Below are 57,671 nucleotides of genomic sequence, written 5' to 3' on the forward strand. Positions count from 1 at the left end.
CCTTATTTTTGATCCTAAAAGAAATACCAAACCCTTTTTATAATCTATATATCTTGGTTAATTTTAATGCCACTAGTTCTGGATTGGTTCGGGATTCAGCTGTTGGTATAAAGTGATGATTTCGTGCACGTCAGCCACATGAACAAACGTAACTGAACTACGTTGAATCTCCTGCACTTTTCGGGAAATCTCCTGTTTGATTGCTTCCTTGTCTTTAACCATACTAACTCCCCCTTTACAGAATGTTGATCTTCTTAACTATATATTTCGTCATGCAGAGCCAAATTCCTTTTTTATAAGACGAAATAATTTTTGTATTTACATTTATCACCAAAATTAAAAAGAAAACCCATACGAATGATATCTTCATAAGGGTTTTTAGCATTTTTTAGTGAGTAAGGTAGAATCACGAAACTTCCTGATCCTCCCTGCCCCTGATAATCACTTCAGTTTCCAGGTCAACACCGTATCTTTGTTTGACCGTCTTTTGTATGATTCTGATTAAGTCGGTGTAGTCTTTTGAGGTTGCTCCGCCGACATTTACGATAAAACCCGCATGCTTGGTGGAAATCTGCGCACCGCCAATCCTCATGCCCTGGAGGCCGCAATCCTGAATCAGCTTGCCTGTATAATATCCCTCCGGCCGCTTGAATACACTTCCGCATGACGGATATTCAAGGGGCTGCTTGCTTTCTCTGAGATAGGTGAAGTGATCCATTTTATCTTTAATCTCTTTATAGATTCCCGGCTCAAGTCTAAATTCCGCTTCCAGCACAATGTAATCACCGGTTGCGATAAGACTTTTTCTGTAACCCATGTTCAGCTCATCCTTGGTCAAGGTCAGCAAATCGCCTTCGTTATTCATAACAAGCGCCCGGAGCAAAACATCAGAAACTTGTCCGCCATATGCTCCGGCATTCATATATAAAGCCCCTCCAATGGTTCCGGGAATTCCGCAGGCAAATTCCAGCCCGGATAGCTTCATTTCAAGCGCTTTACGCGAAACATCAATGAGTCCCGCTCCTGCCTGGGCATAAATAGAATGATGAAGAATATTGATCTCATTCATATGCTCCAAATTGATGGTCAATCCCATCAGGCCATTGTCTTTAATAATGAGGTTGGATCCATTTCCCATCACTGTTACAGGTGTATGATATTCTTTCGCAATCTCCAGTACGGCTTTAAGCTGCCCGATGGTAGTGGGAGTCACAAAGATATCTGCCTCCCCGCCCAGTTTGGTATACGTATGTTTCTTGATCGGTTCAAAAAAGATACGATCCTCTGGCGGCAGCACTTCCTGCATTCTCGCTTTGATTTTGGAATATTGTCTCATGCTGTTTTTTCCTCCTGTTAAATGGCAGGCGGTCCAAACTTGCCATCCCGAAAATCTCTGTATGCCTGTTTGATTTCTTCCATACTATTCATCACAAATGGTCCGTACGGAACCACTTCTTAGTTAATTGGCGCTCCTGAATAAATAAGCAGCTTTGTACGGCGGCTGTGGGATTTTATCTTTAGTTCACTGTTATTCTTTTCATTTCCCTCTTTAGCAAAAGTTAACGTGGCAACACCATGTTTTTTTAACGAAACTCCTGAGTTACCAAGCTCCGCATCTCCTGACAAAACATAAACAAAGGCATTGTGGTTTTCCGGCAAGGTGTAGATATAATCTGCTCCTTCATCCAAAGAGATTTCTGCCAAAGTAATGGGAACCAGCGAATTCAGCGGACCTTTTACTCCTGCCGTTTCACCCGACAACACCTTAACACGTCCCCCTTCAATGGAAACAGTCGGTACCTCTTCGGCATAAACGTTCTGGTAAGAGGTTTCGGTGTGTTTTAACGTTTTGGGCAGGTTCAGCCATAATTGAAGGGTATGAGCAATATCATCGTCTACTCCTTCCTCAGCATGGCGAGCCGCCCAGCCGGCGTTCATGTATTGCACATCACCGGGCTCAAGAATATCCCGTCCTCCTGCATTATCAATGTGTTCGAGCCTTCCGTCGATGACATACGTGATCGTTTGGAATCCTCGATGTGAATGGTCAGAGAACGTTCCCCCTCTTAAACCAATCCTCTGCCATTAAAATAAACGGATCAAAGTCATACCAGCGGCCCGGCGGCAGCACCCATCCTTTTTGTATTGCCGGAAAGTGGACCTCTTCATATTTCACATACCAATGGTCTTTTACATCCCGTTGAAAAACCTGTGTTGAAGCTGGGACTGACATAGGTATCATCCTCTCGATATAATCATAAACTAATTAAAAAATAGCTACTTACTAAAATCGATTTAACAGCATTGAAAAGGTTATTTTTCCTTATAAAGGGAATGTGTGTAAATAATTATCTGAATAACCATCTATTTTTCGAAAAGAGGGTGTATGATGCAGAATGATGGAAGAAGGGCCGGTTTTGGTATGAGGGCAATATGCTTTGCTATGGATACATTAGGTCTCTCACTTTTGCTTGCTTTGATTGACCGTTATATCTTGGTTACCTCAAACACCAGGGAATATCCAATGATATTAACCATCCTTTCTATACTGTATTTCTTTCTGCTTCCAGTATTGTGGAAAGGGTATACCATTTCTAAATACTTTGGAAGTATACGGATTGCAAAAGTAAACGAAGAACCTTTAACGGCTTATCATTTGTTCATGCGGGAAGTGATCGGACGTTTTCTTTTGGGCTTTACTACCTTTGGAATCTCGAACCTGATCAGCGCCTTTATGGTCATGTTCCGGGAGGATAAACGAGCGATTCATGACTTTATTGCAGGAACCTTCGTGGTGAAGGTGAAGTGATTCCTTTTTAAAATCGATTAGTTGGGGAACAGCATAAGAAAGAGACAAGCACGAGCAGGAGGAAAAATAAATGGGTTCAATTAAAGCGTTTGTATTTGACGTATACGGCACGTTGTTTGACGTTCATTCGGTAAAAGAAAAATGCGAGGAATTATTTCCGGAAAAAGGAGTGCAGATCAGCCAGAACTGGAGGACGAAGCAGATCGAATATTCTAACCTGAGGCAGCTTATGGGCAATTACGAAACCTTCTCTGTCATTACCCGGGATGCCTTGCGCTATGCAATTAAGAAGAATCAAGGAGAATGCAGCGAACAAAGAGAAAAGGAATTAATGGATGCGTATTTGAGACTCACTCATTATCCTGAAACGGAAAGCGTCCTGTCACAGTTAAGCGATAAAACGCTTGCCATCTTTTCGAACGGTTCCCACGATATGCTCGATCCTTTAGTTCATCAGTCTGGTCTTACCCGCCTCTTTGATTTTGTGATCAGCATTGACGAGGTGAAGCAGTACAAGCCTACCCCTGCCTCTTATTATCATGTGTTAAAAACGCTGAACGTGAAGCGGGACGAGGTGCTGTTCATGTCGTCCAACGGCTGGGACATCTCTGGGGCCAAAAATTTCGGATTTCATACCGCCTGGATCAACCGGAATGACCTGCCTGTGGAAGAACTGAACCTTATTCCAGATGCCATATATTCAAACTTGAATGGGATACTGGAGTGGAATTCCCGATAGAAGTTGTTTTGTGGGGCGGACAGTAAATATTTGAAAGCCGCCAGTAAATCTTCAAAACTGGACAGTAAATATTCAATTTCGGCCAGTAAGTTATCAAAACTGGCCAGTAAATGGTCTCCGGAGGTGATTATGCAGAGATCCAAGCATAGAAACAGCCTAAAATGAGCTAGTTTTCGAGTCTGTTATTCTGATTTACTTCTTTTTCGGTAAAAAAGCTCGCAATAAAAAGCAGAATGGCGCCAATCAGCAATAAGAAGTGACTTAGCAGCAGGCTTGCCGTTCCATCCAGTCCCTTCCACTCTCCTACGATTGGAACAAGCAAGGGATACATAAATACGGCATACAGCATAAGAAGAATGCTGACGATCGTTCTTCTTAGCCTTTTGCGTATAGTGAAGCCGGTTGCCAGACTAATTAAGATAATCGAATAAAAGATGAAAAGTACTACAATCAATTTCCTTCTCCCCCTTCCAATTACTATCTTACATTAAATATCACTCATCTTTCCTTTTTATCACAATATTTCTAACGATTAGGTAAAGGCATAAAAAAACCGCTCTCTAGAAATCCTCTAGAGAGCGGTTTTGTCTATTTCTGCATACGTCAATCTGTGTATTTTCAATGAGTGCATGTAAGTCCTAATCCCCCTGCAATACATAAGGTGCATATCGCTCGCCTGTTCAATGATAACAACATTATTTACTTTAGATCCCCTCTTCCAAATGATCTTGCTTCAGGCTCACGGAAAATACCGCTTCTGTTTTTTCTCTCACCTCGTCAAGGGTGGCACCCGGCATGAGTTCAACTAGCTCAAGCTGTTTTTCCTTTACTTCAAAAACGGCCAATTCCGTAATGATCATATCCACAATTCTTGTAGAGGTGATGGGGAAAGTACACTCTTTTAACAGCTTGCTGCTGCCATCCTTCGCCGTATGCGTCGTGGTGATGATCACCTTCTTGGCTCCCACGAGAAGGTCCATGGCACCGCCGACTCCCATGATATTTTTTCCGGGAACCGCCCAGTTTGCGATCTTACCCGTTTGATCCATCTGCAGCACACCGAGTATGGCAACGTCCACATGCCCGCCGCGAATCATGCCAAACGATTCCGCACTGTTAAAGAAAGAAGCACCGAGGGTTTCACCGACTGGCAGCTTGCCGGCATTCACCAGGTTTGGATCCTGATGTTCTTCGTCAACATCGGTCACGCCGAGCAGTCCGTTCTCGGTGTGAAAGTAGACCTGTTGATCATCAATGTACTTTGCAACAAGAGTTGGAATCCCAATCCCGAGATTTACCACGCACGGTCCATTGAGCTCCTTTGCGGCCCGACTTGCGATCGATTCCTGTATTTCGTTAGCCATGAGTGACAACCCCCTCGTTCGTGAGAATCTTGGTTGCCAAAAGAATGCCATCAACAAAGAGATGCGGCGTTACAATTTCCTCCGGCGACAGTTCTCCCGGTTCCACGATCTTATCGACTTCTGCAATGACTACGTCTGCAGCGGTGGCCATGACCGGATTGAAATTCCTGGCCGTTTTGTAATAAACGAGATTACCAAGGGTATCGGCTTTCCATGCTCTGATCAGTGCAACGTTGGCCCGGATTGCCGGTTCGAAAATATACAATTCACCATTAATTTCCCGTTCTTCCTTGTTTTTGGCCAGTTCAGTTCCGACTCCCGTTTTCGTGTAATATCCTCCGATTCCGGCTCCCCCGGCCCGGATCGATTCGGACAGCGTCCCCTGGGGAAGCAGTTCCAGTTTAATTTCCCCTCTCCGATAGGCATCCCCGACATCCCGGTTGCTTGTAAAATAAGAACCGATTCCTTTTTTGATCTTTTTCTGTCCCAGCAAAATCCCAAGACCCTTGCCCTTTTCGCCGAGATTATTGCTGATGATGGTTAAATCCTTTACATCCTTTTCTGTGAGTGCATCAATCAATGTTAATGGAGCACCAATCAGCCCAAACCCGCCGACCATGATCGTATCACCTGTCCTAACGGATTTAAGGGCTGCCGTTCCATTCTCCAGTAATTTTGACATAGTAATCATCCTTTGATTTGGTTTTTTGAATGGTTGCCAACAACAAAAAAGGCCGCCTTAAACATTGCTATCCAAATGAAAGGCAGCAAGTGTTCAAGACAGCCGGGGTTCACTAGTTTTGTATTAAAAAAGGGCATTTTTTAATCGCTAATGAATAGGCAATCCATGTTTAATTATCTTTATACTACAACGTAATTTTGAAGATTACAACAATTCGGCTGTGCATTTTGCATTCTACTTTTCAGCTAATCTTGTTTGAATCCTCTTAATAAGCATATCCGATACCACTAATGTTCCTGCGCCAATCAGTGCCCCCATGTATCAAGGGATCCGGTCAGCCATGTACAAACCGTAGCGGTAATCGCTGCCGAACTGATTAATCGCAACAATCACTATCCCACTCCCTGAATTTTTCTATCTGCTCCTTCAATATAAATTAAATTCGAAATATTTTCTGAATTATTTAAAATATTCCTTTACAAGAATATTCGTTTTAAGGTATATTGAAATTGAAAGGAGAAACCTGATATGAGCGCGAACATCCATGTTACCTTATCTGCACTTGCCGAGCCTAAGCGCCTCCAGATTGTTGAACTATTGCGGGAAGGACCCCTGACAGTAGGGGAGATCGCAGAAAAACTGGAGCTTCTCCAGCCTCAGACATCCAAACATCTTGGTGTTTTAAATAAAGCTGGCCTTGTTGAGGCAGAAGCTCAAGCAAACAAGCGGATTTACAAGCTTTGCCAGCAGCCATTCAAGGATCTGGATGGGTGGCTTGCCTCCTTCGGGCATATATGGGAGCAGCGTTATGACCGTTTGGATGAGTATTTGCGAAAGCTTCAAGGAAAAGACTGACCGAATTACTAAAAGCAGTGACTAACCATTTAGGAGGAAAATGATCATGTCCAATTCTTTAAAAACGAGCACTGAAGGACGTGTATTAATTGTAGAGAGAGTCTTTGACGCTCCAAGAACTCTTGTGTTTCAAGCCTTTTCCGATCCCGGACACCTGGCGAACTGGTGGGGGCCTAAAGGCTGGCAGACGGAAATACGGGAATTTGATTTTAAGCCTGGTGGAGTGTGGTATTACTGCATGAAATGCACGGACAAAAATCAGGGAGAGTTTTACGGACAGGAATCCTGCGGTAAAGCTTTTTACGAGGAGATTTCAGCTCCTGAAAGGCTCGTTTACAAAGACACCTTTGTGGACAGCAGCGGCAATCCCATGGAAAACATGCCTGAGCTTCTGATTACGATGGAGTTTGTTGAGCAGGGTGACCAAACGAACGTCATTACCCGCACCACCTTCGCAACGGAAGAAGCACTGCAGCAGGTCAAAGAGATGGGCATCATTGAGGGTGTTACCTCCCAATACGAACGGTTGGATGATTTTTTGGAAAAGACACTGGTTGATCAATAAAAGGAAAAATAAGAGGCCGATCACCTTATATGGGTTCACGGCCTCTTATTATATACTTTTAGTTTAAGAGATAAACTCTCGTTTCAAACGGCTGAAGGGTAACCTGCTTAGGAAGCTCGGTGTCTGCCCCAGCGTAATTATTCAGCACCAATTCCGATGAATCAAATGTGAGATCTTTCGGAACTTCAAATTCCGCAGGCAGGTTACTGAAATTGTTGATGACGATGGCACCCTTCTCATCAAGTGTCCGAGTATAAACAAACAGTTCAGGATGATCCTTCAGCAGCAATTCATAAATGCCGTATACCCAGATGGGATTGTCTTTGCGCATCCTGATCAATTTTTTGTAAAAGCTTAAAATGGAATCCGGGTTGTTCCATTGTTCTTCTACATTAATTTCTTTGTAATTCGGATTAACACCGAGCCACGTTTGATCACCGGTTGTAAAGCCTCCCATATGTTCAGCATTCCACTGCATCGGGGTGCGTGAATTATCACGGCCGGTTTTCCAGATAATGTTCATAATCTCATCATGTGAACGGCCCTTCGCCGTTTCAATGCGGTAATAGTTGACCATCCCTACATCATTATAGTCTTCGATTGAAGGAAACTGGACGTTTGTCATCCCAATTTCCTGCCCCTGATAAATGAATGGTGTTCCTTTCATCAGGAAGTAAAGAGATGCCAGCATCTTGGCACTTTCCGCCCAATATTTCTCATCATTCCCCCATGTGGAAACGCGGCGCGGCTGGTCATGGTTCTCAATGAAGAGAGCATTCCATCCTCTGCCCTCAAGCCCTGTTTGCCACTTGCTCAGCACCTTCTTCAGCCCAACGACATCAACGCCCTCTTCCGCATCTTTATCCCAAAGGTCCAGAAACTCGAACTGAAAAATCATATTAAAATGGCCATTCTCTTCGCCTACCCATTTTTCAGCTTCTTCAATTTTGACACCATTGGCTTCACCGACTGTCATGACGTCGTATTGCTTGAACGTCTTTTGTGAAAGCTCAGTCAGCCACTCATCAATGCCTTCTACATTCATCATATATGGAAAACAAGAAACACACTCCAGCTCATCAGGATTATCCATATCCGGAAATCCCGCTTCTTTTTTGATATGTGAGATAGCATCTACGCGGAAACCGTCGATCCCCTTTTCAAGCCACCAATTGACCATGTCATAAAGCGCATCTTTAACCTCCGGATTCTCCCAGTTCAAATCAGGCTGACGCTCGGAGAAAATGTGCATGAAATATTGGTCGGTCTGCTCATCGTATTTCCATGCTGGCCCGCTGAAAATGGACTCCCAGTTGTTTGGCGCTTTTCCATTTTGTCCGTCACGCCAGATGTACCAGTCCCGCTTTGGATTATCAATGGATGAACGCGATTCAATGAACCATGGATGCTCATCACTCGTATGATTAATCACCAGGTCAAGGATCAGCTTCATACCCCGCTTATGCACTTCACCCAGCAATTCATCAAAATCGGCCAGTGTGCCGAACTCACTCATAATGTCCTGATAATCCGAAATATCATAGCCGTTATCATCGTTTGGTGATTTAAACATCGGGCATAGCCAGATGACGTCAATCCCCAATTCCTTTAAGTAATCAAGCTTTGATGTTACCCCTTTCAAGTCCCCGATTCCGTCGCCGTTGCTGTCCATAAAGCTGCGGGGATACACTTGATAGACGACACTTTCTTTCCACCATATTTTGTTCATGTCAAACCTCCAACTTTTCATCAAAAACTTTTACCTGTCCATTTTACATTTTAGAGCATCAAGAGCGTAATGAAACGGCTTACATTGACGGATAAGGTGGAAAATATTGAACCCTGTTGCCCCTGGCAGCTGGCCATAAATTCCAATTGAATTATCCAGTAATTCCTTTTATAATAAACTTACAAAATATTCTAATAAAGGGGTTTATTAGATGAGTGTGACCGAACGCTCGGTGAACCATCCATTTTTTTACAATGGAAGTGGTAAATTTACTGCTGATGCGAATAAAACCAGCAGCACACAGCTAGTCACTGGTGCGGCAAGGAAATGTATTGGAGCCAACCCTTATTTCACCCGGACTGAAAACAAAGAGACGAGCACGCAACAATGAAGGCCTTTCATTGGGAAAGGTCTTTTTAATGAGCAAACATCCCTTAAAGGAGATAACGATGAATTTCACGAATACATTAACAGCAGGCTTAATGGCAGGTTTAATAGGAATCATATTGTTGTTTAACAGTACGACTTTTGGTGATTCACTGGCAGCTGACTGGTTAACAGATCAAGGTGGAAGTAATCCGGATCATTTAAATATCATTTTGAAAAGCTACATCAACATTTTCATTATTTTAGGAAGTCTGCTGTTTGCCTTCGGTCTTTTCTTCATCAGCTTTTCATTTATTAAGTTTGGCAGGCAACAATCGGCAGATCAAAAGAATATGGAATGAAGGGAGCTGAGAAACAATGAAAAACTATTTCTCAACCGCTATTTTTGTATTAAACATTGCGCTGGCCATTGGGGCAGTATGGACCAACTCCACAACCTGGGTATATGCCTTGATGGCAGCATGGGCCATTGATAATCCTCATACGAGGGATATAAGCCGTCAAACAACAAAACAAGTGGGACATGCTCGGGTCAGTCTTATTAATCGGTGTTTTCATTTTTACGGTCAAAAACTTTTTAATGAGCTGAATGCAAAAGAAGAAGGGCTTCCCCCCTCTTCTTTTTTGTACGCAGTGCTTATTTTACTGAATATTGATCACGGAATTCGTTCGGGGTAATTCCCTCCACCTTTTTGAAAACCTTACGGAAATATTTATCATCCTGGTAGCCGATCATGCCTGCAATTTCATAGATTTTCAGGTCGCTGTTTTTTAACAGGGATTTGGCTTTGTTCATGCGGATTTTCACCAAATAATCCGAGATGTTGACCTTAAGATCCTGCTTGAATTTTCTCGAAATATATTCCCTGCTGATGTAAAAATGGTCCGAGATCTCCTGGAGTTTTACATCCCTGTCAAAATTGGATTGCAAATACTTTTCAATCTCATGAATGATGTTGCCCTTTTGTTGCGAAGCTTTCTTCACTTTTTTCAGAAAGACGGAAATTTCACGGCGGATTCTCTTCTTGTATTCCGGCAAATCAAATGTGCCATCTGCTTTAAAATAGGGATCGATCCGTTTTTCAATGGTTTCGCTTGAGCGGACTGGAATATTATAATGCTTGAACCATGTACTGCTGATCACCTGATATTCGTTTTCAAAATGAAGCAATTGCTTCAAGGATAAATATCCCTTCTCCGTAAAATCGTTTGTCACATCTTCAATGAGTTCGTCAAACGCTTCAACCTTTCCAGCCTTCATGGATCCTTCAATGCCGGAACTATAGGATATCAAGCTTTTCAGTGAACTGCCCTGAATCGCATCCTGCCCGTAAATCCGCTTTTCCTTGAACTCCAGCAGATTGATGGAGAGCAGCACCTGCTTGGCATGCTGATACGATTGCAGCAGTCCGGCGGTACCGGTAACCGCTTCACCAATGGCGATCGGACAGGACCTCTTCAACACCTTCTTCAGTGTCTGATGAATTTCCGCCAAACGGTCCTCAATCTGGTCAAGTTTGTTCCAGAAAATCAGTACAATTTCGCCCTTGCTTGAGAGGTAGCGGAAGCCGATTCCGCAATCGCACTCCATGAGAATTTCGTTAATCACATTTAAAATCGTAAAGTAAGCGAGATCGCGGTCGCCTTGAAACGATTCAATCGTTTTGCCGTCCAGACGCATAAGAGCAACCCTATAGGTTTGGGACAACTGAAAGCCAAGCTCTTTGTACAGCTCATCCTTGATGCTGTCACTGCTTACAAGCTGGGTAAGCTTCCGGTCACGGAAAACGGGTTTCATTTCATTGATCATCTGGTAGCTGCTTTCCTTGCTTTTGCGGTCTGCCTCTTCTTGCTTCCATTCTTCTACTGCATTTTCCAACGTCTGATTCAATATTTCCGGATCAATCGGTTTAAGCAGATAGTCATAACTCCCAAAATTAATCGCTTTTCTCATATAGTGATAATCATCATAACCGGTTACCACAATCGTTTTGCTTTTCGGCTGATTCGCCTTAATCCATTCGAGAAGCTGCGTTCCATCCATCTTCGGCATTTTCATATCGGAAAAGATAATCTCCGGCCGATGCTCCTGAATCAAATGGATGGCTTCCTCTCCATTTTCCGCTTCATAAAATTCATCGATACCATTTTCTTCCCAGGCACCAAGCAGCCGGATTCCATCCCGGACGTGTTTTTCATCATCAATAATCAAGACTTTCATGCTTGCTTCACCTCTTTTGGCATAACCCTGGAGATTTCAATGGTCACTGTAAAGCCTCCTGAATCCCCGCTTTCTACTGACATTGCTGCCTCATTGTTGTAATAAATCTGAAGCCGGTCGTAAATATTTTTTAGTCCGATCGCTTCATTGCGTTCCTCTTCTGGTGGATTTCCATCAAAAAGTGCCTGTTTCAGATCCTTTAATTGCTGGGTATCAATACCCTTTCCGTTATCGCTCACTGCCAGAACAATCGTTTCTTCATCTCTGGCATGCGCCTTAATCGTGATGGATGCTTGCTCAACCTGCTGGTCAAAGCCATGTTTGAAGCTGTTCTCCACAATAGGCTGTAAAATCATTTTCGGAACCATGACCTGTTCGATTTCCTTTTCAACCTGAAGGTCAAATTCAAACTTGTCCTCAAAGCGCTGCTTTTGCAGCACCAAATAAGATTTAACATGCCTTAGCTCCAGGCTTAATGGAACAATATCTTCCTTCATGTTCATGCTGTACCTCATGATATTGGATAAGGAGGTTAACAGCGAATAGACAGGTGCGGCATTGGATTTAAGGGCAAGTGTACCAATGGATTGCAGCGCATTGTATAGAAAATGAGGGTTGATCTGGGAACGAAGCACCCTGAGCTGGGACGATTTATTTTCAATTTCCAGTTTGTATTCCCTGTCAATGAGCTGATTAATTTTCGTAATCATCGATTTAAAGTTCCGGCCAAGCACACCGATTTCATCATTACCCAGCGATTCAAAATCAGCTTCAAGCTCCCCGTCCTCAACCCTCTTCATGTTGTTGCTTAACACTTTTATCGGCGCGGTCAGTTTAAATGAAACAAATAACGTCGCCAAAAGAACGATGATTAATGTAACGATTCCGATAACAATATTCATAAGTGCCGTTTCTCTTGCGCTCTGATAAAGAACAGCGTAAGGAATTCTTTTTACAATATACCAATCTTTGTACGGCGCCGAAAAACGATCGTACACAATTTTTCCCGAAAATTTATGATCCTGCCATTCCAGGCTTTTGCTGCCGTTATCACTGCTCTTCACCTGGTCGAACCATTGTTCCTTATTTTTGTGCCCAATCAGATTTTCATTGGAGGAGTAAACAATATTTCCGTGATCATCCATGATATACAGATCCTCAACACCTTTTGTATACAGCCGGTTGGATAGGGAACTGATCTTAGACAGGTTAATATCAATTGACAGGAAGCCCAAGAATTTATCAGAAGGAACATCACGGATAACATTGTGAAAGCTGACCACTTTCTTATTTTCAGACTCCGGAATATCTGACAGGTGATTATAAGGATAAATCCTGTGCGGCGGCTCAATGATAGAAAACTTGCTGCTCTTTTTCAATTCCGCATAATACGGATGTGAAAAAATGTTCTCATACTTCCCTCTTCCGCTGATGGAAGAATGAAAATTGGTGTACGAATCTTTTTCTTTATCGATATACAGATGCATCTGTTCAATTTCCGGACGAGTGTTAAACAAATAGGCAAGCAGCCTGCGGACTTCTTCCTGATTGTTGTTAAAGTCAGCCGAAACCCCGCCCCTCATTACATTCATAAAAGGAGTATACCGGTATAAAACCGTCCCCATGTCTGCGACCTCATCAAAGTAGGCAGCCAGGTCCTCTTCTCCTTTTTCAATTAAATCATGATTCGTGGAAACAAAGCGTTCATTTAACGCCTGTGTGGTTTGATAATATGTGACGGCAATCGAGGTTCCAAACGGAAGCACGGTTGCTGCTAGCAATAAGATAATAAGTTTCTCTCGGATCCCCCACTGCATACCAATTTGGTCAGCCATAATCCGGCTAACCTTCCTCCCTTTAATGATAGTGCTTACAGATTTTTCTTTATTGTAGCATAATCTCTCATTTTCTGATTCAAAATCCACTGTTCAATATTTTCCACCCTGTTGGTCAATGTAAGCCGTTTCATAAATTTCAGGAATCCCTAAAATAAAAGGTACGGGAGGTGCTTTATGTGAATAGTCAGACGAAAGCTGAAAAACTTCAAGGCGGTGCCTTACAAAAAAACACCAATGTATCAAAGCCTGTTTCCATGGCTTCCAAGAGAAAATGGAAGGATGCAGGATTATTCACTCTTTTTGTAGGCCCTGTTCTGTTAGCGTTTACAATCATCATGTTGATTCCATTCTTTACCGGTATCTATTACGCCTTTACGGATTGGAACGGAGTAACAGGAAACATCAATTGGGTCGGATTCGATAACTTCAAATACTTATTCACGGAAGACAAGCAATTTCAGGCTTCGTTTCTGCTGACCGCCAAATACACAGTCGTTGCCATTATACTTACCAATGTGATTGGATTTGCGCTCGCGATCCTGGTCACACAAATGCTTAAAACAAGAAACATCCTGCGTACCGTATTCTTTATGCCGAACTTGATCGGCGGATTGCTTTTAGGATTCATCTGGCAGTTCATTTTCGTCAAAGGGTTTGCATCCATTGGACAAATTACAGGTATTCCGCTCTTTGAAATGGCCTGGCTTGGAGATGCAAATACCGCGTTTTGGGGAATCGTGATTGTCAGCGTATGGCAGGGTGCCGGATACATCATGATCATCTACATTGCCGCTCTGCAAAATGTTCCTCAGGAAATTGTGGAAGCTGCCCGTATCGATGGTGCCAGCAGATGGCAGATCCTTCGCCATATTACCGTTCCTTTGGTAGCACCAGCAGTAACCATTTGTTTATTCTTAACCACAGCATCATCGTTCAAAATCTTTGATGCCAACCTGTCCCTGACGAACGGCGGGCCGTTTAAGTCAACCGAAATGCTGGCTTTGAACATTTACACAGAAGCCTTTGTTAACAACCGTTACGGAATTGGTGAAGCAAAAGCGCTGATCTTCTTCCTTGTTGTAGCAGCCATTACGGTCATTCAGGTTATGTACACGAAGAAAAAGGAGGTTGAATCGTGATGGAAAACAAATATACAAGCAAAACATTCATACTTGAAATCCTTGCGATCCTGGTCGGCCTTCTCTTTTTGGTTCCTTTCTATTATGTAATCTCAAATTCGTTGAAGCCGTTTGCCGAAATCCTGACCAATACTTCGGCGCTTCCCAAGGTCTTTCAATTTGAGAACTATGTAAACGCATTCGAAAAGCTGAATTACCTGAAAGTATTTTCAAACTCATTGATCGTTACAGTCGCCAGCAACGTCGTACTAGTGGTCTTCTGTTCCATGGCTGCTTACATGCTGGTCCGTACCAAAAAGAAAATCAGCAATATCATTTTCATGATGTTTGTTTCATCCATGATCATTCCGTTTCAGTCCATTATGATTCCACTGATCAAAACGGCCGGAACATTCGGTCTTCTCAACAGCATCTGGGGACTAGTCATCATGTATCTCGGATTTGGGTCCGGAATGACCATTTTCCTTTATCACGGCTTTATTAAAGGAATTCCGAAAGAACTGGAAGAAGCAGCAATCATCGATGGGTGCTCCCGCTTCGGGGTATTCTGGAGAATTGTGTTCCCGCTGTTAAAGCCGATTACAGTTACTATTGTGATCCTGAACAGCCTGTGGATCTGGAATGACTTCCTGCTCCCATCACTAGTTCTGCAAAATCCGGAAATGCGAACCGTACCACTCGCTACGTTCTTCTTCTTTGGACAGTATACAAAGCAATGGGATTTGGCACTTGCCGCTTTGATCCTGGGCATCATTCCTTTGCTGATTTTCTTCTTCTCCATGCAGAGGCACATTATTAAAGGCATTACCAGCGGTTCCATCAAGTAAGGTTATTCTTTTATCAAACTATAAACAGACATTCTCAGGAGGGTAAAAATCATGGGTAAAAACATGAAAAAGATTTCATTAGCAGCAGGTGTCCTTTCCGCATCACTTCTTTTTACAGCAGCTTGTTCCAGTGACGGTGCATCAGGGGACAAAGCAAGCGGAAGCAAGGGCGACAAAGTCGTCATTGACATGTTCCAGGGTAAAGTAGAAATTGCCGACCAGCTTAAAGCGTTAACCGACCAATATACAAAAGAACATCCGAACGTTACCTTTAACATTGAAACCGTAGGCGGTGGTGCAGACGGCGGTGCCGCTCTAAAAGCAAAATTCGCTTCCAACAAAGCGCCTGATATTTTCACCAGCTCAGGATACCAGGATGCTGTAACATGGAAAGACAAACTCGAAGACCTTTCCGATCAGCCGTGGGTTAAAAACGCCTACCCTAACGCATTGAAGCCAATGACATTGGACGGAAAAGTTCTTGGCCAGCCTGTAAACCTTGAGGGCTATGGATTTGCGTACAACAAGGAATTGTTCAAAAAGGCAGGAATCACAACGCTTCCTACTACATTCTCTGAGCTGGAAGCAGCAGCGAAAAAATTAAAAGCTAAGGGCATCACACCTTTCTCAGTCGGTTATGGTGAGTGGTGGGTGCTCGCAAACCACGGCCTGAATGTTCCATTGGCTTATCAGGAAAGCGCGGACAAAAACTTTATTAGTGGTCTAAACGAAGGAAAAGCAAAGATTGCGGACAGCAAATACTTTGACGATTATTTCAAATTGCTTGACCTGACCATCAAATACGGCAACAAAAACCCGTTGACTACTGACTACAACACTCAAGTAACACTATTTGCCAGCGGTGAAGCAGCAATGGTTCAGCAAGGTAACTGGATTCAGCCGATGATCGACAAAATCACACCGAACATGGATGTTGGCTTTATCCCAATGGCACTGAACGACAACAAAAAAGAAGCAGATAAGCTTATGGCAGATGTACCAAGTAACTGGGTTGTATACAACAAGGCACCAAAGGCTGATAAAAAAGCAGCAAAAGACTTCTTAAACTGGATGGTTTCTTCTAAAGAAGGAAAAGAAGCGTTGACGAAGGAATTTAAATACATCCCTGCATTTAAGAACATTGACGCAAAAGCAGATGATATCGGACCACTTGGCGCTGAAATCCAGAAGTACTCCCAAGAAGGTAAAACGTACACTTGGCAGTTCATGAAATATCCAGATGGAGCAGGCCAGGAGTTTGGATCTACACTTCAAGCCTATGTTGGCAAGAAGAAATCCGAAAAAGAAACATTGGAAGCTCTTGATGCAACATGGAATAAGTTAAAGAAATAACAATTGGGAGAAACGCCCAAACCTCTACATCCTTTCACAGCATCTTACGTACGGTTCCTGTTACGTCTGACACAGAACGTGATATCTTGCAGTTCAACTCTTTTAACCCCTGGGAAAGCCTATTGGCTTTCCCAGGGGTTTTGTGTGAGCTATCGGTACTTCCATCAGCTATGCGAGTCGCTTCTTTGTCTTAATCTACTGTTTCGGGACATCCATCCAATAGCCTGTCCCCGTCCCGGGCACACCACGAGTAAAGCCGCTTCATGGGTCGAAGCGGCTTTATTTATAAACTTTTGGCTTCTGGAATAATTCGGTCTTCCTGCTTCCCGAGAGCTTCTTCTGGATCTTCGTACTCTCCGGGCTGAATAACACCTTCAGCTATATCTTTTTTCTCAAGTTCGAGAGCTTTTGGCACTGAGAGCCAATAGGCGAAACCAATGGCAACAACACCAGCACCGAATTTTCCAAACATAATAGATGGGATGAGATTCGGCTGAAAGTTTGCGGTAAATGACAAGTGGTCACCGAACAAAAAAGCTGAACAAACAGCAAATGAAATATTAATCACTTTGTCTTTTGGTCTCATTGTTTTAATTAAACGGAACATGGCTAAAATGTTGGCAGCGGATGCTAAAAGTCCTGCACTACCAGCTGCTCCTAGACCTAATTTATTACCCATGCCATCCAAAGGCCTTGCCAAGTATTTACGAATCATATATACCATAGGGAAAGCCCCACAAAGCATAATCCCTATATATCCTGCAGTCTCCAACGCTCTAAACTGATCCTTTTTGTCTGCGATGATAGGGTCGAACCCCCAGCTGCCGAACAGTGCTGTAAATGCACCTGTAAAATATTCCACAATTGAAAAAACAAGCACCAATTTTATGCCAGAATCCATTATCTTACCAAACCACATAAATCCACTGATCATCTTATCTGGGAAAAAGCGAAGCCCTAAAGCAATAAGAGCAACAAAAAGAACAAGTGGCGTCAAATTCAGCATGATTTTGCCAAAAGTTAACGCCAGCTGATAACTGGCCTCACCACCCGTACTGATGACAGAACGTACCTCTGGCCGTGTAAGAGCCATAGTGGCACTTGCGATAAACACCCCAATAGGAATGGTGAGAACACCAGACATCACACCTAAAGCCATATATTTATGATCACGTTTATCAAGCATAGCCAAGCCTACTGGAATAGAGAAAACAATTGTCGCTCCTGACATATAACCGACCGACATGGCCATAATCCAGCTTTCTTTTGTCGCAGCCAGAGCTTCGGCAAGCTGGTATCCCCCCATATCAACTGCAATGATTGTAGTGGCTGCGATTGCTGGGTCAGCACCAACAGCATGAAACATCGGTCCAAACACTTTTTCAATAAACGCTGACAAGTATGGAATTGATGCCATGATACCGGCAGCGGGCACGAATATATAACCAACAGAATGCAAACCCTCCATAAACTCTTTGCCTATTCCATCTTCACTATTTCGAATGGAAGCAAAGGCACCAATAACGGCTGAAGCCATAATGACATAGATGACATAAGTTCCAATTTGACTCACCTAATCCCCCCTATCAGCTATTTTTTGTTACGATGTTTAACCAATTGAACTCCGCTTGCTTTGTATTGAAGCATTTGTTCCAGTAAATCTGCCAAGTGCGCCCCTGCCTCAACAGGTGAGAGGCCGCCTTTATGAATGTTAGAGATGACTGTCCTGTCCGCTTCTACAGTATGTTCACCTGGTCGATAGACCATATAAGCACTTAAACTTTCAGCTGTTGCCAGACCTGGCCTTTCTCCGATTAGGGAGATAACAATATCTGAATCAACAATTTTGGCGACATGATCCTGAACCCACACCCTTGAACGTTTAACAAAAAGTGGTTTTGCATAGGTGATCCCCTTTAATGAAAGCCCTTGCACAATTGCAGGCAACAAATCTCTTGTATTGGATTCAACAGCAGTGGAACTTAATCCATCACATATGATGATTTGTATCTGCTTTCCTTTTTCTCCATTCTCTTTCAGCCAACGGATAGATTCATCATTAAGTGTCCGTCCCGCTTCAAGATCCATTAAATAGGTTTCCATATCTTCTGCCTTTGTTTGAAGAACGGGCAGATTCAGTTCTTTGATCATGTCCGGTTCCACATCTTTCAAAACAGCATCCTGTGCTGCGGCATGATCAATCCTGAATTGGAGATAGCTCTTGGTTTTCATTCTAGTACCTGAGCGCCCAATGCCGATCCGAGCGGGAGTGATTTTTTGAGCATGCTGGATAGTATCCTTGTTTTTAGGCTCATCTACCGCCATTTCTGCTTGTTCTGTAAAATCTATAATATCTGCTGCAGAATCTGTTTTTTTTAATGGAACACCTTCTTTATTTTCATTGCTTGCTTTAGTTTTGTTTAGCTCTTGCAGGACCTCATTCACTATTTTGGTTATTTCAGTTTGATTCATTCGTTTCACTCCTAATCAAAAATAGAGAGATCTCCAGCACGGTTGGTCAGCTTGCCATTTTCCATTAATCCCATGTTTTCCATCCACTTTTCAAACTCGCTTAAAGGCCGTAAGCCCAACATCTCCCTTAAACTCGCATTATCATGAAAACTGGTGTCCTGGTAATTTAGCATAACATCATCACCACCTGGGACACCCATGTAAAAATTGGCACCGGCAACTGTGGTTAAGATTCCTGCTATCTCCTGATCGTTCTGATCAGCGTGCATATGGTTGGTATAGGTTGGCGCTATCCCCATAGGCAACCCATGCATTTTGCCCATGAAAAGATCTTCGAGGTCTGCACGTATCATCTGTTTCCCATCAAACAATGTCTCCGGACCAATAAAGCCAGAAACATTGTTAACCATGAAGGGTGACCAGTGCTTGGCAAATCCATAGGTTCTTGATTCGAGCGTCTGCATATCCACACCATGGTCAGCATCGAGTGAAACTTCTGAACCTTGGCCAGTTTCAAAATAAAAAATGTTTGGTCCGGTTGAAGTTCCCTGTTTTTTCATAAGCTGCTCACCATAGTCAAGAATTTCCTTGGTGACGCCAAACGCTTCATTTCCTTTTTGTGTTCCAGCCAAACTTTGGAACATAAGGGCAACAGGAGCTCCTTTTTCCAATGCCTCAATTTGCGTTGTAATATGAGCCAGGACACAGTTCTGGGTTGGGATTTTCCATTTATCCATAAAATCATGTGTCATGTGAAGAATCCTTGAAACAGAATCAGCAGTATCTACATTTGGATTTACCCCGATAACAGCATCACCAGAACCGTAGGAGAGCCCTTCTTTTAAAGAATACAAGATGCCTTCAGGCAAATCCGTTGGATGGTTCGGCTGGCATCTAAACGCTAGCCGGCCGGGTTCCCCAATTAAGGTATTACAAAAAGCCTGATATTTCATTTTTTGTGCGGCCATTACAAGATCTATCGTAGACATCAGCTTGGCCACACCTGAAATCATCTCACTCGTCAATCCCTGAGTGAGTTTTCTCAACTCATGAAAAGTTGTTGTATGAGAGAGAATATAGTCGCGAAGTTCACCAATCGTCATTGTTTGAAATTCCCTGTATATTGAAAGATTGATATTGTCATAGATAACCTTTGTGACAAGATCCGTTTCATAGGGGATCACTGGATTTTCATAAAAATCTTTTAATTGAAGCTCGCTTAATACAACTTTCGCTGCCATCCTTTCCAATGAGGTGGCCGCTGCGATTCCCGACATTATATCACCGGATTTTTCTTCACTTGCTTTAGCAAGAACTTCTTTAATAGATTTAAAATGATAGGTGTCATTTTTTATCCTGCAAGATAATTTCATGAATTGTCCCTCCTCTCATGAACATCAATCCAAGTTTTACTTGCTTTTCTTCTTTAATTCCGTATTACCTTCGAGTGTCTTGTTTTCAACGGGCAGGCTTTTCACCTGTTTATTTTCTGTTTTTTTGATAGCATTCTTATTCGTTTGATTAATAATTCCTGCGACATCATCATCAGGACGGGGAATAATATGCACAGATATTAACTCTCCTACACGCTGAGCCGCTTCTTTTCCAACTTCTAATGCCGCCTGCACAGCCCCTACATCTCCTTCAATAAGAACCGTCACCAATGCACCATCAATTTTTTCCTGGGTGACAAGCCGGACATCTGCCGCTTTAATCATAGCATCCGCTGCTTCAATGGAACCGATTAAACCTTTTGTTTCTAGCATTCCGATAGCTTTTCCCACAAACTCACCTGCTTTCCACATCTATTGAATCTACTATTCCAATAACCGCTGAATCTATTGGCACATTATTATTTTCAATGACAAACCTCGCAGCGCTTCCGCTAGTTATCATTACTTTGTCACCAATACCTGCTCCAATACGGTCAGCTGCAATAACGGGACTTTCAATCGGTGAACCATCGGGTAACTCAAGCTGAATGAATAGAAATTTTAAGCCGATAAGGCCTTCTTCTTTTCTCGTTGCCCATATATTTCCGATTACAGTACCTATTTTCATGGTATCACCGCCTTACTCATCCAGAATCATTATTCTTATCCCTTGTTTCCTTGCTGCATCCCAAGCTAAAGGTGTGACAATGGTTTCTTTATTAATCCTGAGTTCTTTCCTATTTGCTGCATTAATATCGTTCTCAGTCAAAAGTTTATTCTGTAATAACGATTTATCAGGATTTCTTTCCTTTGCATCTATGTCTAGTTCTCCTTTTAAATCTTTTAAGCTAGTTATTCTTACGCCAAACGTTTCTAACCGGATTTTTTGGTTAAGTAAATATTCCTTATAGGCAGTTTTTGTAGAATACACTTCATTTTCAACCTTTGAAAGTAACATTGTAATCGGCAAATTCCCGTGCAGCGCTTTTGCCAAGGCGAGACTCTGCGGCGTGTCTGTTAATCCTAGCGCTCCTCTGACAATTAAATCCTGATCAACATTCATAAAAAGAACTTGGGCGGTTGAATCTTGGAAAATGTCACTCTGTTCGTTCTTCACCACACAGATTTCAAAATATGGTCTGCACGTTAAAGTGACTTGCTGCAACGCCGATGGTTCTGCACCACTTGCAAATATATACAGCAGTGGTTTTTGTTTCTCCATTAAATCTTCAGTTTGAAGGCGCTGTAAAACTTCTTCAACAATTTTTGTAATGAGTTCCCGATCGGCAGACCTATTCATTGTGAAGAAATCCTTTTTTTATCAACACACCGGAATTTCCTGTATGGATAGCTGCAGCATTCGCTTCATCAGTGTCAATATGCATTTCAAGCTTATAACGATCAGAAACGCGAATAAGAACTTGATCAAATTGAATCGGTCGTTCAGATTTCACGGAAATGGTTACAAGATCACCATCCGATACCCCATAGAGGTTAGCGTCTTCGGGATTCATGTGAATATGGCGCTGGGCGATAATCAATCCTTCTTCAATGTGTAGACTGCCTTTTGGCCCGAAAATGACACAGGGTGATGAGTTTAGAATCTCCCCTGATTGTCTTACTGGGGGCTCATACCCCATTTTTACAGCATCCGTCTGGCTAATCTCAATTTGAGTCGAGCTTCGAACGGGCCCCAGCACCCTTACCCGTTCAATGCTCCCTTTTCTTCCAGCAATCGTAAGTGTTTCATTGGCTGCATACTGGCCAGGCTGAGAAAGATCTGCTTTCTTTGTAAGCTCGTAATCCTTGCCGAACAAAATTTGCATATGCTCTTTTGATAGATGAACATGTCTGGCAGAAACAGCAATCGGCACTTGTTTCTCGCTCATGTTAATATTCTGGAACTTTTCAATAACTTGTGCAACAATTGAGCGGACAGTCTCCTCATTCAATGCTACATCCCCTGCCTTTCCACACATTTAACTATAGTGTTTCAGCCTTTGGGAGAATGGCCTCAAGTTCGTTGTGTGGACGTGGGATGACATGTACAGAAAGAAGTTCTCCAATGCGTTGTGCTGCAGCGGCTCCTGCCTCTGTAGCTGCTTTAACTGCACCAACGTCTCCTCTTACTAAAACCGTAACTAATCCTCCTCCAACATGAACTTTCCCAACCAAGTTTACATTTGCAGCTTTCACCATAGCGTCTGCAGCTTCCACAGAAGCTACCAATCCTTTAGTTTCGATCATTCCTAATGCGTTAGACATATTCATTTCCTCCTGATATTTTTATTTTTTTAAATTCAGCGTATTGAATTGGATTATAATTTGGAAATAGCCTGGCTTACCAAAGCTTGTATTGTTTCCTTATTAAGGTCTTTACTGCCGTTGACTTTTGATAGCACTTCGTTAACTATCATGTTAAGCTGTTCATTGTTTGTTCCGTTTTTCTCCGTTTTGTAATCTTCTTTCTGTTCCTTATTTGTTACTACTATTTCTTTGGTTCCGTAGGCGAGTCTCTTCTTATTAAATAAGTGTGTGACTGTGACATTGTCTGATGTTATATTACCGCCGAATGTTCCACAACCAAGAGTCATAGAGGGTTTTAATCCCGTCGTCCCGCCTACTGCACCAAGTGCAGATGGTGTATTGACCAAGACCCTTGAAACCGGCATTTCTAAAGCAAAAGCCTTAGCCACGTCTTCGTCTGTAGTATGAATAGAAAGTGAGTGGCCCCTGCCGCCAAGTTTCAAAAGTTTATCTGCATGTGTCAATGCTTCCTTCGAGTCCTTTACCGTATAGAAGGCAAAAATGGGTGCTAGCTTTTCAATGGAAAAAGGGATGTCTTTACCAATCTCTGATTCAAAAGCAATCAGCAGGGTAGTGTCTGCTGGAACCTCAAGTCCTGCCATTTCGGCAATAAAAACTGGCGATTTACCGACTATTTTTGGATTTAATTTTCCGGGCTGGGGAGAAATTATCTTTTCCATTTTTCTTTTCTCATCCGAATTAAGAAAATAGGCACCTTGATTCTTAAATTCTCTTACAGCGAGTTCTTTAACATTTTGATCAGCGATGACAGATTGTTCAGAAGCACAGATTGTTCCATAATCGAATGTTTTACTGTCCATAATCCGTTTAACAGCCTTTTTGACCTCAGCTGACTTTTCTATATAGACGGGAACGTTCCCAGGTCCTACACCATACGCTGGTTTTCCTGAACTATAGGCAGCTCTGACCAGGCCGCCTCCCCCAGTGGCAAGAATGACATTCACATCACGATGCTTCATCAAAGCTTGGGTTGCTTCCATCGAAGGCTCAGTGATCCAACCAATTAGACCTTCAGGCGCACCGGCTTGCTCGGCAGCTTTCATACAGATTTTCGCTGCTTCTACTGTGCATTTTTTTCCGGAAGGATGCGGGCTAAAAACTATCCCATTTCCCGCCTTTAGTGAGATCAGTGTTTTGAATATGGTAGTAGACGTTGGATTCGTTACAGGAACGATTCCAGCAACAACTCCAAAAGGCGCTGCGATCTCCACTATCTTTTGCTGCTTGTCCTCATTAATCATTCCAACAGTTTTAATATCCTTTATCGATTCATAAACTCCTTTGGAACCAAGCTCGTTTTTTATCTTTTTATGCTCTATTACACCGAGACCAGTTTCTTTTACAGCCAGTTCTGCTAAATGCAGTGACTCTTTATATGCGGTTTCAGCAATTGCGTCAATGACCCTGTCCACTTGTTCCTGGGTAAATTTACTAAATTTTCGCTGTGCTTTTTTTGCGTTTTCCACTGCATTTCTCATCTCTTGCATGGATAATAGATCCAAGTCTACATTCATCTTTCCGAACTACTCCTTTCTCTCCACTCCATGAACGTTAATATGCGAGTGGATCTTCAGCGATGCGTATTACACTTTCTCTAAATGCATCCGCTGCTGCACGGCAGGCGGACTCACTTCCTGTTAGCAAACCTCCTCCAAAATTTGTTTCTGATGGTGGCCCGAAAAATTTGACAAGTTGCACATCTGCCGCTTTCAATGCAGCATCAATACCATATACGGATTCAAGTGGCGGTGCGATTAAATAGGCAAGTGGGTCTCCTTGTTGAATCTCCGCCAGCTTTGATAAGTAGCTTCCGGTCCTTGGTATAACGTGCGCAAAAAACGCATGAGTTCCATCAGCATTTAACGATTCAAAAGATGCACCAAACTCTATGGTATTACGTGCAGCATCAATGCCGCTCTTTACTTCATCCGGGCTTGAACCCGCGATTATCCCGATAAATTCACCTGATAATGGACCGGAGGAATGATTCGCACCTCCATAGAATGAGCGGGCATAAACCACTTCGACATCAGCTTGTTTTGTTGCTTCATCCAATGCTGTATAGCCTATATCATCAATCGTAGTGGTTAACATTCCTAGACTTTTTTGATGGTGTCTAAGCTGAAGGCTTTTGCAAAAAGAGTCATCAGCATTCGGGATCATGCGTATGGCCAAAATCTCTGCTTTTAACTTTTGCTGCTCCAAGTTTCCACCTCCTTACTTCTCTCTTTTAACAAGAGAAATACCACTTGCCTTGTTATCGAGAATCTTTTTAACGACATTGCCAAGATAAGCCCCTGCCTCTGCAGGAGGTATTCCCCCTGCATGGATATTGGAAATTACCATTCTGTCCGCCTCAATCGTCCCTTTTCTTGGCTTATAGCAAAGGTAAGCACTTAATGATTCAGCACTGATCAGACCAGGACGCTCGCCTATTAATAAAACCACCACCTCCGGATTTAGAGCTTCACCAATATCGTCCATTATCGCTACCCTTCCATTTTTCACAAAAAATGGAGTGCCCTGTTCATAACCTAGCTGAGTGAGTGCTTGCTGCAGTGATAAGAAAACATCCTCTGCATTCTTTTCGACAGCCTCAAAGCTAAGACCATCCGAAATAACAATCTGAACTTCAGGATTCTTTTTACATTTGGCAGCTATTTGTTTTTTCGCTTCATCATTCAGTTTTCTTCCAAGATCTGGTCTTCGGATGTATACTTCCTGATCCTCAACCATAGTCTGGACTGAAAACCAGTTCATTCTGTTAAGAAGTTCGTCAGAGACTTTTCCATATACCGAATCTACTGCTGCGGCATGGTCAAGTCTGAATTTAAGCAGCGCATTCGTTTTCGGGCGAACTCCCGCTCTTCCTACACCTATTCTCGCAGGCGTTTTTTTTATTTGTTCTGTAAGGTATTCTTGATTAGTTGGATGATCAACAGATGAGAAATCTTCCATATGGTTGCGTACCTTTTTTTCCTTTAAATCTGGAGTGCGTTTAAAATCAGGGATTGTATTTAAATTTTTATGAAATTTAACCATGCTTCCTGTGGGTTTTTCAGGCTCTCTGCTGACATTATGTTGGCTGTTTAGTTCTTTTAAAATCAATTCTGTAACTTTTTCAACATCAGATGCATTCATACTATTTATCACCTCCTCAATCGAATAGGGTTAAGTCGCCAGCCAACGGAGTTAAACGTCCATCGTTCATCACGCCGATCTCCTCTAGCCAACTTTCAAACCTGGGCGATGGCCGTCTATTCATCGTTTGTCTTAATGTGGCAATGTCATGAAAACTCATTGATTGGTAATTGAGCATACAATCATCTCCCATCGGTGTTGCGATAATAAAGTTCACCCCTGCAGCTGTTAATAGAACACCCAAGTCTTCCATATCATTTTGGTCTGCGCGAATATGATTGGTATAACAGACATCGACACCCATTGAAATATTGTGCATTTTCCCCATGAAGTGATCTTCCAATCCAGCTCTAATCACCTGTTTGCTGTCATACAAGTATTCAGGGCCGATAAAACCTACGACAGTGTTTAACATAAAAGGGTTATATTTATGGGCAAATCCGTAATTCCGAGCTTCTAAAGTTACCTGGTCGATGCCGTGATGAGCTTCTGCTGATAATTCTGAACCCTGCCCTGTTTCGAAATACAGCCGATCAGGTCCAGATGAGGCACCAAGTTGCGTAATCAAATCATTCGCCTCATCCAGTAAAGCGGCGCTTATACCAAATGATTGATTGGCTGCTTCTGTTCCAGCAATGCTTTGGAAAATCATATCCGCTGGTGCACCTTGTTCGATGGCTTTCATCTGAGTGGTAACATGCGCCAAGACACAATTTTGTGAAGGCACTTTCCATTCCTTCATAAAATCATGAGTGGCATGCAAAAGCCTTTTAACACTTTCGACTGAGTCATCTACAGGATTGATGCCGATGACAGCATCACCGATTCCATAGGATAGCCCTTCCTTCAAAGCTGCAAGCATCCCCTCAACTTGATCAGTAGGATGATTCGGCTGTAGACGTGATGCAAGAATGCCTTTTTGTCCGATGGGAATATTGCATTGAGTAATGATTTCAAACTTATTAGCTCCATGAATTAAATCGAGGTTAGACATGAGTTTCGTAACAGCTGCTATCATCTCACTGTTTAATCCCCTACTTAACCGAAGGAGGTCTGTGCCCGTTGTAAGATCATCAAGGATGTGCTCTCTTAATTCTGAGACTGTCCACCGTTTGATGGATGAATATATCGTTTCATTGATCTGTCCATCAATTACTCTTGAAACCTCATCTTCTTCACAGGGTAAAAGAGGATGATCTCTGATTTCATTCAAGGTCAAGCCGCCAAGCACTAGTTTTGCTGCAATTCTTTCCTGCACCGACTCAGCGGCTAATCCTGACAAACGATCCCCTGATTTTTCCTCATTCGCTTTAGCAAATAATTCTTTAAGATTATTAAACTGATAAACATGACCGAGTAATTTTGTTTGCAGCTTCAATGTTCTTTCACCTTCCTATGAATGAAATGCGAGGGTTTTAACTACAACTGGCACAACTTCAGCCCTCAACATACTCCCAATATCCAAGTAATCGCCATTTTCAACTTTTATTTGATCAATACAAACAATTGGACGTTCAGGTTTTAATGACTGAATGGATTGCCCTAAGACTTTTGCCATATCATTCGCCATTACAATTACCAGAGGTTGATCATTGTTTATTTGCATCTGGAAGGCTTGAAGAAGCCATAAGGCAATTTGCTGAACTTCACTGAATCTCAATATTTTTAATCCTGAGATATAAAGTGCGAAATTTATTCCTTCTTGATTGGGATCATACATTTCAAGAGCCTGCTGAACCGCCTGCTTAACCGACTCCTCCCCTACCTGAAGGTCTTCTAGATGAAGATGAAAAACAGGCAGGTTTTTTAATGGAAGCTTTGCAGCATCGACTTGTATGGTTGCTCCACTAATTTCTGTCGTTTGAGTGCCTGCCCCAAGAACTGTAGCTCTTACAGTTTCTAATGGGGTAATCCACTCCCATTCTGCTAATCTACTGCTTTCCTTTATCTTATTGGCCAGGCAGCTGCCAATATCGTCATAAAGTTCAGATTGCGCTGTTTCGTGTTTATAGAGGCACTCGCTTACCCCCCCTGAAAACATGATTGCTTCCACCGTATTTCCCCATTCCGGCAGATGCCCTAGAATTAAAGGGTTCTCTTTTGTTTTGATGCTTCCATTTAAAATTTCAGTAAGGGTATTTACCATAAAGTCCAGGACTGATTCAACATCTTCTTGTGAAGAAAGTGATTGATCTATCATTCTTGCGACTTCTTTGACAGGTTTTGACACGGCAGCAATTTCACCATCTTGAAACTCGATTAGCCTCCCACCCACATGCAATGTACAGGTTCCCAATAGAATACCCTTCTTATAGACTGCTATATTTGTAGTCCCGCCTCCGATATCTATATTCGCGATGCACTTCCCTGTATCAAGAGAATATTGGTAGGCACCTGATCCTTTTGCTGCAATAATGCTTTCCAGATCAGGTCCTGCTGTTGCAACAAGAAACTCGCCAGCTTCTGATGAAAGATCATGGATTATTTCTTGGGCATTTTCCTTGGTGGCACTTTCTCCTGTAATAATTACGGCGCCTGTTTTAACATCAGTAGGCATTACTCCAGCTTTTTCATATTCTTTACGAACAAGGGCATGGACTTCCTGAATGTCAATGATTTTCTTATTATCCAGCAATGGTGTTCGATAAATCGGGCTTTTGTACAAGATTTCTTTTTTAACGATTTCTATTTTGGGAACATGGCTAGCACCCGCTATATTTTCTAAAGAAAATCGGCTGACAATAATCTTTGTCGTACTGGTACCTATATCAATTCCAACACTGAGTATCGTTTCGATATTCCCCGAAGAGCTCAATAGCTTCCCTCCTCAGTAAATAAAGGCACCTAACCACCTGGTTTATGTTAAAACCGGATAATTAGGCGCCTTTGCCTGTTTATTATTTTATGAGGAAATTTTCACGCTAAAATCAATAGATTTGTGTTTAATGATGTAATGTGCAAGCTCCTTCATAATCACTCTATGGTTCATGCAGTAAGTTCTTAACTTTTGATATGCGTCATCTTCATTGATACCGAGAGATTCCATTACAATTCCTTTTGCTTTTTCAATCAGTTTTCGATCTTCTATTTTTTGTTCGAGATTTTTCATATCTTTTAGCAACCGTTTAACTTTTTGATTCTGAGCCAACGCAATCTCAACTGCCGGGATTAACTGTTTTTCGGTGATGGGTTTTACAAGGTATCCAGAAATTCCAGCTTTTTTAGCTTCTTCAATCGTTTCATTTTGGCTGTAAGCTGTTAATAATACTACTGGAATCTTAAAAGTTTTCTCGATAATTCTCGAAGCTTTAATACCATTCATCCTAGGCATTTTCACATCCATAATGATGAGTTCTGGATGATGCAGGGCTGCCATTTCGATGGCAAGCTCACCATTGTTCGCTTCCGCTACAACTTCATAGCCTGCTTCAGCCAGCATCTCTTTCAAATCCATTCGCAATATGGATTCATCGTCGACTACCATCACGCGTGCTTTACTCATCAAATCCCTCCTCTTCCAGAATGAACTCAACATTCGCAGTTGTTCCTTTACCTTGACTTGGATAAATTGCAAAAGAACCTCCAAGATCAAATTCAGTAAGGTTTTTAACAATCTCCAGGCCCAGCTGCTCTTTCCTCTCATTCTCTTTAATGCCACTACCATCATCGATCACTCTTAGAGTAACTTTTGACTGTTCCATCTTTAGGAAGACTTGAATAACTCCTCCGTTTTGTTCGCTATAGCCATGTTTCAAACTATTTTGCAAGATTTCGGTAAAGATTAATGCCAGAGAAACAGCATGGCTTGAAGGAAGAACAATTGAGTCTAAGCTCAGCTCAAGCTTAATCGGCTCTTCTTCTATTTCTGCTTGAAAAACAAGCATTTTAGCTACCTTTTGAATGATTTCTTTTATATCTACTTTTTCAAGTCCATTGTAGGATAAATAATCATGAACAGTTGCTATGCTTAGTATCCTGTTTAAACTTTCTTGGTAAAGAACCTTAGCTTCTTCGGGAACCCCCCTTCTTAACTGAAGTCTAAGAAGGCTGGCCACTGTTTGGAGATTATTTTTAACTCGGTGGTGGATTTCTTTTATGACAGCTGACTTTACCACTAATTGGCGCTCCTTCTCTCTTAAGTCAGATATGTCTCTTAAATAAAGCAGCACTTTTTCTTGGCCTCCATTTGAACGTAAATTAATGATCCTCTTGCAGTAGACTCGGCCTTCGAATTCCTCCTCTTCTTCACTTAACTCACTTTGCAGCAAAGAGTTTTCGGAAATAAAGGGCAATGCATCATACACCTTTTTACTTTTATAATCAAAGGGGTAAGGGCCCGAATGATGGTGTTCTAAGAGACTGATCGCATAATTATTTGCATACAATATTTCACCCGTTCTGTTTAGAAACATCAAGCCATCTTCAAGTACATCAGGAATGCTAGGTTCATTTGAGACAATATCCCAAAATGTTTTGCTTATTTCCTCGGTGGTCTTTGTTAAGGTCTCCAGCTCGAGTTCATGCTGTACTTGAGCCGTTATATCTTTTTCAGAAATGAATAAACCGATGATTTTGTTTGAACCATTTCTGAAAGGCATTACATTTTGGCTTACATGCTGGCCTTCATGTGTAACAGCCCGATGGGACATGATGGATTCACCTGTTTGGTAGCTACGAAAAACAGCGGGTTCAAAGGCCTTATAAATCATTTTCCCTACCAAATGTTTTTTATAAATTGAAAATGCAGTTGAAGGCACAGCCTCTGCCACTACTACAGCCTTTTGTTCAGCTACGATACAGTCAATAAAAACATGGGCCTGTGACATGTCCGCTAGGGTCTGAAGCATTGTGCTTTTTTCTTGGATGATATGCACATCCTCTTCGGTTAAAGAAGTATGCTGGGTACATAAATGTTTGATCAAGCTTCCGTTTTCCATGCTAAAGCTCCTTTATAAACAAAAAGGCTCCTTCAACACAGAAAGACTTCTGATCGTTGATAGGCGCCTTTGCCTAATCCATATTCATTTTCAATTTCAGAATACTTTATATTTTCCGTGTTGTAAAGGCTTTCATATTTCTGCCAAATAATTATCGGAATTTTCCATACAATACTTGGAAATAGCCTCAAAAGTAGGAAGTTCCACAAGGCTTCGGATATGATGAAGCCCTTCATTTGTATAAGAAGACGTAATGATAATCGGCCCAGTTGGCATAGCCTGTCTAAGTTGGGAGACAGCTCTTGCGATATCGGCTCCCTCCTTGTCTTTTTTTGTGACAGCACCTATTGCTATTTTAGAAATGCCCATTGAGAACCCTGGTGGAAATATACATTTTGCTTGAGTGGCATCCTGCAAAAATATGACATGCGTAACTTCAAGTGAAGTAGCCATGATCGTTTTGTAAAACATAGGGTTTTCTGTATATTCCCCAGGAGTGTCTACAATCCAATCATTATAGCTTAACGTTTGAGTTTTTAATGGTTCCCTTTTATTCCCTAGCAAGGCATTAGTCATGCTAGTTTTCCCGGTCCCTATGGAACCAATTAGCATTGCACGAGCTTTTTTGTTCAACTTTAACACCTCCTAAGATTTGGTGATGTTAGACGGAGTATATCCCAGATTCTCAGACAAAAATGAGTTTACTTTTATCATAGCGAGCTCTACTTCTGAAACACTCCCAACTACTACAAGACTTCCAGTAAACCTGTCCAAAAATCCTAATGTCACATGTGCTGCCTTTGTTGCCAAGTCTCCTGCAATGATCACCGTTTCACTTGGTGTCAATGTTAAAATGCCAAGAGCACCAGATTGAACAATACCGAGCTTTTCAAACATATCCTGATCTGGATTGGCAATAAGATGACTAAGTGTAACTTGTTTTCCAGGTACAAATTCTTGTATGAACCTTTTTTTATCGTCTGACATTTTTTCCCCTTCCAAAACAGAAAGAGCCCCTGTTCATGGTGAACAGAGGCTCCATTGCCGTTTTTTTTCTTCATTATAACATTCGTTGGCTCTTTGTCTACCGTTTCTTCTTTTCTGGATTATGAAGTATTCAAGTCTTTGATTACAAGTAGTCTTATAGACTTCTTTTGTTACTAGCTTCTGCCGGTTTACGGTCTTAACCTATAGCCTGTGTGGGCACACAGCAAAACCCCTGAAGCTCTCAGCTTCAGGGGTTTACTTATTGGTTCCGATCAATTTTTCAGACAGAAAAAAGGCAAGCGTAGCGATCAATAACGTTCCAATCACAAAAGAGATCCGGCCGAACACTTGATATCCTACGGTTTTGCCCTGATCCATCATGTCCGGTGAGTAACCCGCGGTCAAAAACAAGCCGGATACCAGCTGCAGTATGATATACCCGGTCAGAAATAATCCTATAAATATCAAGAATCTTTTCATCATACCCCTCCTTTATTCAAGTTCGCCTCTTAATAGAGAATACATATACAAGTCATCAAACTTACCACACGTAAATTCATAGTGCCTGAGCAGCCCTTCCCTTTGAAACCCTTTCCTCTCAATTAACTTTTGCGAGGCGGTATTTTCAGGTTCAATGAGCGCTTCAATCCGTTCCAGGTTAAGCTCCTGAAAACCATAGTTCACAACAGCATCCAGTGCTTCGCCTGCAATCCCTTTTCCCCAAAACTTCTTGCTTAATTCAAATCCGACTTCAGAACGGCGATGCCTGGGATGTTTGTTCAGAAAACCGCAGCTGCCAATCACCTTATTCACGCCTTTTAACGTGATCCCCCAGCGCATTCCCGTTCCTTCCCGGAATATTTCATCATACCATCTGATTTCGGTTTCCGTTTCTTTCGGAGTTTGATAGGGTTCCAGCCCCATATAACGCATAACGTCCGTATCGGACAAATAGAGGAACATATCTTTTGTATCAGCCCTGGTTACTTTTCGTAATATTAATCGATCTGTTTCAATTACTGGAAACTCTTTTTGCATCTTCTGCCTCCACTACACGGTGCTTAATTTAATACTTTTTTCCTTTAACGCTTCCTCTATAGAAGGATCCAGATCGCTGTTGGAAATAACCGAATCAATCTGATTCATTGAGGCGATGTGGGCGAACGCCCGGATACCGAATTTACTGGCATCCGCCAGGAGGATGGTTCGGTCTGCAATCTCGATCATTCGTTTTTTAACCAGTGCCTGAAACTCGTTGCTGTCGGTTAGTCCCCGTTCTACATGTACTCCCTTGCAGGAAAGAAAGGCTTTATTGACATGATAAGCACTTAGGGAACGCTCAGCGAGCGGGCCAACATAGGAAAGAGATTGCGGCACAAGCAGCCCGCCAGTGGATATGACACGGATCTGTTCTTTTTTGCTGAGCTCCACTGCTACTTTGATGGAGTTGGTCAATACGGTAAGCCGCATATCCGGCAGTTCCTTCGCCATATACCAGGCTGTTGTGCTGGCATCAAGAGCGATTTGGTCTCCCGGTTCAATCAATTTGACCGCTTCACTCGCGATCCTTTGTTTTTCCCGGGAATGGATAATTTCCCGTTCCTGATAAGAAACCTCCGATTGTTCTTTTTCAATGGAGACGGCTCCCCCATGGCTTCGGCGAAGGAGATGTTCCTTTTCCAGTTTCTCCAGGTCTCTTCTGATCGTTTCCTCTGTCACAGAGAAAAGCTTACTAAGCTCATTCACCCTGATGCTCATTCGTTCGTTCACCAATTGCACGAGCTTTCGCTGCCGTTCGGCTACAAGCATAGTCTGCACCCACTTTATCCGTGTTTTATTTTTGTTGTTTTGTTTTTGATTACACTTGTTTATCACATGGTAAGTATAACATATTTTTGGAAATCAAAAAAATCTTGCAGACACGTGCTGTGTCTGCAAGTTTAAAGGATCATTCTCTCCCTCTGGACCTCTGATCGATGGCATCCTGATCATAGGGATAACTGACCGGCATTTGGCTTGCCCTGTTCAGCTTTTCAAAGGACTCCGGCTTCAGTGACCAGCCGGCACTTCCAAGGTTGTTTTCCAGTTGATCAAGTGTTCTGGCTCCAATAATGGGAGCAGTTACACCCGGACTTTGAAGAAGCCAGTTAAGCGCTACCTGTGCAGGCGTCTTTTCTTCCGTTTCGGCCACTTCCAGTAATGCATCAATGATATCCCAAGTAAAATCATTATTGTATCTTGTCCAATTTTCTCCCCAGCCTTGTTCCTCTGCAATTGACACCCTGGAATCCTGAGGCGGCTGTTCCATTCCTCTTCTGAATTTTCCGCTGAGCCATCCGCCGCGGAGCGGACTCCATGGAATAACCCCCAGTCCTTCCTGAAGACATACATCAATCAGTTCCCATTCTGTTGCTCTTGTCAGCAGATTGTATTGCGGCTGCAGGGAGACAAAGGATGCCCAGCCATTGTGTTTACTGATGTCGATTGCTTTTTGAAGCTGCCAGCCTTTAAAGTTGCTGGCCCCGATGTACCTGACCACGCCTTCTTTCACCAAATCATTCAGCGCGCTCAATGTTTCTTCGAGCGGTGTTCTCGGGTCCCAGGCATGAACCTGGTAGAGATCGATATAGTCCGTTTTCAACCGGTGCAGACTGTCCTTAATGGCTGACAGGATATGCTTTCTGCTCAGCCCAATATCATTAGCCTGATCCCCCATGGAGAAACGAACTTTTGTTGCAAGCACAAAATCATCGCGTTTTTGTTTCGCCAGCCATGAGCCGACGATTTCTTCCGAACGGCCTTGGCTGTATACATTGGCAGTATCGATAAAGTTTCCGCCCTGTTCTTTAAAGCGGTCCAGTATACGATAGCTGTCTTCCTGGTTGGTTTCCCTGCCCAGTGTCATGGTTCCTAAACAAAGCTCACTTACTCTAAGACCTGTTTTTCCCAAATAACGATAATCCAATGTGCCTCGCTCCTTTTAGAAAAATATCAACCTCTTTTTAAAAAATTTCCATCTCCGTAATCTTACAGAATATTTCACCAAATGAGAAATAAAAGGGCTTACAAAGTTTATGGACTTGTCTTGCCGACAAGTCCATAGCTGTTCTCTAGTTTGCACTTTTAATAATGTTCTCTGGTCCTTTTCTTTTTCCATAACGATCCTCTTCAATTTCTTTAAGGGATTTGCCCATTGTTTTGGGTGCGAGGGCAATGCCAATTACCATATGAATCGCGAGGAAAATGATCATCACGATGCCTGCCGCTTTGAATCCAAGTGTGTTCATTAACGTGGGCAGGATAAATGACCAAACCGCGATGCCTGTCCGGACGATAAAATACATGGTTCCCTGGGCGCTTGCACGATACCGGGTCGGAAATAATTCGCTTGTCCACAGTGCATAAAAAGCTTGTGCCCCGATTCCTGCAGCAGATCCCCATAAAAGAACAAAGATAATTAACGTCGGCCAGGTCATCGGCATGAACGTAAGAATCAGCCAGGCAATGATGCCCAAGCCTGCCCCGGTTGCAAACATGGCTTTGCGGCTGAAGCTGTCTCCGAATTTCATGAATAAGAAGTAGGTGGTCAGTACAGTGAATGACCAGAGCACAACCTGCAGCATGTTAGCCTGCCCCGAGCTCAAACCTCCCACATTTTCATAGATATACGGCATAAAGTAACCCATTGCACCTGCCGTCAAGTTCCAGAACAGGTAAATCCCAATCAGTAAAAACATGGCCTGCCGGTTTACTTTTAATGTAAATAATTCTTTAAATGAACCTTGCTTTTGCTTACCAAGTACCCGGTCCTCTTCATCCTGCTGCTTTTGCTCCTCCCACATTTTTGACTCATCGAGTCCCTGCCGGATATACCATGTAATAAAAGCGACAATGAGCAGATGAGCGAAAATTAGCCGGGAACCAAGAAGTCCCAGCGGTGCTGCAAGAACTGCAAGCAGAAAAGTCAGTGCTGGTCCGAACGACCACGCCAGCTGTGCGGTTCCCACATGAGCCGCACGCTTGTGCGTCGGCGATTCTTCTGCGATGTAGGTCCATGAAACCGGCACGCCTGCACCAACCGCAATTCCCGTTATGACCGTTCCAACGAGCAGCATTGGAAAGTTGAAGGATACTGCGATCAAAAGCACACCAAGCATGTACACCAAAAGGTCGTAGGTAAAGATAAACTTTCGTCCGAATTTGTCAGTGAGCGGTCCTCCAAGGAGAGCTCCTATAGCCGCTCCAAATGCATTTGCGCTCAGGGCGCTTAACAAGCCGACGCCCATATTGTCAATATGAAGATATGCCTGCCATAGTGTCAGACTGCTCGCCGCGGCAATAATGGATCCCGCTTCAATATAATTAGCCATCGCGACCGAAATGGTCGCTTTCCATCCGGTTGTCTTTTTTGCCCCAATCATTTGTTTTGCCATCAAATTCCCCTCGTTTCCTGTTGTATGATCAGGCCATATGAAACACTGGCTTTAAGTCTTTGGCCACGGGGCTGTCATCCCTGTTCGTTTCCATGACAGGCGCCATGTAGCTCCACCATTTTTGATTAATTTCGGTCGAACTCATTTTTTTCCAAAGCTCTTCATCTTCAATTTCCACATAGCCAAAGAGCTGGCTTGTTTCTTTATCCAAGAAGATAGAATAGTTCCTTGCGCCGTGTTTATGAAGCTCCTCCACCAGATCCGGCCAGATTTCATCATGCCGTTTTTCATACTCTTCATGCTGGTCTTCATACACCTTCATGACAAACCCTTTTCTGATCACAGCAAGCCCTCCATCCTGTAATATCACCGCTTACATTTTTTTAATATCCATTTACCTGACTTCTTGTTTTCCCCGGTGCCCCAATACACCCTGCTCATAGGCTTTTACTTCATCAAGCCAGGCCTCTTTAACCGGAACGCCATTTTGCTCGCAATAATAATCCCATACTGCACCAAAGGGATACGTTTTGAATTCTTCAATCAATGTCAGACGTTCGGTATAGTTGCCTTCCTCCTGCAACTGTTTCAAATAATCATTGGGAGTGAGCATGGCATAAAGAAGAGCCTTGATCATATTTCTTGTGCCAATTGTCCAGGCAGCGACCCTGTTTATGCTTGCATCAAAGAAATCCAAACCGATCATGACCTTATCCAGCGCATCATTGCGAACAATTTCAAGAGCAATCTCCCGGAGCTCGTCATCGAGTGTTACCACATGGTCACTGTCCCAGCGGACTGGACGGGATACATGAAGAGCCAGATTGTCACTGTACAGAAGCATCGATGATATTTTGTTGGATACCGTTTCCGTCGGATGAAAATGACCGGTGTCGAGCAGGCACAGCTTATTATTTTTCAGCGCATAGCCCAGATAAAACTCGTGGGAACCGACGACAAAGGATTCAGATCCAAGCCCGAACAACTTGCTTTCAATCGCATCCACATTAAAGGCTTCATCAATTGGAGCGGCAAAAATCCGGTCCAGTGAATCCTTCAGCCTTACACGCGGTGTCATTCTGTCGCTCGGCACATCTTTGTAGCCGTCCGGAATCCAAATATTTGTGAGACAAGGCGTACCAAGCTCCCGCCCAAAGTATTCACCAATTTTTCGGCTGGCAATGCAATGGTTGATCCAGAATTCCCTGATTTCCGGGTCGGGATGTGACAGAGTCAGGCCGTCTGCGGCTTTTGGATGTGAAAAAATCGTCGGATTAAAATCGAGTCCCAGTTGATGCTGCCTGGCCCACTCCACCCAGTTTTTAAAATGCTTCGGCTCGAGCTGATCACGTTCTACAATCTCTCCATCGGTTTCGGCATAAATGGCGTGCAGGTTCACACGGTGTGTTCCCGGAATTAGAGAAAGTGCCTTTTCGAGATCGCTTCTCAATTGTTCAGGCGTTTCCGCTTTGCCGGGATAATCACCCGTGACGTCAATTCCTCCCGACAGCTCCTGAGCATCCACTTCAAAACCGGCAATGTCATCTCCCTGCCAGCAATGAATGGAAATCGGAACACGCTTCAGCCCTAAGATGGCTTCATCCACATTGATTCCCCATTTGGCATATGCCTGTTTTGCATACTCATAGCCTTCTTGAATCATTGTCATTTCACAGCACTCCTTTGCATGATGGGTATTTGTCCGTTTTCCGGCTGATATTTTTTTACTTCAAATGATTGATAAATGATTTTTCTTACTTCTTTTATATCCTTCACTTCACCAAGGGCCATCAATTGCACCGCCAAGTTTCCGATAGCTGTAGCTTCCACCGGCCCGGCATACACGTCCTTGCCTGTTACATTGGCGATCAGCTGATTGAGCTTTTCGTTCTGACAGCCGCCGCCAATCACATTGATCTGGCTAAACTCTTTTTCGAAAATATGCTCAATCTGTTCCACTGCTTCCTTATAGCTGACTGCTAAACTATCAAAAACACATCTCGCTACTTCACCAGGTGTTAAGGGTATCGTTTGCCCCGTTTCACGGCAGTAATCCTGAATTTCTTCAATCATATTTACCGGCTTTAAAAACCGGTCATCATTCACATCGACCATTGCCTGGAAGGGCAGTTCCTCCTGTGCCAGGCATGCCAGTTCAGCAAACGTAAATTCATCCTGGTAATTTCTTTTGACCTCCTGAATCATCCAGAGTCCCATAATATTTTTCAAGAAGCGAAATTGATGATCCATGCCGCCTTCATTGGTGAAATTGTAGTCCAGCGCTTTTGTCACACAAATCGGAAACGGGTTTTCAACACCAATCAATGACCATGTCCCAGAACTGATATAAATGGCATCTTCCTGAACAGGTGCTGAAATGACAGCTGAACCGGTATCATGGGTAGCCGGCAATATAACCTTTATGTCCATTCCAAACTCTGCCGCAAGCTCTTTCCTGAGCGGCCCAAGCACCGTCTTTGGCATTTTGATCTCATGGAACATCTCCTTTTTAATGCTCAGAACATCCATAAGGGAGTCATCCCATTTTTTCGTAAAAGCATTAACCAGCTGGGTTGAGCTTGCATTGGTATATTCACTGGCTTTCACACCTGCCAGAAGGAAGTTAAAGTACTCGGGTATCAATAAAAACGATTCCGCTTTTTTCAGTACTTCAGGGCAATTTTGCTGAAGGGAATACAGCTGGTAAATGGTATTAAACTTTTGAAACTGAATCCCCGTTTCCAGGTAAAGCCTTTCCTTTGAGAAAATCTCAAACACTTTTTCCATCATTCCATCTGTTCTTGGATCACGGTAAGACACACAATCCGTTAATAGATTGTCATTTCCATCTAATAGAACAAAGTCCACAGCCCAAGTATCAATGCCTATGCTTTGGGGCTGAATGTCTTGCTTCTTGCATTTCATAATTCCTGTCTTGATCTCCTGAAACAGCCGGTCTGTATCCCAGCAGGAATGCTGCCCCTTTTGAATAATCTTATTTTCAAAGCGGTGCACTTCTGTCAGCTCCAATTTCCCTGCTATTATTGTGCCGGCGATCATCCTCCCGCTCGATGCACCGATATCGACAGCCAGACAATAGGTGCCCATTCCTCCACCTCCGTTGAAAGCGTTTTCTTATTCCTTATGGTACTATCAATAAATTCAGAAAATAATATCGTGATTTACCCACTTCTTGTCCTTATTTGCACAAAAAAAGAACAGCCCGCATAAATTACTGCGCTGACTGCTCTCTGAGTTCTTTTGGTGTATGTCCGAATTTGTCCCTGAAGATCCGGTAAAAGTAACTGACGTTATCATATCCGGTCCTGTCCACAATTTCGGCAATGGAAAGGTCCGTATTTTCCAGCAGCTGCCTGGCAATTGTCAGCCGCTTTTCCTGAACCAGGCTTTTGAAGGTGCAATTGGTGGCATTCTTGATATGCTTGCTTAGCGAATGATAGCTTTGGTTCAATTGATGTGCAAGCTCATACAGTGATGCATTTCTGTAATTCTTGTCGATATACTTCATGGTTTCCAGCATAATAAACTGGCGGGAGGAATAGACCTCATTTCTCTTCAGCTTGTCGGAATGCTTGATGAGCTCTATCATCAGCAAGCCTATATACAGTTTGATAGAGGAATCCGAAAGCAGGGAAGGATTTCGGATTTCATCAATGATTCGCCCGATCACTTTTTGAATAATTTCCACCTCAGCTACGGCAAAATAGAGAAAATGTCCGTCCTGGGTATTGTTGTACAAGCTGTTGATAATGAAGTTGCTGATTCGATTGTCGGTGGATAAAAACGAGAAAATATATTCAAAGAATTGCGGCTGAATAATAAAGTTAATAATAATGTCTTCTCTTCCGCTTGCTTCGATCTCATGGTCAATATGCTGGTTAAGAAAAAGTAATTCACCCTTCTTCAAGCAAAGCTTCTCTTCACCGACAGTCTGGTGCAGCTCCCCGTTAAACACATAATTGATTTCAATGTAATTGTGCGTATGCTTTGGAAAATCCACAAACCTGGTATGCTTGCGGACCATAATCATCTTGTCGTGATCCAGCAGTTTCTCACTTTCGATTACAAAGCTGCGCTGGCTCGTGTACAGGTCTTTTTTAATTTCTTTTTTTTGCTCGAGGATGGATCGTTCTTCCTCATTCAATTCCATAAACTCCTGTAAAAGGTCATTATTCATGGCATTATCCTCCTGTACGAACAGCTTGCTTGCTTTAACTATATCACTCCTCGAAACCGTTATCATTGAAAAAATGAGCCAGGGCATAATAGCCCTGACCCGTTGTCACCTATCTTGTAAAAGCAGCAGGTACACCGCCATCAACCGTCAGCATGCATCCTGTCGTTCTGTCGGATTTGGATGAAGCCAGGAATGCGATGGACTCGGCAATATCCCGCGGATAGATATTCACCTTTAACGTCGTACGTTTTCGGTAGTGTTCTTCCAATTGATCCGGTTCAATGCCATAGGCTGCTGCCCGTTCTTCACGCCACTTTGATCCCCAGATTGCAGATCCCTGCAGGACAGCATCAGGAAGTACGGAATTGACTCTAATGCCGTATTCCCCGCCTTCCGCCGCAATGCATCTCGCCAGGTGCGTTTCCAGTGCTTTCACCGAACTGTAGGCTGCCGCATTTTTGCCAGCATATAAGGAGTTTTTGGATCCGATAAACACCATGCTCCCGCCGGTTCCCTGTTGTTTCATTTGTTTAAACGCTTCACGGGCAACGAGGAAATAACCGGTTCCAAGTACGTTCATATTTAAATCCCACTCTTTTAATGTCGTTTCGTCGATCGGGCTTGATGTGGCAAGGCCCGCATTATTTACAATAATGTCCACTCCACCATAGAAAAGAGCTGTCTGATCAATAGAAGCCTGCACCTGGTCTTCCTGTGTAACGTCCATCTTTACTGCCATTGCCCGGTTCGCTCCGTATGCTTCATTGATTTCATCCGCAACTTGTTGCGCACCTTCCACGTTTAGGTCAGCAACCACCACATGAGCACCTTCCGAAACAAGCCGGCGGCAGGTCTCACTTCCAATTCCTCCCGCCCCTCCTGTCACGAACGCGACTTTACGGGAAAATTCCGCTTCTGCAGGAGCCAGGCTCAATTTATAAAGTTCAAGTGGCCAGTACTCCACATTGTAAGATTCGTCTTCATCCAGTGAGACAAAATTCCCCAGTGCGGTCGTCCCTTTCATTACTGCAATCGCCCGATGATAAAGCGCACCGCTTACTCTGGAATTCGCTGCATCTTTCCCGGTATTGACCATTCCGATGCCTGGGATTAAAATGACACGGGGAGCCGGTTCAAACATTGTGTCACCTTCGTTTTGGTTTCGCCCAAAATAAGATTTATATTCTTCTTTAAAGGCTTCAATACCTGATGTGATTTGTGCCAGCAGAACTTCAACATCTTCTTGTTGTGGATTCCAGTCAATATAGAGAGGTATGCGCTTGGTATGAACCAAATGGTCGGGACATGCCGCTCCCACCTGGGAAAGCTCTGCTGCGTTTTTGCTGTTCACGAACTGCAGAACATCCTCTCCCCGGTCATAAGTAAGGAGCATTTTCTTTTGATCACTGACCGCTCCCCGAATGACCGGCATCACTTTTGCCAGCACCTTTGATGCGTCTTCCTCAGAAAGAGATTCATAGTTTTGCCCGCCAAAGACCTCTTCCTCTTTCATGCGGTTATTGATGTACTGCTCTGCTTCATTAATGACTGAGATTGTTTTTTCATAGCTTTCCTGTGCAGTATCACCCCAAACGACCAGCCCATGTTTCTCCATCAAAACAAGCTCAGCGTCCGGATTGTTTCTTACACCTTCAGCAATCATTTTGGAAAGAGTAAAACCTGGCCTAACATAAGGAACCCAGACAAACCGACTGCCGTAAATCTCTTCTGCAATCTGCCTTCCGTTATCTGAACAGCAGATAGATATGATGGCGTCCGGATGGGTATGGTCCACATGCTTAAACGGAAGAAAGGCGTGCAGCAATGTTTCAATGGATGCTCTCGGATGTTTGCTGTCGATCATGCAATGTGACAAATAAGCAACCATTTCTTCATCGGGCATTTCATCACGTTCCATCAACGGTCTGATATCATCAAGATTCAGTCCGGTAAAATTCTTGGCTTCCATGGTGGCAAGATCCGAACCGCTGCCTTTCACCCACATGACTTCAATATCCCGTCCACGGAAGTCTTTCTCTGTCGTTTTCATTGATGTATTACCGCCGCCCCAGTTACACACCGCCCGGTCGGAGCCAATTAAATTTGATCGGTAAACCAATTCCTGTAAACCCTTTACCAACTGCGAAGCTTGTTCCTGAATCCATTTGCTTTGTACCATAGGTTACCTCTCCCTTTATCTCCGTTTATTTTTGTTTATGTTGTTTTAAAGTATAACTTAAATATATTATCTTGGGAACTACTTTTGTTTATTTTTGTTTATTTGTTTTTGTTTGAGTTGAATTAAAAAAACCAGCCGCCCTTTGGACAACTGGCCATTCATCTTATTTCCGCTCTTCTTTTTCCGTATTCCTGTCATCCTTCATTAACGTTTTCATATCAATCTTAAGCATCCGGTCTCTTGGATAGGAGCCTGTATACCGATATTTGTTTGCGCCCGATTCAAATGATACATAAAGATCGCTTTTAACGAGCACGGCTCCCTCCTTCATGGGGATCGCTGTTATACTTTTAACCGGCTTCGCATTTTCTCCGTCAAGGAACCAAAGAGGCACATCTTTCCCGCCAACTGTGACATATTGATGCGGTTCTTCCTTCATCGGATCTTCATACCGGTACAATACACTGTCATTTGCCCGCCCGTATGAGGTTACCAGAGAAATTCCCTTCTTCTGGACGATCGCTCCCTGAACCTTCCCGATGGTGGAAAAGACATAGTCTGGTTTTGCGGGCTCATTGCCTTCAGGATCCCACTGCTCTCGAGACAGCATATCGCTATTCGGTCTAAGCTTGTAACCTACCATCCATGCGTACTGCATCTCACCCGCCCGGTTTGCAAGATGATGGGAGGGATCAGTAGGATAAGCGTTTGGCTCGTAAAACTCACCGACCCAGAGAATTTTCTTATCATCATCATACACATCATAAGCCGCTTCAACGGGTACGGGAATCTCGTTTGTAAATGTAAGTTCATCATTATTTTGAGCGGAGGCAATGTCATTTACATCTAACGTAAACAGAGAATGTTCAGACGATATCCATACATGATCCATACTTACGGTAATACCCCCTGCATGCCCGGTGTATGGGGTTCCGTCCTGATTGTAAAGCACCAGTGACTTTACTAGTTTTTCAGTAGCAGCATCAACAACACAAAGTGTCCCCGGTCTGCCATCGTCCAAATAATTGATCGTAAACAACCAGTTCTTTTTCTTATAATAACCGATTCCCTGTGGAACTAGGTCTTCTGCCAGTCCCGGAATGACAGGGCCGTCCTTGGAAATGTCCCAAAGCGTTTGATAGGCGGGATTTCTGTCATTGGAAGACCGTTCGGTTTGCGTGATCAGCTGATGATCCGGCTGTACACGCAAAACTGATGATTTTTGCGATACATTTCCCGAAGTATCTTCAGCCGCGATTTGGAGATCATAATTCAGATGGCCAATGAGTCCAGATAAGCTGAATGTACTTTTGGAAGGATCGACCGAGTATTCGAGATTGCCATTTTTGTAAATATGATAACGATAGAGATCTGGTTCTCTATTGGGGTCCCAGGTTAACGTGACTTTACCGTTTCCTGCCTGTGCACGAAAGCCCGAAGGAACAGCCGGTGCCGTATCATCCAGTTTCGGTCTGGCCGGAGCTTGTCCTGGCGTTATCCAGCCCGGTGTCGGCGATTGGCTGCCTGCCAGGGTTTTCATCGTAGTGCTGCTATCTGCCGGAAAGCCGAACGTAATGGATTTATTGGCACTAACCTGGCTCCCGGTGTACTTTGCCTTTACTATTTCCTTACCGCCCGGGTCAAATACAGACACCGTCTGATTGCTGCTGTTTACCAGCCCTCCAACATTTTCAATCGGCATAATGTGTTCTTCTTGTATGTATTTATCTGAGAATGAGGAGAAATAAAGGTGATTGAAGCCCTCCAGTGTCATGGATTGGGCTTCCTGCCTTCTTGGCCAAAACAGCACGGTATCCCACGGAGCAATTTTGATTGGATTCTCGATCGCCGTATTCCAGTTGCCTGAAGCAATATGATAGTCTTTTAGGTTAATCTCCTGATCGCTGTTATTATAAATTTCAATGTACTCAAACGCATCATATCCTGCATAATTGTCCGTGTCCGGAACGACTTCTGTGATCAGCAACCGCGGTACCGCACTTTCAGCTGCTGCCGGTTGAAAGGGGTTCATGCTTAAATCTGCACCTAATCCTATGGCACATGCCATCATACCAATCAGCCACTTTCTGCCTCTCATTCCTTTTCCTCCTCTGAATTTTTTGGCATCAGATAACCTCTTAAACAACATAAAAAACCCCATGATCAAATGGTGTGCTGCTCACTGGCAGTACACATCTGTTCACAGGGTTCTCCCATATCTCTACCCATACGAATTATTAAGCTTGTTATCTGATTATTCCTATCATACCTGCATAGTAAAAGTTTTACAATAGAAAAACAGCTTGAAAAATACCGTTGACAGACTTATCTGATTATTGTATAACTGATTTAGAAATCCAAAACTAAATTGTAGCTTTATGGCCGGAGATGAAGAGAAGCCATAGTCATTAAAAACATGGTACATGTTTTTTTGGCTATGGCTTTTTATTTGTTCTTTTCCATAACGTTACAGAGAAAAAGGGGGAAAAGAGTATGAGCTTTGAGCATTTGGATTCTCCAAAACTAAAGCGCTTTCAAAGAAAGGTCACCCTGCTGTCGGCGGCCGGTACCTTTCTTGATGGTTTTGACTTAACGGTGATTGCCGTCGCCATGCCGCTCATTTTAAGTCAATGGGAAATCACTCCGGGTCTTCAAGGTCTGATTACTTCGTCTGCGGTCATCGGCTCCTTAATCGGTGCTTTATGGCTAGGAAATTTAACAGACAAATACGGAAGAAAAGCAATGTATGTGGTTGATTTGATCGCGTTTGTTATCTTTGCTGCCTTAACTGCTTTCGCGCAGGCACCGTGGCAGCTTATTCTCTTCCGTTTCTTACTGGGAATTGGGATCGGGGCTGATTATCCGATTTCAGCCACCCTGGTCTCTGAATTCAGTTCCACAAAAAGCCGCGGTAAACACAGTACTTCACTTGGTGCCATGTGGTTCGTTGGTGCAGTAACCGCCTATCTTGTTGGAATGCTGATGCTTCCTCTCGGGCCGAGCGCATGGAGATACATGCTGTTGGTCGGTGCTGTTTTTGCTCTCATTGTTTTCTTTTTCAGGGTTACACTCCCCGAGTCACCGCGCTGGCTGGCATCACGTGGACGTGAAAAAGAAGCAGAAGAAATAATGCTGAAGATCACAGGGCAAAAAGTCATCATCAAGCCCGATCCAGCACCAAGACAAAAAACAGGGGCCCTTTTTACAAAATCTCTTTTCAGGCGTACATTCTTTGTCTGCGGTTTCTGGTTCTGTTATGCAGTCGCTTACTATGGAATTTCCATGTATACACCAACCATTTTAAAACCGTTTACCAATGGTTCACAAATGATGGTATACACAGGTTCCCTGACGGTGAGTGTTCTGGGCTTGCTTGGAGCCATTGTGGGACTTAATCTGGTTGAGAGAATCGGCAGACGGCCGCTTATTATTACGTCATTTACCGGACTTTCCATCGCGTTAATCGTTCTTGCGTTGAATCCCCATCCTACTATGGCCTTTTTAGTTATTCTTTTTAGTTTAGCAGTTCTGTTTGCCAATATGGGCGGAGGCATTCTGAATTTCGTCTATCCGACCGAATTGTTCCCCACCAGTATCCGGGCAAGTGCTTCAGGCCTGGCTACCGGGGTAAGCCGTATTGGCTCGATTATGGGAATTCTTGTGTTTCCGAATCTGGTCGCCGCCTGGGGAAATTCCAAAGCACTTTGGTTCTTTGCGGTAATCAGCCTGGCCGGCCTGCTCGTATCTGTTTTGCTGGCCCCTGAAACAAAAGGCAAGAATCTGGAGGAATTGAACAGCGACATAACTGGAAATCCAGGAACAACGTTGAAAGGAGAGAATCATGGAGAAATGGCTTAACAGCTGGTCCGTTGGACTGAATGCACAGCTGAGTGACTTTGAACGTCTAAATGAAGCCGGGTTCAGAGGCATTGAAGTACTGGCAGAACAGGGAAAAGCAGCTGACTACCTGGTATATGCCCATCGCACTGGTTTCAACCTGGGACTCCACCTTCCCTTTCATGATCTGAATTTGGCTACGCCTGATCCGGTGGTCTACGAACGAACATTTTCTATCTTAACGGATTGGATCAAAAGGCTCGCTGATTACGGCGGGACACATGCTACCTTTCATGGCGGTTACGCCTGGTTTTCTGAGGAAAAGCAAGAGTGTCTGGAAAGAGTGGCAGAGCGTATCCTCAGGCTGGATGAGGTGGCAAAACCGTGTGGAGTTGATCTACTCCTTGAAAACCTCATTCCCGATCACCTGAACTACTGCCATCAGGTGGCTTCAAACCTGAATGAATGGCTTGAACTGATACACAATACCCAGGTCAAGGCTTGCCTCGATACTGGTCATCTGAATCTCATGGGCCATGAATTGGAAGATACGATTAACCGGCTCGGCACGTCTTTAGGAGCTATGCACTTATCCGAAAATGATGGAAAAGCAGATCTTCATTTGCTTCCGGGTGACGGCAACCATTTTACAAAAGACGCAGGTGAATATTTAACCAGCCATCAATTTGCTGGACCGGTAATTTATGAAATCAATCCTTACAAATACTCACTCCAGCAAATCATTGATCATCAGTCAAACACCAAGTCTGTGTTGACGTAATACAATATCAAAGGGAAGAGAACAAGAGAACCCCCAGCTATTTTTGCCTTTATCATTAGAAGGCTTCTTTAGCTGGGGTTTCTGCATAAGGAGGCATTGCCATGGCAAAAGGTTTTATATTGGATTTGGATGGGACCGTGTATGTAGAGGAAAAAATCCTGGATGGCGTGAAGGAATCCATCGATTATTTACGGCAGTGCGGTCACAAAGTTGTCTTCTTCACCAATAAATCCATAGCGACCCGGAATGATTATGTAAAAAAGCTGCGTGGATTAGGGATTGATGCTTCTATTGAAGATGTCATCAATTCGAATTACATTACCACAATATTCTTAAACCAAAAAATGAAACCGGAAGAAGCGGTCTATGTGATTGGAGAAGCCGCTTTATTCGAGGAACTGCAAAGCGAAGGCATTCGGATTACAGCCGATCCGCGGGAAGCCAATTATGTGGTGTTAGGATGGGACCGGGAATTCAATTACCGCAAGCTGAACGATGCCTACCAGGCATGGGCCGCCAACAACGCGATGATCATCGCTACAAATCCCGACCGGACGTGTCCGATGATCGACGGACAGCTTCCTGATTGCGGGTCCATCATCGGCGCTTTTGAAGGAACGACCGGTAAGCCGGTTGACTATATTATGGGGAAACCTTCCAAACTGGCAGCGGATATTGTGATCAAAGACATTTTAAAGTTAACACCGGAAGATTGCTATATTGTCGGCGACCGTCTGGAAACCGATATACGAATGGGCATTGATCATGGCGTTCAGACCGTGCTGGTGATGTCGGGCATCACCACAGAAGAAATGGCCAGAACATCCATTCATAAGCCTTCGTATGTTCTTCCAAGCATGAAGGACATTCATCAATTACAAATCAGCTGAAAAAGGGGAACTCGTTTCCCCTTTTTTTATGTACTCGTTCAAATATCAAAGTTCCAAAGCGCCGGATCCCCGGTGGACATCGCAAGTGCTCCCGCTTCCAGCCCTTTAATGATATCCTCCTGGGAGCTGATGAGACCTCCTGCAATAATGGGCAGATTGATCCGATGTGTCAGATGATCAATAATATTAGGCATCAAGCCCGGCAGGACTTCAATGGCGTCCGGAGCAAACGTCTCACAAATGCTGATTCCCTTTTTTAAAGCCGTATGATCGATAAGAAACATACGCTGGATCACCATTAATTTCTCTTCCTTCGCGAATTTAATCAAGGAACTCTTTGTGGTAATTATGCCTGCAGGCCTCCACTTTTTAGCGATATACTTAATGGCGCTTTTCGTATTGGACAGGCCTTCAATAAAATCAATATGTATGAAAACACTCTTCTGGGCACTTTTTAACCGGTCCAGATGTTCTGTCATGTTCAACAGATTACCTGTTAGCAGAAAAACGATATTGGACGTACTGTTTATTGCTTTCTCTATATCTCTCTCCTCTTTTACAGATGCGATTACTTGTGACTGAACAAGGTCAACAATATTCATGTGAGCTGCAGCTCCTTAAGTAGAATTTCATGCTTTTATCGAGGTATTCGATAATGCCAGCCCTTTTTCCTTGTTTTGGATCGGAGGAATGAACCTAATTAAAATAAGCAGAACAGCCGCTTTTAGGCTGTTCTGCTCCTCTGTAAGATTACTAGTTTTGTGGCTGAAGTGCTTCCTTGGTATATCTATTACTTGCATTCCATAACAGATATCCTTCAATGCCCAATTCTTTTCCGGCGCGGATTTGGTCTTTAACTTGCTGAGGGCCATATGTGACATGACCGTCCACCCATCTTGCAGTAAAGTCCTGATACCACGGGCGGATTTTTGCTGTATGTTTATTCTGTTTCTCCAATACTTTGTCCCTGTCGATCGCCGGCTGAAGGGCGCTCTTGATTAATTTATAGGGTTCTGCATCAGGAACTTTGATTCCATATTCCCCTGGTCCGTAATGAGATGGATACGTCATCGGGCTCATAACATCTACAGCCTGTGTCAATGACTCCCACTGCTGTCCGATTCCAGTATCGCCTTTTGCGCTCGTCGATACTCCAAATACATCCGCAGATACGTTGACTCCGTATGGTTTTAATTCTTTTTTGGCATAGGTTAAAAAGTCGTGAATGTTCTGTGCTTTTGACTTCTTGCTCGGGTTATCGAATTTCACTTCCCGGTCCACCTGAGCTCCGTTATCCGGAAAGCGGACATAATCGAACTGAATTTCATCAAAGCCCAACTTGGCGGCTTCCTTTGCAACAGAGGTAACATATGCCCAGTACTGCTCTTTATACGGATCAACCCAAGGGATGCCGTCGTTATAATACAGTCCGCCGGTTTTCTTTTTCATGGCAAATTCCGGCTTCTTTTTGGCCATGTACGGGTCTTTAAAGGTTACGACCCTGGCGATGGTGTATATATTTTTATCTTTCATCACCTTTAGCCGCTGCTTTATGTTTTTGATGGGCGGATGCTGATCAGAGCCATATGAATTAACTTGAGCAACGTTTGAATCATATGTAATTTCGCCGCTGTCGCCCTTTACATCCATTACAAGTGAGTTGAGCTCTGTATCATCCACCAGCTTGGTCAGCTCATTAAACTTGCTGTCCATTCCTGCTGCTGCACCTGATATGTATACTCCTTTAACGGTTATGTCCTTTGGTTTGGGAGCAGGCTTTGGCTTTGGCGCTACTGCTTGCTTCTTCTCCTCCTTTTTTCCTTCTTGTGCCGTTTTTTCCTGTTCTGTTTTCTTGTTCTCTTTTTCTTTGGCAGTTTGCTTGCCTTTCTCGTCACCTGCTGCATCTTGCGCACTGCAGCCGGCAATCCCTCCGAATAAAAGCACGCTTGCGAGCGAGATGCTCGACCATACTGTTTTCATCCAAAACCCTCCTGTGTTGTCGTTATCTTGCAGGACTTCCATTATAGTCTTCGAACTAAGTTTGCCATTACGTTGTGTCTATACCCTTTTTTTTCATGATTAACCGTCATGCAAATGGTTTTGCACGGGAATAGTAAAGGTAAATAATCATTAGCCGCAGAAAATATTTTACTGAAGATCCTGCAGAAAAGGTTGGTGTATCTATGGAAAAAGAAGAAGAGCTGCACCGTGGTTTAAAAAACCGGCACATTCAGTTAATCGCCATAGGAGGGGCCATTGGCACAGGTCTTTTTTTAGGTGCCGGAAAATCCATTCACCTGACGGGCCCGTCTATCATGCTCAACTATGCTCTGATTGGAATCATGCTTTTTTTCATGATGCGGGCATTGGGTGAAATGCTGCTGTATAATCCTACTTCAGGTTCATTTACACATTTTGCTGAATCCTTTATTGGACCATGGGCCGGCTTTATTACCGGCTGGACGTATTGGTTCTGCTGGATTGTGACCGGAATGGCCGAAATTACAGCCGTCGGTCTGTACGTCAAATACTGGTTTCCTTCCATCCCCCAATGGCTGACTGCCCTTGCTGTGGTTCTTATCCTGCTGCTGATAAATATGTCGGCCGTTAAAGCTTTTGGTGAAATCGAGTTTTGGTTTGCCATCATTAAAATCATTACCATCATTGCACTGATTGTGATTGGCATTGTGCTCATTGTCATGGGGCATGAAAGCCATGGAACACAAGCCTCCTTTTCCAATCTGGTAAGCCACGGCGGATTTTTCCCTAATGGCGCTTCCGGTTTTGTTCTGGCCTTTCAGATGGCCCTTTTTGCCTTTGTCGGAGTTGAGCTCGTTGGAGTTACAGCCGGTGAAGCACAGGACCCGGACACCACGCTCCCAAGCGCGATCAACAACATTCCGGCCCGGATTCTTCTCTTTTATATCGGATCACTGATCGTCATTATGTCCATCTATCCGTGGAACAAAATCGACCCTGCGAGCAGCCCGTTTGTTTCTGTCTTCTCGCTGATCGGAATACCAGCTGCAGCGGGAGTCATTAATTTTGTAGTGATTACTTCTGCCATGTCATCCTGCAACAGTGGTTTATTCAGTACAGGACGAATGCTGTATACGCTCGCCAATGAAGGTAAAGCGCCGAAACGCCTGGCCTCTCTGAACGAAAAGAAAGTACCGGCAGCGGCATTGATTGTTTCTACCTTTTTCCTGTCATTTGGCGTTCTTCTTAACTACTTACTGCCTGAAGGAGTATTTATCCTGGTAACGAGCATTGCCACCATTTGTTTTATTTGGGTGTGGGGCGTCATTCTTGTTTCTCATTTGCGCTTCAGAAAGCAAAAACCCGAAGAGGCAGCAAAAAGCAAATTCAAAATGCCTCTTTCTCCCTTTATCAATTGGGTTGTCCTCTTGTTTTTTGCTTTTGTTATCGTGGTGCTCGGATTTGCAAAAGATACCCGGATCGCCTTGTTTGTCACCCCTGTCTGGTTCATAATCCTTGCGGCTGCTTATCTGATAACAAAACGAAAAAGAAAAAGGAACTGACATTACCAGTCAGTTCCTTTTCATGCATTATCTTGTTCTTGAAACATAAGGATAAATCGGATCTTTCAATTGAAATTCATAAGTTTCTCCATCCACAATGCCAACGACTTTATCACTGTTATACAGATCGAGCAAAAAGTGGGCCATCTCTTTGGCGGTATGGAATTTTGGAAGATTGCCGCTGTATTCAAAATGATCCATATCCATCGACCGCTGGGCAAATTCGGTTTCAGTAGCAGCAGGGGCAAGCACTTTTGCTTTCAACTTTGAGCCTTTCCCTTTCAGCTCCTGGGCGAGCCCTTCGGTAAACGCGCTCACATAAAATTTGGTGGCACAGTAGGTGACGGCATTGCCTACAATCGTATAGCCCCCGCCAGATGATATGTTGATCAGCTGGGTACCTTCTGCGTTTTCATAATCGGCCACGAATTTGGAGGACAAAATGGTCAGTGCTTCAATATTTAAATGAAGCATCGTTTGAATTTTATTTAAGTTCTGCTCTCCCACGCTGTCAAAGTTACCAAAGCCGGCGTTATTGATAAACGTTTCAAGCTCATAACTTCCGAGTTCCTCATAAAACCGGTGGACATTTTCCGAATTGGCCAAATCAACGGTTTTAATGATGACTTCAAGGTCGGAATTGATCGTTTGGACTTCGCTTTTTAACTTTTCCAGCTCTTCCTGCCTTCGGGCGGCGACAATTAAATTCTTTCCTTTTTCTGCAAACGCAAGCGCGGTTTCATAACCGATCCCCGAGCTTGCTCCTGTAATGACGGTATATTTCATAAAAACCTCCCGTATGAGTTGTTTTAAACTTTAATCATACTTTGTGTTCCCTAAAATGAGTGCCCTTAGCCATAGTTCCCAAAAAGTAAATTTACCCCATCGCAAGAAAGTGGTATAATCAAAAATGGAAACGTTCATTGTTCTTTGGTAACGATCAGCTGCCAGAAGTTCATGACGTGCAATCACATAGCGGGATGGATCGCTGGTATCATTTATGCTTAGCTATTAACCCACTGTAAAGGAATTTGTGCTAATCAGCACAGGTTGTTTTATGGTGGGTTTTTTACGTTTTTAAGGAGGAAATGAAAGTGGAAAATACGTTAACCGTACAAATCAACGGTGAAACACAGCAAGTCAAAGAAGGAACAAGGGTGCTTGATCACCTTTTACAGCAGGGAGTCGAGCATCCCCATATATGTTATTCAGAAACGCTCGGGCCCATCCAGACATGTGACACATGCATGTGCGAGATTGATGGAAAAGTAATGAGAGCCTGTTCTACAGAAATTAAGGAAGGGATGAACATTCTTACCTCTTCACCAACCGCAAAAGAGGCGCAGAATGAAGCGATGGACCGCATCCTGGAAAATCACCTTCTTTACTGTACCGTTTGCGACAACAACAACGGCAACTGCAAGGTCCATAATACCGCCGAGCTGATGGAGGTCGAGCATCAGGAACGGCCTTTCCGTGAAAAAGGCTATGAAGTGGACATGTCCCACCCGTTTTACCGCTATGACCCCAACCAGTGTATCCTTTGCGGAAAGTGCGTGGAAGTCTGTCAGGATCTGCAGGTCAATGAAACACTGACCATTGACTGGGAACGAAACATGCCCAGGGTCATCTGGGACAATGACAAATCGATCAATGAATCTTCGTGTGTTTCCTGTGGCCAGTGTGCCACCGTCTGCCCTTGCAACGCCTTGATGGAAAAATCCATGCTTGGTGAAGCAGGGTTCATGACAGGAATCAAACAGGATCTGCTTGACCCGATGGTCGACTTAATTAAGGAAGTAGAACCGGGCTATGGCAGTATCTTTGCCATTTCTGAAGTGGAAGCCGCCATGAGGGAAACACGCACGAAAAAAACCAAAACGGTCTGCACCTTCTGTGGCGTGGGCTGTTCATTTGAAGTTTGGACAAAAGGAAGAAAAATCTTAAAAATCGAACCAACTGAAGATGCTCCGGTTAACAGCATCTCCACCTGCATCAAAGGAAAATTCGGCTGGGATTTCGTGAACAGCGACCAGCGCCTGACACACCCGCTCATTCGTAAGGGCGATGAATTTGTTACGGCCACCTGGGATGAAGCACTGTCTGTCATCGGTGAAAAAATGGGCAGCATTAAACAGCAGTATGGCAGCAATGCCTTTGGTTTTGTCAGTTCTTCAAAAACGACCAATGAAGAAGCTTACTTGATGCAAAAGCTTGCGCGTCAAATCTTTGAAACCAACAATGTGGATAACTGTTCCCGCTATTGCCAGTCCCCTGCAACCGACGGATTGCTTTCAACCGTTGGCTACGGCGGAGATTCCGGTACCATCAAGGACATTGAAAATGCAGGACTGGTCATCATCATCGGTGCCAATCCGACGGAAGGACATCCAGTTCTGGCTACCCGCGTAAAGCGGGCGAAGAAACTGCGCGGCCAAAAGCTGATCGTTTCTGATCTTCGCAAGCATGAAATGGCTGACCGTTCCGATTTATATCTCCATCCTAAACAAGGCTCAGACCTTGTATGGCTCGCGGCAGTGACCAAATATATCATTGACCAGGGATGGCACGATGAAGCGTTTATCAAAGAGCGGGTCAACCAGTATGACGAATATCTCGCGGTGCTTGAAAAATATACCCTCGACTATGCAGAAGAAGTAACAGGTCTATCCAAAGAACAGCTTATGGAAGCAGCAAGGATGATTCACGAAGCAGACGGCACATGCGTGCTTTGGGGAATGGGTGTCACTCAAAACATTGCCGGTTCCCATACATCAGCTGCGATCGCCAACCTTCTTTTGGCAACCGGAAACTTCGGACGTACCGGTGCTGGTGCTTATCCGCTGCGCGGACATAATAATGTCCAGGGATCGTGCGACATGGGTACCCTTCCGCAATGGCTTCCAGGCAACCAGAGACTGACCGATGACGCGGCACGTGCTGTTTTTGAAGAAGCATACGGTGTTTCCATTTCACCTGATGCCGGTCTCACCAACATTGAAATGCTTCAGGAAGTGGAAAAAGGCCGTTTGAAAGCCATGTACCTGATGGGCGAAGACATGGCTTGGGTGGATTCAAACTCTAACCATGTTCATGAAATGCTGAGCAAGCTCGACTTTTTTGTCGTACAGGACGTATTCTTTACCAAAACGGCCCAATTTGCGGATGTCGTTCTTCCGGCTTCGCCATCTCTTGAAAAGGATGGAACCTTTACGAACACCGAACGCCGCGTTCAGCGGTTGTACCAGGCGCTTGAGCCTCTGGAAGAATCCAAGCCTGACTGGTGGATCATCCAGCAGGTCGCCAGAACGATGGGCGCTGACTGGAACTATTCTCACCCAAGTGAAATCATGGATGAGATCGCAAGCCTTGCTCCTATTTTTGCCGGAGTTTCATATGACCGGCTCGAAGGATGGAGCAGCCTGATCTGGCCGGTCCAAAAGGACGGAAGCGATGAGCCTCTTCTCTATACCGGGCGCTTCAACTTCCCCGACGATAAGGCGCGTTTCTCTCTTGTCGACTATGTCCAGCCTGTTGATTTTGAAAAAGAATTCGATTTAATCTTGAACAACGGCCGACTGCTCGAACATTTCCATGAAGGAAACATGACGAATAAATCAAAGGGTATTCAATACAAGCTGCCGGAAGTATTTGTGGAGGTTTCACCCGAGCTTGCGCGTGAACGCGGCATGCAGGACGGATCCACCGTCCGTTTGATATCTCCTTACGGATTCATTAAATTGCGTTCCATCGTCACAGACCGGGTGCAAGGCAATGAATTGTATGTTCCGATGCATTCTGTCAGCCATGAAAATGCCATCAACATTCTGACCGGCAGTGTCGGTGACGTCAGGACCCAGACTCCGGCATACAAACAGACGAAGGTGCGCATGGAAGTAATCAACGTCAAAGGACGGACTCCGCTTCCCATGTACAATCCGCGTTATGCTGAACGCAATCCGCAAGCCGGGGTTCAGGTTGAACGCAAATGGGCACGTGCTGACTATGAACCTATTGCGGATGTCAATCTACCTGTGGGAGGTCTGAAATAATGGCACAGCCGATTACGAAAATTGTACATCCGGCCCGTACGGAAAAAGAACTGCAGGAACAAAGTTTGGAAGCAATCCTGACGGACCTGGCCAAAAGCGGAGACGGAATCCGGGAAATGATCAGGCTGTTAAATGAACTGCACGAAAGCGGGATCCTCGGATCAGTAAACGGTTTGGTTGAAGCAAAAGAAAAAGTGGCGGGCATTGCTGTGGAGCAGCTGCTCCGCCCGCAGATTACCAATGCCATCAATAACATGATGGCCGCTGCCGGTGCCTTGTCAGAAACCAATCCGGACATGACCAAAAAGCTGATGGGTGCCTTGGGCAGCGGGCTGGAGAAAGCGGAAAAAGGACTCGCGGCCGACGAAAAAGTAGGCATATTTGATTTGCTGAAGGCACTGAAGGATCCTGACATCAACCGGGCCATCGGCTTTGGCCTTAACCTTTTAAAAGGGGTCGGCCAAGGTTTGAAAGAGTAACATGAAAAACGTGATAGAATGGAAAACTCTGAGTAAAGGGTTTCAATATCTATTAAATCTTTCGCTTGTCCTTCTGGCTCTCGTTTTGCTGTTTTTCCTGTTCCGCGAGCTTTTCTATATCATCAGTGATGCCCTGCTTCATCAGACCAACGTGCATGTTATACTGGGAAAAGTATTGGTTTTCTTCCTCTACTTTGCCTTTATATCGATGATCGTGAAATATTTTAGTGAGAGCCACCATTTTCCTCTTGGCTACCTTTTATACATCGGCATCACAGCAAGCGTACGATTCATTATTGTGAACAACCAGAATCCGCAGGAAAACTTCTGGCTGTCGCTCGTCATCCTTGTGCTGACATTCAGTTACCTGCTGATGATGCGCAAAGGAAAACCTTTCGGCGGTTAAAGGAGATGAAACAATGAGCAGAAACACGGAGCATCAATTCAGCATGCTGGTGCGGGAAATTCGAAAGGAATTTGTCGGCAACGGACCGAAAGAGATCACCTCCCGCTTTATCGGTACATGGGCGGTAAGTGAAATGAAAGGCAATCTGACCAACATCGAAAAATTCATGCTGAATTCCAAAGAGGGAGAAAAAATGGTCCATGAAGCACGGACCGAATTTGTGAAAAAAATTTACAATGACCCGGGCGTTCGCAAGAGGTTTGAAGACCTGATTGGCGCCAATATTGAACGTATCTTTTCAGATATTGACATTGAATCCGACATCGCCATGACCGTTTTTGTCTTTGATAAGCCACTGCCCTCCAAAGAATAGTCGTCGTATTGTGGAATACCCGCCATTCTGGATGGAATACCGGCGGAAGTAACCGATTTACCCGCCAAAACTTGCATTTACCCGCCATTATCAAAGGGTTACCCGCCAAAAGCGGGTTATGTTAACTAATCTTATAAACTACTGAAAGAACGGATGCCTGGTGGCATCCGTTCTTTTTTAGTTCACTGCTTCAATATCATCCAGGTAAAGGGTACTGCTCAGTGTGGCTCCATCGACCGCGTTAACATACACCGAAAAGTCCTGTACCTTTTTCAGATTGTCGGGATTCAATGTTTTCCCTTGATTGGCTGTATCCCAAGGAGCAACTTTAAATTGGCTGAAAGGCAGTTCAACCCAGCCCGTTTCCGTGGATGCCAAGGAAGGATATGCTTCATATGAAACACCATCCACCTTCAATTGAACAACCATCTTCTGCTTTTTCCCGTCAGGCGCAAGCCAGAATTTAAGCGTTTGAAAAGAAGACCAGTCTACACTGCCAAGTGATTTTGTAATGCCCGCATATCCTGAACCGGCCAGTGTGTAGTCAAACTTCAAACCATAGTTTCCACTGCTCTTATGGCTGCTGTCCAGTGAAACGGCAGTAGCATCGCCGCCGGCGTGGACAAATTTAACACCAAGTGCCGAGCTGTCGCCTTGATAGGATTCAAAATCATCCACAACCGCGGGATCAGAAA

The 57,671-nt window shown here is 43.7% G+C and carries 58 protein-coding genes and 1 pseudogene (1 of these 59 running past the window's edge); 18 read left to right on the top strand and 41 right to left on the bottom strand.

The features are described from left to right. Window positions 1–72 precede the first annotated feature (72 nt). From QYB97_RS19150 to QYB97_RS19160, 3 genes and pseudogenes are all read right to left on the bottom strand, one after another. Complete coding sequence (locus QYB97_RS19150; RefSeq protein WP_301167630.1) at window positions 73–222, bottom strand: hypothetical protein; 150 nt, start codon at window positions 220–222, stop codon at window positions 73–75. Between the two features lie 184 nt (window positions 223–406). Continuing rightward, window positions 407–1,336, bottom strand: coding sequence for a UDP-N-acetylmuramate dehydrogenase (murB, locus tag QYB97_RS19155; protein ID WP_301167631.1), 930 nt, complete (start codon window positions 1,334–1,336; stop codon window positions 407–409). Between the two features lie 17 nt (window positions 1,337–1,353). Continuing rightward, window positions 1,354–2,233, bottom strand: a pseudogene (locus QYB97_RS19160) (pirin family protein). 153 nt (window positions 2,234–2,386) lie between these two features. Between QYB97_RS19160 and QYB97_RS19165 the strand changes: the two are divergent. Both QYB97_RS19165 and QYB97_RS19170 read left to right on the top strand, forming a co-directional pair. Continuing rightward, the gene (locus tag QYB97_RS19165; RefSeq protein WP_301167632.1) at window positions 2,387–2,809 is read left to right on the top strand and encodes an RDD family protein; all 423 of its coding nucleotides are present in this window, start codon (window positions 2,387–2,389) and stop codon (window positions 2,807–2,809) included. 70 nt (window positions 2,810–2,879) lie between these two features. Then, on the top strand, window positions 2,880–3,548 hold the full coding sequence (locus QYB97_RS19170; RefSeq protein ID WP_301167633.1) for a haloacid dehalogenase type II: 669 nt from the start codon (window positions 2,880–2,882) through the stop codon (window positions 3,546–3,548). Between the two features lie 166 nt (window positions 3,549–3,714). Here the strand turns inward: QYB97_RS19170 and QYB97_RS19175 are convergent, their stop codons facing one another. The 3 genes from QYB97_RS19175 to QYB97_RS19185 all read right to left on the bottom strand — a co-directional run bounded on the left by QYB97_RS19175 (window position 3,715) and on the right by QYB97_RS19185 (window position 5,594). Then, a complete protein-coding gene (locus tag QYB97_RS19175; RefSeq protein WP_301167634.1) occupies window positions 3,715–4,002 on the bottom strand; it encodes a hypothetical protein in 288 nt (95 codons plus the stop codon). Between the two features lie 250 nt (window positions 4,003–4,252). Beyond that, a complete protein-coding gene (locus tag QYB97_RS19180; protein ID WP_301167635.1) occupies window positions 4,253–4,912 on the bottom strand; it encodes a 3-oxoacid CoA-transferase subunit B in 660 nt (219 codons plus the stop codon). Continuing rightward, window positions 4,905–5,594, bottom strand: a complete 690-nt coding sequence (locus QYB97_RS19185) for a CoA transferase subunit A (RefSeq protein ID WP_301167636.1) — start codon at window positions 5,592–5,594, stop codon at window positions 4,905–4,907. Before QYB97_RS19185 ends, QYB97_RS19180 begins: the two co-directional genes overlap by 8 nt. Before the next feature lie 528 nt (window positions 5,595–6,122). Between QYB97_RS19185 and QYB97_RS19190 the strand changes: the two genes are divergently transcribed. Together QYB97_RS19190 and QYB97_RS19195 are read left to right on the top strand one after the other, a co-directional pair. Continuing rightward, a complete protein-coding gene (locus QYB97_RS19190) occupies window positions 6,123–6,449 on the top strand; it encodes an ArsR/SmtB family transcription factor (protein ID WP_301167637.1) in 327 nt (108 codons plus the stop codon). A 46-nt stretch (window positions 6,450–6,495) separates the two neighbouring features. Beyond that, entirely contained in the window at window positions 6,496–7,014 is a 519-nt protein-coding gene (locus QYB97_RS19195) for an SRPBCC domain-containing protein (protein WP_301167638.1), read from the top strand. A 58-nt stretch (window positions 7,015–7,072) separates the two neighbouring features. Here QYB97_RS19195 and QYB97_RS19200 read toward each other — a convergent pair whose 3' ends face one another. Further along, window positions 7,073–8,764 (bottom strand): alpha-glucosidase, encoded by a 1,692-nt coding sequence (locus QYB97_RS19200; protein ID WP_425589827.1) that lies wholly within the window; start codon window positions 8,762–8,764, stop codon window positions 7,073–7,075. Window positions 8,765–8,954: 190 nt separating this feature from the next. Here QYB97_RS19200 and QYB97_RS19205 point away from each other — a divergent pair, with 190 nt between their 5' ends. From QYB97_RS19205 to QYB97_RS19215, 3 genes are read left to right on the top strand one after another with little or no spacing between them, the layout of a single operon-like run. Then, a complete protein-coding gene (locus tag QYB97_RS19205) occupies window positions 8,955–9,134 on the top strand; it encodes a hypothetical protein (protein WP_301167640.1) in 180 nt (59 codons plus the stop codon). A 58-nt stretch (window positions 9,135–9,192) separates the two neighbouring features. After that, entirely contained in the window at window positions 9,193–9,471 is a 279-nt protein-coding gene (locus tag QYB97_RS19210) for a hypothetical protein (protein WP_301167641.1), read from the top strand. A 16-nt stretch (window positions 9,472–9,487) separates the two neighbouring features. After that, window positions 9,488–9,808 (top strand): hypothetical protein, encoded by a 321-nt coding sequence (locus tag QYB97_RS19215; protein ID WP_301167642.1) that lies wholly within the window; start codon window positions 9,488–9,490, stop codon window positions 9,806–9,808. Here QYB97_RS19215 and QYB97_RS19220 read toward each other — a convergent pair. Further along, window positions 9,768–11,351, bottom strand: a complete 1,584-nt coding sequence (locus QYB97_RS19220) for a response regulator (protein WP_301167643.1) — start codon at window positions 11,349–11,351, stop codon at window positions 9,768–9,770. The two genes, QYB97_RS19215 and QYB97_RS19220, sit on opposite strands and share 41 nt — an antisense overlap. Further along, on the bottom strand, window positions 11,348–13,186 hold the full coding sequence (locus QYB97_RS19225; protein WP_301167644.1) for a cache domain-containing sensor histidine kinase: 1,839 nt from the start codon (window positions 13,184–13,186) through the stop codon (window positions 11,348–11,350). Before QYB97_RS19225 ends, QYB97_RS19220 begins: the two co-directional genes overlap by 4 nt. A gap of 257 nt (window positions 13,187–13,443) precedes the next feature. Here QYB97_RS19225 and QYB97_RS19230 point away from each other — a divergent pair, with 257 nt between their 5' ends. The 3 genes from QYB97_RS19230 to QYB97_RS19240 are packed head-to-tail and all read left to right on the top strand — an operon-like array spanning window position 13,444 to window position 16,508. Next, on the top strand, window positions 13,444–14,328 hold the full coding sequence (locus QYB97_RS19230) for a carbohydrate ABC transporter permease (RefSeq protein ID WP_301167728.1): 885 nt from the start codon (window positions 13,444–13,446) through the stop codon (window positions 14,326–14,328). Further along, the gene (locus QYB97_RS19235) at window positions 14,328–15,155 is read left to right on the top strand and encodes a carbohydrate ABC transporter permease (protein ID WP_301167729.1); all 828 of its coding nucleotides are present in this window, start codon (window positions 14,328–14,330) and stop codon (window positions 15,153–15,155) included. The genes QYB97_RS19230 and QYB97_RS19235 overlap by 1 nt, the downstream gene beginning before the upstream one ends. Before the next feature lie 51 nt (window positions 15,156–15,206). Further along, complete coding sequence (locus QYB97_RS19240; protein ID WP_301167645.1) at window positions 15,207–16,508, top strand: ABC transporter substrate-binding protein; 1,302 nt, start codon at window positions 15,207–15,209, stop codon at window positions 16,506–16,508. A 283-nt stretch (window positions 16,509–16,791) separates the two neighbouring features. On the opposite strand, the gene eutH is transcribed toward QYB97_RS19240, so the two are convergent. The 28 genes from eutH to QYB97_RS19380 form a co-directional block, all read right to left on the bottom strand. Then, window positions 16,792–18,081: an ethanolamine utilization protein EutH gene (gene eutH, locus QYB97_RS19245; protein ID WP_301167646.1), complete on the bottom strand. Its 1,290-nt coding sequence runs from the start codon at window positions 18,079–18,081 to the stop codon at window positions 16,792–16,794. A 17-nt stretch (window positions 18,082–18,098) separates the two neighbouring features. Then, window positions 18,099–18,980: an ethanolamine ammonia-lyase subunit EutC gene (eutC, locus tag QYB97_RS19250; protein WP_301167647.1), complete on the bottom strand. Its 882-nt coding sequence runs from the start codon at window positions 18,978–18,980 to the stop codon at window positions 18,099–18,101. 11 nt (window positions 18,981–18,991) lie between these two features. Continuing rightward, on the bottom strand, window positions 18,992–20,353 hold the full coding sequence (locus QYB97_RS19255; protein WP_301167648.1) for an ethanolamine ammonia-lyase subunit EutB: 1,362 nt from the start codon (window positions 20,351–20,353) through the stop codon (window positions 18,992–18,994). Between the two features lie 36 nt (window positions 20,354–20,389). Continuing rightward, window positions 20,390–20,764 (bottom strand): BMC domain-containing protein, encoded by a 375-nt coding sequence (locus tag QYB97_RS19260; RefSeq protein WP_301167649.1) that lies wholly within the window; start codon window positions 20,762–20,764, stop codon window positions 20,390–20,392. Between the two features lie 4 nt (window positions 20,765–20,768). Beyond that, entirely contained in the window at window positions 20,769–21,041 is a 273-nt protein-coding gene (locus tag QYB97_RS19265; RefSeq protein WP_301167650.1) for a EutN/CcmL family microcompartment protein, read from the bottom strand. 12 nt (window positions 21,042–21,053) lie between these two features. Beyond that, a complete protein-coding gene (locus QYB97_RS19270) occupies window positions 21,054–21,713 on the bottom strand; it encodes a hypothetical protein (protein ID WP_301167651.1) in 660 nt (219 codons plus the stop codon). After that, entirely contained in the window at window positions 21,706–22,365 is a 660-nt protein-coding gene (gene pduL / locus QYB97_RS19275; RefSeq protein WP_301167652.1) for a phosphate propanoyltransferase, read from the bottom strand. Before pduL ends, QYB97_RS19270 begins: the two co-directional genes overlap by 8 nt. A 31-nt stretch (window positions 22,366–22,396) precedes the next feature. After that, window positions 22,397–22,678 carry an ethanolamine utilization microcompartment protein EutM gene (eutM, locus tag QYB97_RS19280; RefSeq protein ID WP_301167653.1) on the bottom strand — a complete coding sequence of 94 codons (282 nt, stop codon included), beginning with the start codon at window positions 22,676–22,678 and terminating at the stop codon, window positions 22,397–22,399. 53 nt (window positions 22,679–22,731) lie between these two features. Then, window positions 22,732–24,255 (bottom strand): acetaldehyde dehydrogenase (acetylating), encoded by a 1,524-nt coding sequence (locus tag QYB97_RS19285; RefSeq protein ID WP_301167654.1) that lies wholly within the window; start codon window positions 24,253–24,255, stop codon window positions 22,732–22,734. A gap of 37 nt (window positions 24,256–24,292) precedes the next feature. Then, window positions 24,293–24,946, bottom strand: coding sequence for an ethanolamine utilization microcompartment protein EutL (gene eutL / locus QYB97_RS19290; protein ID WP_301167655.1), 654 nt, complete (start codon window positions 24,944–24,946; stop codon window positions 24,293–24,295). 12 nt (window positions 24,947–24,958) lie between these two features. Further along, complete coding sequence (gene eutC, locus QYB97_RS19295) at window positions 24,959–25,882, bottom strand: ethanolamine ammonia-lyase subunit EutC (protein WP_301167656.1); 924 nt, start codon at window positions 25,880–25,882, stop codon at window positions 24,959–24,961. Between the two features lie 16 nt (window positions 25,883–25,898). Then, entirely contained in the window at window positions 25,899–27,260 is a 1,362-nt protein-coding gene (locus tag QYB97_RS19300) for an ethanolamine ammonia-lyase subunit EutB (RefSeq protein WP_301167657.1), read from the bottom strand. A 15-nt stretch (window positions 27,261–27,275) separates the two neighbouring features. After that, window positions 27,276–28,697: an ethanolamine ammonia-lyase reactivating factor EutA gene (locus QYB97_RS19305; protein WP_301167658.1), complete on the bottom strand. Its 1,422-nt coding sequence runs from the start codon at window positions 28,695–28,697 to the stop codon at window positions 27,276–27,278. An 87-nt stretch (window positions 28,698–28,784) separates the two neighbouring features. Beyond that, the gene (locus QYB97_RS19310; protein ID WP_301167659.1) at window positions 28,785–29,384 is read right to left on the bottom strand and encodes an ANTAR domain-containing response regulator; all 600 of its coding nucleotides are present in this window, start codon (window positions 29,382–29,384) and stop codon (window positions 28,785–28,787) included. Beyond that, window positions 29,377–30,819 (bottom strand): sensor histidine kinase, encoded by a 1,443-nt coding sequence (locus QYB97_RS19315; protein ID WP_301167660.1) that lies wholly within the window; start codon window positions 30,817–30,819, stop codon window positions 29,377–29,379. Before QYB97_RS19315 ends, QYB97_RS19310 begins: the two co-directional genes overlap by 8 nt. A 132-nt stretch (window positions 30,820–30,951) precedes the next feature. After that, window positions 30,952–31,452 (bottom strand): EutP/PduV family microcompartment system protein, encoded by a 501-nt coding sequence (locus tag QYB97_RS19320; protein WP_301167661.1) that lies wholly within the window; start codon window positions 31,450–31,452, stop codon window positions 30,952–30,954. Between the two features lie 12 nt (window positions 31,453–31,464). Beyond that, window positions 31,465–31,806, bottom strand: coding sequence for an ethanolamine utilization microcompartment protein EutS (eutS, locus tag QYB97_RS19325; protein WP_301167662.1), 342 nt, complete (start codon window positions 31,804–31,806; stop codon window positions 31,465–31,467). Window positions 31,807–32,061: 255 nt separating this feature from the next. Then, the gene (locus QYB97_RS19330) at window positions 32,062–32,286 is read right to left on the bottom strand and encodes a hypothetical protein (RefSeq protein WP_301167663.1); all 225 of its coding nucleotides are present in this window, start codon (window positions 32,284–32,286) and stop codon (window positions 32,062–32,064) included. 12 nt (window positions 32,287–32,298) lie between these two features. Then, entirely contained in the window at window positions 32,299–32,844 is a 546-nt protein-coding gene (locus QYB97_RS19335) for a GNAT family N-acetyltransferase (RefSeq protein WP_301167664.1), read from the bottom strand. A 12-nt stretch (window positions 32,845–32,856) separates the two neighbouring features. Further along, window positions 32,857–33,615: a DeoR/GlpR family DNA-binding transcription regulator gene (locus tag QYB97_RS19340; RefSeq protein ID WP_301167665.1), complete on the bottom strand. Its 759-nt coding sequence runs from the start codon at window positions 33,613–33,615 to the stop codon at window positions 32,857–32,859. Window positions 33,616–33,754: 139 nt separating this feature from the next. Continuing rightward, on the bottom strand, window positions 33,755–34,771 hold the full coding sequence (locus QYB97_RS19345; protein WP_301167666.1) for an aldo/keto reductase: 1,017 nt from the start codon (window positions 34,769–34,771) through the stop codon (window positions 33,755–33,757). A 145-nt stretch (window positions 34,772–34,916) separates the two neighbouring features. Further along, a complete protein-coding gene (locus QYB97_RS19350) occupies window positions 34,917–36,239 on the bottom strand; it encodes an MFS transporter (RefSeq protein ID WP_301167667.1) in 1,323 nt (440 codons plus the stop codon). A 28-nt stretch (window positions 36,240–36,267) separates the two neighbouring features. After that, entirely contained in the window at window positions 36,268–36,582 is a 315-nt protein-coding gene (gene rhaM / locus QYB97_RS19355) for an L-rhamnose mutarotase (protein ID WP_301167668.1), read from the bottom strand. Between the two features lie 51 nt (window positions 36,583–36,633). Beyond that, complete coding sequence (rhaA, locus tag QYB97_RS19360) at window positions 36,634–37,902, bottom strand: L-rhamnose isomerase (RefSeq protein ID WP_425589828.1); 1,269 nt, start codon at window positions 37,900–37,902, stop codon at window positions 36,634–36,636. 2 nt (window positions 37,903–37,904) lie between these two features. Continuing rightward, entirely contained in the window at window positions 37,905–39,347 is a 1,443-nt protein-coding gene (gene rhaB / locus QYB97_RS19365) for a rhamnulokinase (RefSeq protein WP_301167670.1), read from the bottom strand. 124 nt (window positions 39,348–39,471) lie between these two features. Beyond that, window positions 39,472–40,437, bottom strand: a complete 966-nt coding sequence (locus QYB97_RS19370; protein WP_301167671.1) for an AraC family transcriptional regulator — start codon at window positions 40,435–40,437, stop codon at window positions 39,472–39,474. 109 nt (window positions 40,438–40,546) lie between these two features. Continuing rightward, window positions 40,547–42,616, bottom strand: coding sequence for a bifunctional aldolase/short-chain dehydrogenase (locus QYB97_RS19375; protein ID WP_301167672.1), 2,070 nt, complete (start codon window positions 42,614–42,616; stop codon window positions 40,547–40,549). Between the two features lie 163 nt (window positions 42,617–42,779). After that, the gene (locus QYB97_RS19380; protein WP_301167673.1) at window positions 42,780–44,714 is read right to left on the bottom strand and encodes a lamin tail domain-containing protein; all 1,935 of its coding nucleotides are present in this window, start codon (window positions 44,712–44,714) and stop codon (window positions 42,780–42,782) included. A gap of 395 nt (window positions 44,715–45,109) precedes the next feature. Between QYB97_RS19380 and QYB97_RS19385 the strand changes: the two genes are divergently transcribed. From QYB97_RS19385 to QYB97_RS19395, 3 genes are all read left to right on the top strand, one after another. Beyond that, complete coding sequence (locus QYB97_RS19385) at window positions 45,110–46,474, top strand: MFS transporter (RefSeq protein WP_301167674.1); 1,365 nt, start codon at window positions 45,110–45,112, stop codon at window positions 46,472–46,474. After that, the gene (locus tag QYB97_RS19390) at window positions 46,458–47,234 is read left to right on the top strand and encodes a sugar phosphate isomerase/epimerase family protein (protein WP_301167675.1); all 777 of its coding nucleotides are present in this window, start codon (window positions 46,458–46,460) and stop codon (window positions 47,232–47,234) included. The genes QYB97_RS19385 and QYB97_RS19390 overlap by 17 nt, the downstream gene beginning before the upstream one ends. A gap of 101 nt (window positions 47,235–47,335) precedes the next feature. Continuing rightward, window positions 47,336–48,124: an HAD-IIA family hydrolase gene (locus QYB97_RS19395; RefSeq protein ID WP_301167676.1), complete on the top strand. Its 789-nt coding sequence runs from the start codon at window positions 47,336–47,338 to the stop codon at window positions 48,122–48,124. A 38-nt stretch (window positions 48,125–48,162) separates the two neighbouring features. Here QYB97_RS19395 and QYB97_RS19400 read toward each other — a convergent pair whose 3' ends face one another. Together QYB97_RS19400 and QYB97_RS19405 are read right to left on the bottom strand one after the other, a co-directional pair. Then, complete coding sequence (locus QYB97_RS19400) at window positions 48,163–48,726, bottom strand: glycerol-3-phosphate responsive antiterminator (protein WP_301167677.1); 564 nt, start codon at window positions 48,724–48,726, stop codon at window positions 48,163–48,165. Window positions 48,727–48,877: 151 nt separating this feature from the next. Next, window positions 48,878–50,104: a putative glycoside hydrolase gene (locus QYB97_RS19405; RefSeq protein ID WP_301167678.1), complete on the bottom strand. Its 1,227-nt coding sequence runs from the start codon at window positions 50,102–50,104 to the stop codon at window positions 48,878–48,880. A gap of 203 nt (window positions 50,105–50,307) precedes the next feature. Between QYB97_RS19405 and QYB97_RS19410 the strand changes: the two genes are divergently transcribed. Further along, the gene (locus tag QYB97_RS19410) at window positions 50,308–51,666 is read left to right on the top strand and encodes an amino acid permease (protein WP_301167679.1); all 1,359 of its coding nucleotides are present in this window, start codon (window positions 50,308–50,310) and stop codon (window positions 51,664–51,666) included. Between the two features lie 27 nt (window positions 51,667–51,693). On the opposite strand, the gene QYB97_RS19415 is transcribed toward QYB97_RS19410, so the two are convergent. Next, window positions 51,694–52,452: an SDR family NAD(P)-dependent oxidoreductase gene (locus tag QYB97_RS19415; protein ID WP_301167680.1), complete on the bottom strand. Its 759-nt coding sequence runs from the start codon at window positions 52,450–52,452 to the stop codon at window positions 51,694–51,696. A gap of 302 nt (window positions 52,453–52,754) precedes the next feature. On the opposite strand from QYB97_RS19415, the gene fdhF reads away from it, so the two are divergent. Genes fdhF through QYB97_RS19435 form a run of 4 tightly spaced genes read left to right on the top strand, consistent with a single transcriptional unit; the run spans window position 52,755 to window position 56,976 of the window. Further along, on the top strand, window positions 52,755–55,718 hold the full coding sequence (gene fdhF, locus QYB97_RS19420) for a formate dehydrogenase subunit alpha (RefSeq protein ID WP_425589825.1): 2,964 nt from the start codon (window positions 52,755–52,757) through the stop codon (window positions 55,716–55,718). Continuing rightward, window positions 55,718–56,197: a helical membrane plugin domain-containing protein gene (locus QYB97_RS19425; protein WP_301167682.1), complete on the top strand. Its 480-nt coding sequence runs from the start codon at window positions 55,718–55,720 to the stop codon at window positions 56,195–56,197. Before fdhF ends, QYB97_RS19425 begins: the two co-directional genes overlap by 1 nt. Before the next feature lies 1 nt (window position 56,198). Then, window positions 56,199–56,603: a phosphate-starvation-inducible protein PsiE gene (locus tag QYB97_RS19430; RefSeq protein ID WP_301167683.1), complete on the top strand. Its 405-nt coding sequence runs from the start codon at window positions 56,199–56,201 to the stop codon at window positions 56,601–56,603. A gap of 13 nt (window positions 56,604–56,616) precedes the next feature. Then, a complete protein-coding gene (locus QYB97_RS19435) occupies window positions 56,617–56,976 on the top strand; it encodes a Na-translocating system protein MpsC family protein (protein WP_301167684.1) in 360 nt (119 codons plus the stop codon). A gap of 177 nt (window positions 56,977–57,153) precedes the next feature. On the opposite strand, the gene QYB97_RS19440 is transcribed toward QYB97_RS19435, so the two are convergent. Further along, window positions 57,154–57,671, bottom strand: partial view of a glycosyl hydrolase gene (locus tag QYB97_RS19440; protein ID WP_301167685.1) — the final stretch only. 2,101 nt of this gene lie beyond the right edge of the window; 518 of the gene's 2,619 nt are visible here — the last part of the coding sequence; its start codon lies off the right edge, out of view — the gene reads right to left on this strand; it ends in the stop codon at window positions 57,154–57,156.

Origin of the sequence: Fictibacillus fluitans (assembly GCF_030418125.1) — a bacterium.
Classification (GTDB): Bacteria; Bacillota; Bacilli; order Bacillales; family Fictibacillaceae; genus Fictibacillus_C; species Fictibacillus_C fluitans.

What these genes read in the sequence shown, in the direction of transcription:
- eutC (WP_301167656.1), bottom strand. Translation starts at nt 25,882, where the DNA reads ATGAATGCATCTGATGTTGAAAAAGTTACAGAATTGATTTTAAAAGAA.
- QYB97_RS19270 (WP_301167651.1), bottom strand. Translation starts at nt 21,713, where the DNA reads ATGAATAGGTCTGCCGATCGGGAACTCATTACAAAAATTGTTGAAGAA.
- QYB97_RS19225 (WP_301167644.1), bottom strand. Translation starts at nt 13,186, where the DNA reads ATGGCTGACCAAATTGGTATGCAGTGGGGGATCCGAGAGAAACTTATT.
- rhaA (WP_425589828.1), bottom strand. Translation starts at nt 37,902, where the DNA reads ATGATTCAAGAAGGCTATGAGTATGCAAAACAGGCATATGCCAAATGG.
- fdhF (WP_425589825.1), top strand. Translation starts at nt 52,755, where the DNA reads ATGAAAGTGGAAAATACGTTAACCGTACAAATCAACGGTGAAACACAG.
- QYB97_RS19335 (WP_301167664.1), bottom strand. Translation starts at nt 32,844, where the DNA reads ATGCAAAAAGAGTTTCCAGTAATTGAAACAGATCGATTAATATTACGA.
- eutM (WP_301167653.1), bottom strand. Translation starts at nt 22,678, where the DNA reads ATGTCTAACGCATTAGGAATGATCGAAACTAAAGGATTGGTAGCTTCT.
- QYB97_RS19220 (WP_301167643.1), bottom strand. Translation starts at nt 11,351, where the DNA reads ATGAAAGTCTTGATTATTGATGATGAAAAACACGTCCGGGATGGAATC.
- QYB97_RS19415 (WP_301167680.1), bottom strand. Translation starts at nt 52,452, where the DNA reads ATGAAATATACCGTCATTACAGGAGCAAGCTCGGGGATCGGTTATGAA.
- QYB97_RS19200 (WP_425589827.1), bottom strand. Translation starts at nt 8,764, where the DNA reads ATGAAAAGTTGGAGGTTTGACATGAACAAAATATGGTGGAAAGAAAGT.
- QYB97_RS19310 (WP_301167659.1), bottom strand. Translation starts at nt 29,384, where the DNA reads ATGAGTAAAGCACGCGTGATGGTAGTCGACGATGAATCCATATTGCGA.
- QYB97_RS19405 (WP_301167678.1), bottom strand. Translation starts at nt 50,104, where the DNA reads ATGAAAACAGTATGGTCGAGCATCTCGCTCGCAAGCGTGCTTTTATTC.
- QYB97_RS19410 (WP_301167679.1), top strand. Translation starts at nt 50,308, where the DNA reads ATGGAAAAAGAAGAAGAGCTGCACCGTGGTTTAAAAAACCGGCACATT.
- QYB97_RS19375 (WP_301167672.1), bottom strand. Translation starts at nt 42,616, where the DNA reads ATGGTACAAAGCAAATGGATTCAGGAACAAGCTTCGCAGTTGGTAAAG.
- QYB97_RS19350 (WP_301167667.1), bottom strand. Translation starts at nt 36,239, where the DNA reads ATGGCAAAACAAATGATTGGGGCAAAAAAGACAACCGGATGGAAAGCG.
- QYB97_RS19205 (WP_301167640.1), top strand. Translation starts at nt 8,955, where the DNA reads ATGAGTGTGACCGAACGCTCGGTGAACCATCCATTTTTTTACAATGGA.
- QYB97_RS19170 (WP_301167633.1), top strand. Translation starts at nt 2,880, where the DNA reads ATGGGTTCAATTAAAGCGTTTGTATTTGACGTATACGGCACGTTGTTT.
- QYB97_RS19240 (WP_301167645.1), top strand. Translation starts at nt 15,207, where the DNA reads ATGGGTAAAAACATGAAAAAGATTTCATTAGCAGCAGGTGTCCTTTCC.
- QYB97_RS19315 (WP_301167660.1), bottom strand. Translation starts at nt 30,819, where the DNA reads ATGGAAAACGGAAGCTTGATCAAACATTTATGTACCCAGCATACTTCT.
- QYB97_RS19165 (WP_301167632.1), top strand. Translation starts at nt 2,387, where the DNA reads ATGATGCAGAATGATGGAAGAAGGGCCGGTTTTGGTATGAGGGCAATA.
- QYB97_RS19435 (WP_301167684.1), top strand. Translation starts at nt 56,617, where the DNA reads ATGAGCAGAAACACGGAGCATCAATTCAGCATGCTGGTGCGGGAAATT.
- eutS (WP_301167662.1), bottom strand. Translation starts at nt 31,806, where the DNA reads ATGTCAGACGATAAAAAAAGGTTCATACAAGAATTTGTACCTGGAAAA.
- QYB97_RS19395 (WP_301167676.1), top strand. Translation starts at nt 47,336, where the DNA reads ATGGCAAAAGGTTTTATATTGGATTTGGATGGGACCGTGTATGTAGAG.
- QYB97_RS19150 (WP_301167630.1), bottom strand. Translation starts at nt 222, where the DNA reads ATGGTTAAAGACAAGGAAGCAATCAAACAGGAGATTTCCCGAAAAGTG.
- eutC (WP_301167647.1), bottom strand. Translation starts at nt 18,980, where the DNA reads ATGAATCAAACTGAAATAACCAAAATAGTGAATGAGGTCCTGCAAGAG.
- QYB97_RS19425 (WP_301167682.1), top strand. Translation starts at nt 55,718, where the DNA reads ATGGCACAGCCGATTACGAAAATTGTACATCCGGCCCGTACGGAAAAA.
- QYB97_RS19180 (WP_301167635.1), bottom strand. Translation starts at nt 4,912, where the DNA reads ATGGCTAACGAAATACAGGAATCGATCGCAAGTCGGGCCGCAAAGGAG.
- QYB97_RS19380 (WP_301167673.1), bottom strand. Translation starts at nt 44,714, where the DNA reads ATGAGAGGCAGAAAGTGGCTGATTGGTATGATGGCATGTGCCATAGGA.
- QYB97_RS19400 (WP_301167677.1), bottom strand. Translation starts at nt 48,726, where the DNA reads ATGAATATTGTTGACCTTGTTCAGTCACAAGTAATCGCATCTGTAAAA.
- QYB97_RS19195 (WP_301167638.1), top strand. Translation starts at nt 6,496, where the DNA reads ATGTCCAATTCTTTAAAAACGAGCACTGAAGGACGTGTATTAATTGTA.
- QYB97_RS19230 (WP_301167728.1), top strand. Translation starts at nt 13,444, where the DNA reads ATGGCTTCCAAGAGAAAATGGAAGGATGCAGGATTATTCACTCTTTTT.
- murB (WP_301167631.1), bottom strand. Translation starts at nt 1,336, where the DNA reads ATGAGACAATATTCCAAAATCAAAGCGAGAATGCAGGAAGTGCTGCCG.
- QYB97_RS19385 (WP_301167674.1), top strand. Translation starts at nt 45,110, where the DNA reads ATGAGCTTTGAGCATTTGGATTCTCCAAAACTAAAGCGCTTTCAAAGA.
- QYB97_RS19265 (WP_301167650.1), bottom strand. Translation starts at nt 21,041, where the DNA reads ATGAAAATAGGTACTGTAATCGGAAATATATGGGCAACGAGAAAAGAA.
- QYB97_RS19340 (WP_301167665.1), bottom strand. Translation starts at nt 33,615, where the DNA reads ATGCTTGTAGCCGAACGGCAGCGAAAGCTCGTGCAATTGGTGAACGAA.
- QYB97_RS19235 (WP_301167729.1), top strand. Translation starts at nt 14,328, where the DNA reads ATGGAAAACAAATATACAAGCAAAACATTCATACTTGAAATCCTTGCG.
- QYB97_RS19185 (WP_301167636.1), bottom strand. Translation starts at nt 5,594, where the DNA reads ATGTCAAAATTACTGGAGAATGGAACGGCAGCCCTTAAATCCGTTAGG.
- QYB97_RS19190 (WP_301167637.1), top strand. Translation starts at nt 6,123, where the DNA reads ATGAGCGCGAACATCCATGTTACCTTATCTGCACTTGCCGAGCCTAAG.
- QYB97_RS19330 (WP_301167663.1), bottom strand. Translation starts at nt 32,286, where the DNA reads ATGAAAAGATTCTTGATATTTATAGGATTATTTCTGACCGGGTATATC.
- QYB97_RS19430 (WP_301167683.1), top strand. Translation starts at nt 56,199, where the DNA reads ATGAAAAACGTGATAGAATGGAAAACTCTGAGTAAAGGGTTTCAATAT.
- QYB97_RS19370 (WP_301167671.1), bottom strand. Translation starts at nt 40,437, where the DNA reads ATGAATAATGACCTTTTACAGGAGTTTATGGAATTGAATGAGGAAGAA.
- rhaB (WP_301167670.1), bottom strand. Translation starts at nt 39,347, where the DNA reads ATGGGCACCTATTGTCTGGCTGTCGATATCGGTGCATCGAGCGGGAGG.
- QYB97_RS19390 (WP_301167675.1), top strand. Translation starts at nt 46,458, where the DNA reads ATGGAGAAATGGCTTAACAGCTGGTCCGTTGGACTGAATGCACAGCTG.
- QYB97_RS19255 (WP_301167648.1), bottom strand. Translation starts at nt 20,353, where the DNA reads ATGAAATTATCTTGCAGGATAAAAAATGACACCTATCATTTTAAATCT.
- QYB97_RS19285 (WP_301167654.1), bottom strand. Translation starts at nt 24,255, where the DNA reads ATGAATGTAGACTTGGATCTATTATCCATGCAAGAGATGAGAAATGCA.
- QYB97_RS19215 (WP_301167642.1), top strand. Translation starts at nt 9,488, where the DNA reads ATGAAAAACTATTTCTCAACCGCTATTTTTGTATTAAACATTGCGCTG.
- QYB97_RS19210 (WP_301167641.1), top strand. Translation starts at nt 9,193, where the DNA reads ATGAATTTCACGAATACATTAACAGCAGGCTTAATGGCAGGTTTAATA.